We start from the raw sequence: 57,671 nt of genomic DNA, 5'->3' as shown, positions 1-57,671 counted from the left end.
AGCTGCCATTTTTTCACGGTCTAAAACCACGCTAATTTCGGGCTGACCTACATTTCGGAGAATACCAACATCTTTAATCCCTTCCACATTTTTGATTTGGGCAAGCACTTTATTTGCCAAATCGTCCAATTTTTCTAAATCATCCCCATAAACTTTTACTGCATTTGAGGCATTTATTCCAGCCACCGATTCTGCCACATTATCAATGATTGGTTGTGAATAATTATAGCCAATTCCCTGATATTTCTTCATTTTTTTGTCCATCTCTTCTACCAAACCATCCATCGTTAATTTACGTTTCCATTCTTCTTTTGGCTTTAGATTTACTTGCATCTGAACGTAATAAAATCCACTCGGGTCGGTACCATCATTACTTCTACCCACCTGAGAAAGCACGCCGTTTACTTCTGGAAAAGTTCGTAACTCTTTCCTTAAAGTTGCGGTCATTTTTACGGTTTCGGTCAGACTGGTACTCATGGGCATTTTTGCTTCCACCCATAAAGCTCCTTCGTTGAGTTGTGGTAGGAATTCCGTACCTAACAATCGAGCCGATAAAAACGATAATACTAAGATTACTAAGGAAACCACCAGTGAAAATACTTTATGTTTGAAAGTCCAGCCAAAGCCTTTTTCTACGATTCTATTCCAAAAATTTACGAAAGGATTATTGACTTCTTTTACGTTTTTGTTCAATAAAAGATGGGACATTACAGGCACCAACGTAAGCGTGAACAACAATGCTCCCATGAGCGCAAATCCAAGGGTGTAGGCCAATGGCGAGAACATTTTTCCTTCCACTTTTTGGAAAGAAAAAATCGGTAAGAGCGCCGTAATAATAATTAATTTTGAGAAGAAAATAGCTTTACCCATTTCAGCTCCCGTTTTCTTAATCATTGAACCTTTGGCAATTTTATTAAAAGCAGGCATTCCCATTTTATGGGCTTTATGGTCGAGGGCAACAAATAACCCTTCAACCATCACGACGGCTCCATCAATGATGATTCCGAAATCCACCGCTCCTAAGCTCAAAAGGTTAGCACTCATTCCTTTCAATTTCAAACAAAGAAAGGCAAACAATAATGATAATGGAATAATGATGGATACAATCAAGGTAGTTCGCCAGTCCGCCATGAATAAAAATACGATAACGGTTACCAAAATAATTCCCTCCAAAAGATTGTGCATAACCGTTCCTGTGGTATAATTCATCAGGTTATCACGGTCGTAGAATGTTTCCATTCGTACATCTTTCGGTAGAATTTTTGCGTGCAATTCTTCAATTTTCAGTTTCACTCTTTCCAACACTTCTTTGGGGTTTTCGCCTTTTCGCATTACCACAATTCCTTCTACGACGTCATCATTTCCGTTCAAACCTACCTGACCAACTCTTGGCATGGAGCTTTCTCGAACATCGGCTAAGTTTTTTACTAAAATCGGATTTCCGTCGGCATCATCCACGATAATATTTTCAATGTCTTGTATAGATTGAATCAAACCAATGCCTCGAACTACGTACGCTTGGCCATTCTTTTCAATCACATCGCCACCCACGTTCAAATTACTCTTGCTGGCGGCTTCAAAGACTTGCAAAGGCGTTAAATCATATTTTGACAAACGATTTGGGTCAACGCTGATTTCGTAGGTTTTCTCTTGTCCACCAAAAGCAACTAAATCCGCAACGCCTGGAACCGAACGTAATTGGCGGTCAATTATCCAATTTTGAATCGTCAAAAGTTCACGAGTATCACGGCTATCACTTTTTAAAACGTATCTAAAAATCTCACCCGTAGGCCCGTAAGGCGGTTGTACGTCTGGTTCGGCACCTTCAGGTAACTTTATGCTGTGTAATAAATTATTGACTTGTTGCCTCGCAAATAAATCTTCTACATCATCTTCAAAAATGATTTTGATGACGGATAAACCAAACATGGTAATACTACGCACGCTGGTTTTTTTCTGAACCGAATTCATCGAAATTTCGATGGGAGTCGTTACAAAACGCTCAATTTCTTCGGCACTTCGCCCGTTCCATTCCGTTACGATGATTATCTGGGTATTGGTTACATCGGGGAATGCTTCGATGGGCATATTACGAAAAGCAATAAACCCTGAAACCGCCAAAACACCAACCCAAAAGAAGGTAAATCCCTTATTTTTTAAGGAAAAAGCAATGATATTTTTGATGAATTTGTTCACGAAATTAATGGATAATTGAGAATGGACAATTGATAATGAGAAATTGACAATTGATAATGGACAATTGATAATGAAAAATTAGTAATGGATAATGAGCAATTGTCCAATATCAACTGTCCATTATTTGGCTTTTGAAGTTCTAATAATTGAGATTAATAATTTGAGTAATTCAATTATATCGTTATTAATACTATCAAATTTTTTTTGTGATATATAATCTGTTTCTTTTAAAAGCATCAGCCAATATTCTGTTTCGTTGGCTTCTTTTAATGATATTGAAAGTTTATGAATAAAATCAGCTTTGCTTTCTGCATGTTCTGATTCTCTTATCAAAGCTCCAATTGCCGTTCCACTTCTTAACATTTGTTTGCTCAACACAAATTCTCTTTTTTCTTCTGATAGATATTTGTAAAGTTTTACTATTATAGATATTTGTAAAGTTTTACTATTCTGATAGCAAATGAAAAACTCTTTAATTTAATAATATTATCTTTCATGATGGAGAACAATTGATAATGAGTAATTGATAATGGATAATTGATAATGGATAATGGACAATTGATAATGAATAATTGATAATGGACAATTGATAATAGATATAGGATGATTAAAAATGGATAATGGATAATTGTCAATTATCAATTAGTCATTTATCGCATCATAAATCAGCAATTGGTTGTGATTGATGACTTTTTCATTTTCCTTTAAACCACTCGATATATACGTCAAATTATCAACTTGTCTAAAAACCTCAACCTGACGAGTTTCAATGTTATTTTTATCGTGGTAAATCATCACATAATTTTTACTTTTATCAAAAATTACCGCATTTGAAGGAATCGCAATCATTGATTTATCTTCGGTATAGGATAATTTTATGGTTGCCCGCATTTCGGGTTTGAGCAAATAAGTGGGGTTTTTCAGGATAATTCTCACCCGCATTGCCTTCGTTTGCGGGTCGATGATGTTAAAGATCTTATCCACTTTGCCATAATGGATTTTGTCAGGGTCGCTCAAAGTCGTTACGGAAGCATTTTCACCCAATTTTACTTGATTAATATCACTTTCATTGACATTGGCAATTGCCCAAACTTCGTTTATTTGAGCAATATCGAAGATATTATCCGTTTTGTCACTTCTTAAAAGCATATCCGAATTAATATGTTTTTCAATGATAAAACCACTAATAGGCGCTTTCACTTCATAAATCGAACCCGCTTTGATGTTATAAACCTTATAAGTTTCTTCCATCCGATTGAGTTGTGAAGCAGCTTTTTCAACGTGGCTTTTTGCTTCAATGACATCCCGTTCTGCATTCAGTTTACCTTCATATAATTCTTGGACAACTTTCAAATTATTTTTGGCTACCAATAAATCATTTTTAGCATCAAATAATTGCTTTTCAAAATCAGCCACTTCCGTACTTCGGATAATGGCTAAGATTTGTCCTTTGTTTACGTAATCGCCCAATTCAACGTTTACTTTCACCACATTTCCTCCAACGATTGGAAATACTTCAATCAGTTTGTTGTTATCAGCCGTGATTTTTCCGTAGAAATTGAGTTGATTTTTCAAAGGAACTATCAAAGCGGGTGCGGTAGTCGTTGTTTTGACCATTGTATCAGTCAAAATAAATGCTTCAGGAGTTTCCGTAACTACCTTTTTTTCAGCACAGCCATTGATTACGCCAAAAATCAAGATGGGAAGGATATAAAATCTATTTTTCATTTTAAAAAACATTATAATTTAAAACACTATTGAGTTCCTCAGCGGTTAAGGCAACTCTTTTCTTAAATTCGTTTAATTGTAAAGACATCATGTTATAACTTTCCATGAAATCGGTAAATTCTAAAATTCCGATGTTTCGTTTCTGAAAATTCTGCAAAATTCCTTTATAAACCTCATCAAAATTGGCAATGGTTTCACTGGGAAGTTGCTGATAATTGATTTTGGCTTCATTCCATTTATTCAAATTAGTGGTAATTTCAGTTTGTAATTTTTGGGTCAAATTCTGTTTGTGGGCTTTGGATTGTTGTAAAATTACTTGGGCATATTGAATATTTCCTTTGTTTCGGTTCCATAAATTTAAAGGAATTCCAATGGTGGTATTTATTTGATTATTGAACGCTCCGCCTCTTTGGTCATAAGAAAGTCCAATCGTCAAATCGGGCTTGGCGAGTGATTTTTGCCACTTTATATTCATTTCGTTGGATTCTATATTTTTGTTTGCCAACAAATAATCAGGCCGGTTTTCAAGGGCAATTATTACTAATTCTCCTACGTTGCCAAGGTTTTCTTTGGTGTATTTACTGAAATTAGTTTCATCATAAACAGGAACAATATTATCAGTTTCGTTGAGGATGAGTTTTAGGGTATTTTGTTCTTCCAAATTACTATTCACAATTTCAATCCGTTCGTTTCGGAAAGAAATCAAAAGCGATTGTAATCTTACCAATTCTTTCAGTGGAACATTGCCTTTTTGGGCTTGTTGTGAATAAGCGTTTACTAATTCTGAAATTTGGTTAATTTGTAAATCAGTGGTTTCAATTTTCTTATTATTGAAATAAACGATATAGAAACTTTGGCGTAATTGGTATTTCAAATTGCGGAGTAAATCCTGAAAATCAAGTTCGGCTAATTGTTCATTAATTTTGGCAAGGTCAACTTGATTTTTCTTTTTATTACCTAAATATATCAATTGCTGAACAGAAAAGGCTTTTTGTCCACCACCAGCAACGTCTAAAACCTTGCTATCGGTAGGATTTATTAAATTAAATTCCCCCGAAAAAAAAGGTAATTCCCAAATTTTAGCTTGAATAGTTTGTGCTTTGGCAGCATCAATATTGTAGTGACGAGCAAGAAGAAGGAGGTTGTTTTTTAGAAATTGCTCTTCACTTCCATTCAAGTCAAGCTTTTTCTGGGCATTTGATAATTGATTAAACAGTAAAAGGATTGAGAATCCTACAAGTTTTAATTTCATTATTAATTATTTTAAGAGCTTTTGGATATAAAGTTATTGTAAATATAATTTTTAGTTGAAAAATTTTGCTTTTACAAAGATAATTGGGGTGTACAACAATTTGTGCTAAATTGCTATACACCCCTGAAATATATTTAGTGTGGTAATAATTAGTGTTTTCTTGCCGCCAGTTTATGCTCAGAAATTGGCGTGTGATTTTCGTACCCAATAATAGTTACACTACCACCCGAAGCGTTATAATCATGTTCAAAATGATGCAAATTTTCCATCACAGAATGGTCAATCATTTTGGTGTTTTTTAAGTCAATTATTACTTTAAATCCAGGAGGAATGGCTTCTAATTTGCTTTTGATACCCATATAGTTACTAAAAACGGCCGATTTGTCAATTTCAACTAAATATTCATCATCCGTAAAAGATACTTCAGTTGGCGCTTTGAAAAGTGTTTTCAATAAATCCCATTCTACAACGTTAATTAACATTTGTAGGGCAATTCCAGCGGCAATTCCTACCAATAAATCTTCGTACAACGTGAAGAAAATGGTTACTAAAAATATAGCTAATTGCTCTTTTCCGATTTTGAATGTATTAATAAATTCACGTGGGTGAGCCAATTTAATACCAACCGTGATTAACATGGCTGCCAAAGCTGTATTTGGAATTAATTCAATCAAGTGTGAAGCAGCCAATAAAAATACTAAAATAAAAAAACCGTGGAAAAAGTTAGCCCAACGAGTTTTTGCCCCATTACTAACGTTTGAAGAACTACGAGCAACTTCCGAAATCATCGGTAAACCACCCAAAATAGCTGTTATGGTATTACCGATTCCTACGGCAATTAAATCTTTGTTAGTATCCGATTTGCGTCTGAATGGATCTAACATATCAATGGCTTTTACCGTCAATAAAGATTCCAAAGTACCTACTAAAGCAAACATGATCACGTATTTTATGAATGTTCCTGTTTGTAAATAACCGCTAAAATCAACGTTTACTTTCACGTTATCCAATAAATTCCCGATGTGTACAAGTGCGTAGGCAGGTTCAGTAGTCTGAAAATCCATCATTAATTCAGCAGGGATTGCAATCAATAAAACCATCAACGGAGCAGGGATTTTTTTGATAATTGGATTCTTAATAAATGGCCAACCCAACATTACCGCTAAACTTACTACCCCAATCAAAGTAGCCTTTGGGTCGAGGTGTAATAAAAATTGCGGAATGGAAGCCAATAATGCAAAAGGCCCTTTGCCTTTGGTCATTGCTGGGGCAACGTCTAATAGTACTGGAATTTGTTTGGCAATAATGATTAAACCAATGGCGGCCAACATTCCGTGAATGGCTGAAAGTGGGAAGAAATCGGCCAATTTTCCCAATTTAAAAACCCCAAAAAGAATTTGAACCAGACCCGCAACGACCATCGCTCCAAGTGCCAAATGCCAACCTGTTTCACCACCGCCAAAGTCGGCAACCGCACCCGCAACAATGACAATTAATCCTGCGGCTGGGCCTTTGATAGTAAGTCTCGAACCCGAAATTAAACTTACCACGAGTCCACCAATAATGGCCGTGATTAGTCCCATAATAGGAGGAAACTCAGAGGCTTTGGCAATACCCAAACTCAAAGGCAAAGCCAATAAAAATACGATAAAGCCAGACATGGCATCGGTTGAGAAGTTCTCTTTGAGTCCCTCAAGACCGTCTTTCGGTAATAATGGTTTGTTGTTAATTTCCATGATTTTTAGCTTTCAGCTTTGAGAGATGAGCAATGAGCAATGAGAGAATTCGATTTTCTCATTGCTTAAAGCTCTCGGCTCAATGCTATTTTTTAACAAAAGAAAAATTAGTGTAATATGATAATCTTACGGTTGGATTACTTTCTTCAATCGTATCGCCAAAATTCCAGACATTTTGGTGAATATAGCTCAATTGAATCTGGTGATGGGGATTGATATTGTAGCCAAAACCCGCAATAACTCGATTTTGATTTAATAAAGTTGCTCCAACATTATTGTCTGCATTGGGAACTGCTGCAATTGAACCAAGGTTTAAAAAGACTTCATCGCCCAAAATTCCGAAAAGTTTGGTCGCTTTCTTTTCATCTTTTATGAGCGGATAATTCAATAAAAGCATATAGCGAAAACGATTTCTGTAAGCATATCGGTCAATAATATATGACCCATCCGCTTCTTTAACGGCAACTCCCACGTAGCGATTTTCGTCTCGTAATCTATTGGTAACTTTCAAATCCCCGAACTGGTGGGTAAACTGTGCTTGTAACCACACGTGATTTTCTGGAACTGGAATTTTGTTAATGGCTGGATTTCCATATACGTAAGTCAGATAATGTGAATAGCCCAAACTTCCCACTAAATGCTTGGTCAACTGATAATCAACCGAGGGACGAACAAAATATTGCTGTTTCTCCGAAAATCCATTCGCAAACCGAAAAGTAGTTTCAAAAGTGAATGACAACTTTTTGGTAAGCATATTCTTGCCAAAATAATGTAGCCAAATGTCATTATTTTGGGTTGACGTTTGGGTATATGCTTTTGATGAAATCGTTAAAGCTAATACGCTGAAAATTAAAAATTTATTTATGTGTGTTTGCATAATTTTTTTAAAGTTGTGAGTTTTGAGCTTTGAGAAAAATTGTTGAGTGAAAAATCTCAATGCTCACTGCTCAAAGCTGATTTTTAACTACTTCTGTACGCTACCTCATGGTGAGATTTGGTGTGTGGTCCAATGAACACCCGTGCGTAAATTCTGATAATGGCCAAGCCGTCAATGATTAAACTTAATGAAACGAAAGATGCCAGCACCACTTGGTTTTCGTGGATGTGCGTGAAAATCAAATCTTCCCCCACAAAAGTTGGGGTAATTGGGAAACCTGAAATACCCAAACAAGCCAATAAAAAGATAAAAGCCATTTTTGGATATTTATAAGAATAGCCGTGAAATTTACCCAAGTCTATTTTTTCTTCCAGTGATTTCAATTTACGTAAACAAGCATAACCTAATATACCCGCAACGACCACTCCGCTTAGATATAAATAGACTTGATTGAAGGTAAATTGTTCATTGAACGATACCGCCAAAGCAATCCAGAAATGATTCATCACTACTAAAAACCAACTCATTACCGTACTTTTTCTCTCGGTAAATGCCTTCAAAACCATAATTAAACCAATTGTGGCAAATGTTATGGGTAAATAAGCCTGAACAAGGGGAGAAATTAATTCTTTGTTATGAACACAAAAAAGCCCGATTCCGTAAATAACCGCAAAGAATGCAATGACTCTATCTAAAGTCATAAAGTCAAGTTTTTTGCCCATCCATTTCAACGGATTCCACAAAATACTATACATATACGAGTCTAAATTCCATTCTTTCGTACACAAAATGTAAAAGGTATTTTGTAACTTTTTCGAGAATACAGAATCTTCAATTGAGCTTTGATGCGGTGAAAAATTATAGAATTGTTCACGAATCAAATAACTCGCTACTGAAGGCGAAACTAATAATTGGTAGGTTCTTAAAAAAGCATTTCCCGCAAAGTGAAACAAAGCCAAGTTTTCAAAACCAAGGGCTACTTCGATGAAAATTAACCCGATTTGTGAAATGGAAGCGTAAGCAATTTGACTTTTTACCGACGATTGTACCCGAGCAATTCCAGTAGTGATTATTGCGGTGGTTAAACCCAAAACACCAATCAAGATTCTAACGGAGATTTGTTGTTCCCAAAATGGAAAAGTTCTTAGCAATAAAAACACGCCTAAATGCACCGACAAAGACCCGTAGAAAATAGCACTCGAAGGCGTTGGTCCTTCCATAGCTCTTGGCAACCACGAAGAAAAAGGCAATTGTGCCGATTTTGCCGCCGCCGTTATCAAAATCATGAGCGAAACAAATGCACCAATAAATGAATGACTTTGGAGATGTTCATGCACTAATTCAAAGTTATTCAACTTCATAAAAGTGATGTTTTCGTGCCAAAGATGATGACTCATCCACATCGCTAAAATCAAACCTACATCGCCAATGCGGTAGATTGAAAACACTTTTAAGGCATTTTTAACGGGTAAATATCGCTCACGATAGAAGGCAATCAGCAAAAATGAAGATAGTCCCAACACTTCCCAACCGATGAAAAGCGTTTCCATATTTCCCGAAAAAATAGCTAAATTATAGCCCAAATAGAAAAATAAAATGGTGTTGTAAAAGCGTTTGTAGCCAGGTTCTCGGTGAAGATAATAGCGGCTATAAATCGTAACCATAAACGTTAATAAAGAACCCACCAACAAATACACCACCGTGATTTTATCAAAATATAAATCCACAAAAAAGTCGTAGCCCGTAGTTCTGAAAATATCAATGTCTTTCACATTGAGCGTTGGACAACCGTAAAAGAACCAGAATCCTGTAAAAATGATGGCACTAATCAAGTGTAAACCAACGGTTAGGAAAGCTGCCGAAGAGATAATCGTCTCTTTTTTATCAGGAATTAATAAACTGATTAAAAATCCGAAAATGGGCAATAATATAAAATAATTCAGTAATTGAGTCATAATAATCAAATTGAAGATTTGTTCAATTTAAAGATTTGAAAATGGGAAATTTTGAAAATAAAATCAAACAATAGTGGTTCAACGCATTCACAAATTAGCACACTCAAATTTTCAATTTAAGAAATCAGGTAAACTGGGAAATTTTCTTGTGATGTTGCTAATAAAGCCTGAATATCCGAAACCTTTTGAAGTTCCTTGGTTAAAGGAATGTACGGAATAAATTCACCATTTTTGAAAACAAAAAGCGCTTTCGTTTCTGGATTTACCACCACTAAATTTGCCCATTCATTGATAAACCATTCATACGTGGCATATAAGCGTTGAATCGTTTCCAAGACTACCGATGGAAAATGTTCAACGATAAATAGCATTCTCACGGGGTCATGGACTTCAATCATTTGGCTTGGTAGCCCAGGTCTTAAATCGCCGTCAATCCCATTGGCTACGCCCACGAGTCCCATCACATTATGAGGAAGTTTTGTACCCGCACCCAATTTTTGATTATCAACTCTTGAAAAATAATATTCCAAATTAATGCCTCCACAAACGGGTGCAGCGGCTTTTAGAATGTTAAAAAGATATTTTCCTTCGGGGTCAATTGAATAATCGTAAGAATTTAAGAAAGAACGTCTATCCAAAAATAAGTTTTTTGATAAACTTCTTCTTCCCACAATGCAAAGAGCATTGGTAGCATGATTTAATTCTGGACGGGGTTCAAACAGAGAAACCGAACGGATTTTTATTTTATCGTGAATCATCGCAGGGGTTAGATTTGTATCAATTGATTCAAATCTTCTTGACCTTTCTTTGGCGTTGTAGTCTAACGATTTTTCAAAAAATTTTTCATGTTTATAATGACTCGCCAAGTTGATTGGAGAGAGTAAATTTTCATCAAAGAAAACGATTTCGTCACGAGTAGTATCGTGCAAAGCCCCCACAAATTGAGTTTCGTCAGGAATTTCAATCCCTTTGGTTCTCAAGATCGCTCTGACTTCGGGTTTGTTTGCCATATCGCTCAACACACGAGCATTGGCAGAACCCGCACGTCCGCAACACGCACCACAATCATAAGCCGCAAAGTGTGGATTATTGACACTACTTGCCCCATGACCAACCACATAAACAATCGGTGCAAAATCTTTTACCAATCCAATACTTTTCAAGGTACCTTCCACACGGTCAACCATTTCGTTGATTTCAAACCCAATTTGCAGTCCTTTTTCGGGTGCTTCAGCGTGTTTGTGTTCAATCGTCAAAGCCGCCAATTTATCCATGTGCCTGAAAGAAGACGACGTAGCAGGACTCATGGATGGTCGGAAAATACTACCAAATAATTTGAACGCCGACGAAAATCCTAAAGTTTGAGAAATTAACCAACCACTATAAAAAGAGTGGGTATGCTTTGAGAAATAAACATCTTTTTTGGTTTTTGACCCCTTTCCTACGATTTCATTTTGCTCTTTTACCAAGTATTTGGGTGTAACCGGGGCGGGACAAACCTTCGTATAAAATTGTCCGCCTTCGGGTTGGAAGAAAAATTCAACCCCAAAAAAACCAGGCGTTCCAAAGGTTTCGCAAGCCGAATCAAACTGTTCTAAATAACGTCTGAAAGAGCATTCACGGTCATCAATACAGAACAATGCTTGAAAAGTTGTTTCTTGAATTGGCTTTTTGCTCACTTTCACCATCTGAATACCAGCAAGTGCTTCGTCGTAATAGCTCCATTCAAAAGCTTCTTGCCAAAGTTTCAAAACCTCATTCAATTCCGAGGCTGGTATTTTTGCAAACAATTCAAGCGGTTTTTTGGTCAATTTGCTTGATAGTGGCGACCAGTCATCCCCAAATTGAAAATCAAGTGCATCAATTTCAAGTAATAATTCAAAAATAATCGCATCGTGCAAGGAAATATAACGAGTATCCAAAAGCGTTTCAGGATAATCTTCAACGGCTGAAACCATTCCCGACCATCCTTGATGCGCAAATTGCTGATCAAAAAGATATTGGCTATAAAGCGATTCATCACCCACCAAAATTTTGAGCAAATCTTCCATTTTACAATCTGTATGAAGCAACAAGTTTTTAGCCCGTTTTCTTCTAAAATAACTTGAAAAACTATTTTGCTCAATACTTTTCAAGGATTCCAAAAAACCTTTTCCTTTCTCCGGGAAAGCCCAAATGGCAATTCCTTGGTCAAGAAAACCACAGATAATTCTAAAAAGAGTTGGATGAACCATCGAATCCAAATCTATATGGTAAGATTTTTTCCAATTACCTCTTAAATTTCCAATTCTTGGCTTGAAAGTAGCATCATATTGCTCAGAAAGGGCCTTTTTTGTCCACTCTTTTGCGGCTTTGGTACCATATTTTTCGATAATAATCTTATCCAAAACATCTTTTCTGATGCGCCCTGAAGCATATAAAGCTCTAAATTCATCTAAAGATAAGGAGACGTTATACCCAAAAATTTTGGATGCCTTACGAATACCTTCAAAGAATTTCATATCTTGAAATGCGTGAAGCGTATTGTGATGAACAAAGTCTTTCAAAGGATTTTGAGCAGGCAAAAAGTGCTTTAACTCATGGATAACTTCCTTTTCATCAAATAAATGCGTGTGTGATATTACCGTTTTTGTACTCATAATAATCTTAGATTTTATGAAAGATTTTGAGTTAAAAATACTTTTAACCAAATACAAACCAACAAAATATTTTCTTAAAACAATACAAACCCTTGATTATCAAATAGATGATAATCTGTTTGTATCATTTAATACAAGAATTGTTTTTGGAAAAGTAATTTTTAATTCTTTGGAATTAAAGAATAGCTACTAATTTGGAATCACTTAGCAGTACAATTTGAGGGAACAGTAAAGAATGAATCTCTTTACAGATTGATGGGAATATGAATAGTAATATGAATCAGGGTGGGGAGATGTATTTGCACTAATGAGTTTGGGAGAAAATAATGCTTCCATAAAATCATCATCCGTATCATCGCAATCCTCTTCGAGGTCGAAGTCTTCGTTGGGAGTAGTATCTTCTACAAAATTATCAACCGAAATATGGTTAAAATTTTGCGCTACTTTTATTTCAGATTTTTTAGCAATTTCATGAAGCGACACATTATTTACCATCACACCATTGAATATCAATAGTGAAATAAGTAAAATGAACATGTTTCTTAAACCTTTCATGAATAAAAAATCGATTAATTTATTACCAATTCTATATTTAATTGTACTTTTTATAGTTTGTTGTACAATTCTACTTGTAAAGATATAACTTTTTTTAGAATTGAAAAAAATTTTGATATTTTAAACTAAAACTACTTCTCCAAATTTCACAATCCTTAACTTATTTGCTCCAATTTTGTTTTCTTTTTTTAATTTCTCTAATACGATTGCAGGTTCATCGAGAGGTTCGTCTGATAAATCAAATGTTCCAAAATGGAACGGAATCAACATTTTTGCTTTACAATCGTAAAAAGCCTTTACTGTATCATTTGGATCTTGATGATTGTATTTCATAAACCAAGTAGGTGCAAATGCACCTGCTCCAATCATGGCAACGTCGATATTTGGGAATAATTCACCTATTTTCTTGAAATGAGTACCATTTCCATAACCAGAATCGCCGCTAAAATATACGGTTTTTGAGGCTGATTTTAAGATAAATCCACCCCAGAGCGTTTCATTGGCATCATTTATTCCCCGATTTGACCAGTGGCAGGAAGGAACAAAGATAATTTCTATTTGATTATCGGTTTTATATTTTTGAAACCATCCCGCTTCTTGAATTTCATGTTTTGGCATCCAATCTTGTAAAATTACCTGCATTTCTAAACCCGTCAAAATTTTGGCATTGGGATTCTGTTTTTGGAGTAATTTCAAACTACTTTTATCGCAGTGGTCGTAGTGAGCGTGTGAAATGAGGATATAATCAAAATTTATTAATTTTTTGGGGTCGATTGGAAATGCTGAAAAGCGTTTACTGGAAGATAAAAATTCTAAATTTGGTACTGGAACATTTCCCAAAACAGGGTCAATTAAAATTCGTTTTCCTGCCAAGCGAATAAAAACTGTGGCATGACCCAACATCACAATTATATCATTCTGACCGTTCAGAAATGAATCATTCTTAATGACTTCAGTCCCTTGCGATTCATTATTTTTTCGGTCTTTGTATTCATTTTTAGTAGTTTGCCATTTCAAGACATTTCCTAAAGAAGCTTTTTCGTAGCCGACAGTATCCATGTTGACAAAACGCCCATTTTCATCGACAGGATTACCCCCATTTATCTCCCACTCTTCCCAAATCGTTTCTAAATCATTATTTTTTATGATTAATTTCATGTGGTTTTTTTTGGATAAAACAATTCCTCCGCCTACTGTTGAAACTGCGGTAATGGCAATCGTATTTTTGATAAATTTTCTACGTTTCATTTTCTCTCCTTTTAAATAGACAAAATTCTAATATAGAACCTGTTTAAACTTTTCATTTTGAATAGAAATTGAATTCATTTTTTTATTTGGTGACTCGAAATTTATGGATAATCGCATCCATCGCCATGGTGAATAAATTTCGAGTTATCAGGTTGAAAATGAAACTATTTATACCGACAGAAATAAGTTTGAACAGATTTATAAAGGTTATTCAATAAAAATAGTAGATTTTCAGGAAATTTCTATCCTTCATCACAAAAAAAGACTCACCTTTCGATGAGTCTTTTTAAATTATTGTCAATCATTACTTATCCCACCAAACTCTTGTATCAAAACTATCCGCTTCACCCTGCTGACCAGCAACGAGTTTGTAATTATCACCGTTCAAATCTCGCTCGGTAGTTGGATATCCGTGTCTTCTTGGAATTTGTTTACTTGGATTAGCAGCTCCAATGGCTGGGGTCAATGCTGGAAAACCAGTACGTCGCCACTCAGACCATGCCTCATGTCCTTGCATATATAAGGCAACCCATTTTTGATTTCCAATTAATGATAACGCATTTGCATCACTATATTTAACTGTAGAATTTACGATGAAAGTGTTGTATGAATCAGCCGTATAAACACCCCACTGCTCCATTGAAGCCTTAATTGCACCTTCATACATCGTTTTAGCATCTTCCGAGGTCCAACCTAATTTTGCTGCTTCTGCTCTTGAGAATAATACCTGTGAATACGTCATTACGTAGGCAGGAGCATCTTGCGTTCTGATTATTTTATCATTGGGTAAGGATACGTTTGCGGCTTTGTAACCTGAGTTCTTTAAACCATAAGGCATTCCTACGTAATCTTGAAGATTCACCGCTTTGGCAGCGAAAGCGGCTAAACGTGGGTCATTTACTGGTTTTAAAAAATCAACTAAAACCGTACTTACTGCAAAATCCAAACGACCACTCGTTACAAAACTGCTGTACCAAGGATTTTCATTGTTTGCATCTTTCTGAAATTTGTAAGTCAAATTATCAGCATTTGAGGTGATTATCCCATCCGATAAAGCGGCCGTAAATTCTGTTTTTCCTTTCGTAGGATCAACTTTTGATAAACGAAGCGCTAAAACCATTCTTAATGAGTTAGCAAATTTCTTCCATTTTGTGTTATCACCGTTAAACAAGAAATCACCTTTTACATTTGCTCCGCCGTCAAATTGTGCCTGAGCCTCCTTCAATTCTTTAAACAAGTTGTTGTAAATATCTTGTTGTTTATCAAATTTTGGCTTAAAATTAGCATTTCCTTTCAAGGCCTCTGAATAGGGAACATCGCCCCAACGGTCAGTTACGACACTAAATAAATAGGCCTTTACGATACGTGAAACTGCAATTTGATTGGCATTTGAGCCTGAAATTGTTGCTAATCCTTTGGTATCCGCATTTGTGTTATAGTCAATAATCAACTGTAAATTCTGGGCAGTTGTATAAAATATGCCATAATCAAACGGTAAACCTGCATAGGTTGAAGTTTGAGTATAAGTTATTTCAGACCAATGTTGAGCATACAATATTTGGGTAGCTGTGTTGTCAGTAACCCCTAAACGAACCGTTCTTAACGAATTAGTAAGAATACTTGTAAGATTGGGTTTTGATGCACTATTTGGGTTGACATTCAAGTCCCCAAAGTCATCTAATTTTTGACAGCCAGTCATCACACTGATGAATGTAAGAGCTATTAAAAAGTATTTTATGTTTATGATATTTCTCATTGTATAATTTCTTTATAAATTGTTGATGATTTTAGAATGAAAATTTCAAATTCACACCATAAGAGCGTGTTGGAGGCAATTGACCACCTTCACCCCAAAGACTTTGCGTTTCTGATGGATCTATCCCTCCTCCAACTTTACTGTACATCAAAAATGGGTTACGTACTAACAGAGCAATCGTTGCCATTCTGAATGGAGTCTTGCCTAACAAACTTTTTGGCAAATTATAACCAAAGTTGATTTCACGCATTTTAACATACGTTTTGTCGTAAGTCCAATACTCATTTAGGTCAAATAATTTGGTCTCGTATAACGTTTGAGTATCCACATAAATATCGTTTTTCGCTCCATCAGTTTTCACAGCGTCTGATAATAAAACACCCCCACCATCTGCTACAGCATCACGTACAGGTTTTCCTTTATCATTCGTGCCAGTTGTTTGTTCACTTAAGCCAGAATAGGCATTAAACATACGGGTAGTTGAATAGAATTTACCCCCAACCACGAAATCGAACATTACTTTTAAAGAGAAATCTTTATACTTGAAAGTATTAAACATACCACCTTTAAAATCAGGCAGAATTGATGCAATATCTTGACCGTTATCATACAAATAAAAACCATCAGCACCTACCATTCTTTTACCATTACTGGCATTATCAACATTATTTCCAGCGGCATCTTTTGCTTGGAAAGTTCTAATTTTACGTCCTACAATTACACCCCAATCGGAGCCTTCACGAGCTACTAAGTTCAAAGTACTTCCACCAAAAATAGGCACACCCGCAAATGGACTATTGGTTGCACCTTGATTTCCAATGCTTTGTCCAATATTATCCAAACGATAGGCTTTCAAATTATCCGCTAATTCAATTACTTTAGAACGGTTTCTATCCATGTTAAAATCAATTTCCCAAGAGAAATCCTTCGTTTTTATTGCCATCGCATTCAAATGCAATTCAATACCACTCGAACGAATGTTTCCGGCATTTACCAAAGCACTCGTATAACCACTTGAAGAAGGTACAGTTAAAGGAAGGATTTGATTTTTATTGTCTGTTGAATAAGCCGTTAGTTCTAAGCCTAAGCGGTTTTTAAAGAATTTTAAATCAACACCCCCTTCATAAGAAGTTGAAATACCTGGTTTCAAATTAGTATTTGGCAAACGAGTTGGTAAAGATTGCGTTGGATTAGAGCCAACTGGATTACCGGCTGCAAAAACAGGTGTAATTTGATACGCACCAATATCTGAACCTACTTGTGCAACCGCTCCACGAATTTTGCCAAATGATAACGCACCCGAATTACCAGTCAATTCAGTAAAGATTAAACTCAACGAAGCTGACGGATAAAAATAAGAATTATTCGCTTTTGGAAGGGTTGAAGACCAATCATTACGAGCCGTTACTTCTAAATAAACCAAATCTTTATAGTCAATACTCGTAGAGCCGTAAATACTTCTAACCTCCGATTTTGAATCAAAATTTGATACGTTTGGACGACCGATTGAATTACCAATATTATACAATTCAGGGGTTGCTAATCCTCCCGATGTGCTTTGAGCGGTATAATTCAGGCTGTTTCTTCTAATATTTCCACCCGCTAATGCTTTGATGGTAAATTCTCCGAATTTCTTATCAAAGTTTATAATTCCTTCATAGTTATCTTCAATTGATAGAACCGTTGATAAACCAAAACTTGCTACTCTTTTTGTCCCAGAGGCAATTAAGCTATTGAAATTATAATTATTCAAATCTTTACGAGCAATCACACCGACGGTCAAAAAGTCCGTAATCTTATACGAAAGTCCTAAATCTCCAAAGATTTTTTCGTTACGAAAAGTGTTATTATTAGCATTTACCTCTGTATATGGATTATCCCAATACAATGGCGTTGTATTTTCTGGACCAGTAATGTTCCAGCTTCTATACGTTCCATCAGGATTACGATAATTTTTCAATTGTGTCATGTCTAATTGACGTTGAAACCACTGGTTGAACGAACCTACCGTTTGATTTGAACCACTATATCCATCCGCAGGACGATTTTGCGTACGCTCATTGGCGTAATTCAAATTCAAATTCATCGATAATTTTTTCGTTAAACTATTCTGAACTTTTACCGATAAATAATCTCTTTTCTGATTACTATTTGGCACGATGCTTTCTCCGTAAATATTAGTATAAGATACTCTGAAGGTGTATCCTTCCCCCTTTTTAGAGAAAGCAACATTATTATTTACTGACAAACCAGTATTGAAAAAGTCTCTCACATTATTAGGATTTGGTGAGAAAGGAACTTGTTTCCCAAAATCAGGGTCAGAAGGAATCCAAGAGTACCAAGGGCGATACAATGTTCCATCCATTTTAGGTCCCCAACTTTCATCAGCGGAATAATCAATAATATTCTGACCATTGAAAGCACTCCAAGCGGCAGGATGGATGGCAGGATTAAAACTGAATTTATCGAATCCTTGTGAGTAACCTCCACCGTATTCATTTTGATAAGTTGGTAATAAACTCACTTGGTCGATTACGGTGCTGTGGTTAAAATCAAGCCCAATTCCATCTTGTTTAGCTCCCTTCTTAGTCGTAATAATGATAACTCCTTGTGAGGCACGATTGCCATACAAAGCACTCGCACTCGCACCTTTCAGAACGTTAATACTCTCTACATCGTCCATATTCACATAATTAATATCCGTTGGCGTTCCGTCCACCACATAAAGTGGATCAGCCCCCGTCAAAGAATTAATACCACGAATACGAACAGTTGGTGTTCCAAATTTTGCCCCCGACTGTCCAAATACTTGGATACCAGCTACTTTACCCGTTAAGGCATCTGCAACGTTTGTATTACGGGTGTTGGCTAACCTCTCTTCACTGACTGATTGAGACGAAAAACCCAAGGCCTTTTTATCTCTGCTTTGTCCTAAGGCGGTTACAACAATCTCTTCCAAAACCCCTACTTCCGTTTTCAAAACGATATTGATGGTAGTTCTATCAACTACATTAGAGGTTTGTGCTTGGAAACCTACAAATGAAAATACCAGTGTTGACTGACTACCAACGCTAATTTTGTAACTACCATCGGCACCAGTAGTAGTTCCACGATTTGTTCCTTTTACAGTAATATTCACTCCTGGTAATGGTGAGCCATCTTCCGAGGAAGTAACTTTGCCAGAAATTTGTCTGTCTTGTGCGAACGCATTTATCCCTGATACCATTAGTAGTAAAGAGATAAAAAGTAACATTTTTCTCATGTTGTGTTGTTTTATTGATGAAAAATTTATAAAATATTACAATTGTAAAAAGTGTAATCACATAGAAGCCTTAATCCAAAATATTGGATACAAGGAACGTTTTAGTAGATGGCAAATTGCCACGAAATTTAATAATTGTTTTTAAAGATAATTTCTCATGAATATTTAGAATTCATGACCATTAATTGAGCAGCAGTACGTATAATCTAATTGAGTAGTGGAAAATTGAGCTTGTTAAATTCAATGAATCCTAAAGAGTTGTTTGGGAGTAATTTTGACTATAAAGATATTTTGGTTGTGTTTAGTTTTTACCTGTTAACGAAATATAATACTAAAATTAACCTTTTTTTTTAAATATAGTGTGAATATAAATATTTTGTGTGCCGTTGCAACAAAATATTTTGGAGCAACCAATATTTTGGAGCAATTATTTTCATTGAAATTTCCATAACTATTTGATTATGAGACCAAAAAAAATAAAAAAGACTCACCGCAAGATGAGTCTTTTTTATTGCCTAATTCTCTTGCTTCAATATCTCTAAGGATTGGCAATATCCCAGTTTACTTCAGTTAATGGACGGAGCAATTTATCATAAATGACCATACCGGCAACAGGAAGAGTAATCTCTCCTAATTTACCATAACGGCGCATATCAACCCAACGATGTCCTTCATACCATAGTGAATAAGCTCTCTCTTTCAAGACGGCGTTAATCAAAGCATCTTTATCAGTTGCGCCTGCATAATTTTTCAAACCTGCCGCTGCACGAACAATATTAATATATTTTGTTGCATCAGCCGTTTTTCCTTGTTGAGCCGCTACTTCCGCTGCAATCAACACTAATTCTTCGTTACGAATAATTGGCACTGAAGAACTTGCCGAGTTATACATATTTGCCAAATATTTTGTGGCATATACAACGCCATTGGTGAAAGATATTGAAGGGCTTACAACTTTCAATTTATTCGTTAATCTCAAATCGCCTGCTTCTGCATCATTCCATAATTTTTCAACCCCAACAATACGAACTGATGAAGTATTAATCAATGGATTACCAACGTCTGGATTAGTTGGATTGAAAGTGTGTGAGGGTCCTGCCGTTAAACTACCCGTTTCGCTTAAAAAAGTTTGTGGCAACAAAGCTGCTGCTGTTGTCCAATCCTTTTGATAAATAGCAACTCTAAGAGCGATGGCACGATTAAATTTTTTGAAAGTGGCTGGCGTATTAAATCCTGCGTAAGTGGCTGGCATAGCAAAAGGGAAAGCAGCCCCTGCTGCATCTAATTGAGCCGCACCATCATCCAAAAACTTTTTAATTCCCGCCAATGATTCATCGTAAGTAGCAAACTTACTTGGCTTCAAAGGGTCTTCAACGTTCAAACGCACCCCATTTGTGTATTGTACATTTAATTCATAAAGATTCGCTAAACCTTTAAAGGTGTTCGCTAAACCTAAATACCCACTTGCTTCTTGGGCAGTTACTGATTTTGTATTGGCAACTGCCGCAATTAAAGTATTGGCTTGTCTAACGGCTGGACCAAAAGCAGTTGTTGCACCACTGTAAAAGTTTGAATTATCCAAAGGTTTTGTTCCATTCAATTCGGTCATCCAACGGTTTTCAGTTGAATTAAAGTTGAATAATTCTTTTCCTGCCGTTCCCACCACTTGTGTGTAAGTATCAACGCCATCTCTGGCACGACCAATTTGTCCAATTGCCAAAGCATCTAATTGACCTTTTGTTGCATTTGAAGTTACTGAACTCAAACTGGCATTGTTTGGACTGATTACCTCTTCGGTTGTGGTAATCCCGCACGACATTAACCCATTGGCTAATAGTAATGCTGAAAGTATTGAATATATGAGTTTTTTCATTTTTTCTGTCTTAAATATTATGAATGAATTGGAAGAGACGATACTACAAATCTATCGTCACACGGAACATTAAACGACGTACAGGAGGAACTGAACCAATATCAACCCCTGCATTAATTGCTTGAGTACCGAAGTTTGAATTTTCTGGGTCATAGCCTGACTTATAATCTGTCCACATAAAAAGATTACTTCCAGAGAATCCAAATTTAATCCCTTCTACAACATTACGAAATGCTTTTTTAACCACAGCAGTCGGAATTCTGTAGTACAAACCTACTTCTCTTAATTTAAAGAAACTCACCACTGATGGATTGTATCCCTCTTGAATAACGCCATCAATAATACCGTTGGCATTTTGACGAGCAATACCATTCGGTACAATATCAGCACCAGTTGCCGGTTTTCCAGTAGAGCCTTTGTTTAAACTTGTACTATTCCAATCGCTGGTTGTTCCACCTTCGTCAAATAATTCACGAGCCAAACTGATAACGGTAAATTGGTGACGATATTCACCCAAAACAGTTAAATCAAAATTCTTATAGGAGAATGTATTGTTCAATGAAAGATTGAATTTTGGTTGGTGATCTCCATAAACTGTAAAAGAAGTTGCATCATTAGGATCAGTTTTTGGATTTCCAACAACTTCCGTAGGAGAACGGTCAAGTTTGATACGGTAAGAACCAAATGTCGCACCGAACGCTCCTGTATTACGAGTAGGAATGCCCAAACGAGTAATAACACTGCGGTTTTGATAATAAATGGCATTTAACGACCAAGTGAAGTTCTTTGTTTTCACAGGCGTTCCGCCTAATGAGAATTCGACACCTTTATTTTCTAAGTCAGCCAAGTTGGTTTGTACAGAAGATAAACCAGTAGTTGGTGCGGTTGTCAATGGTTGAATCAAGTCAAATACCTTTTTGTTGTATAAAGTAAGTTCCCCCGTTAAACGTCCACCGAATAAACCAAAATCAACACCATATTCCAGTTCAGTAGCTCTTTCTGGCTGAATTTTAGGATTTCCACCCGCCGTTGAAACGGTTAGTCCGCCAATTCCACCGACTGATATAACGTTAAGGTTGGTGTATGGAGTACCGAATGTTGGTACACCCCCAGTTTCACCGTAAGCAACCCTCACTTTCATTTGACTTACTTTATCGCCAGCCCAAGTACCAAATTTGGCAAGGTTAAAAGCGACTGATCCTCTTGGGAAAGCATAAAATCTATCAAACTCACCATTAAGTGTTGATTTATCAAAACGAATACCAACCGTTCCGATAATTTTATCTTGATAGTTTGCTTCTTGTTGAGCAAAAACACCAACGTCAGTATTTGATTGATAGAAAGGAACAGAGGTAACAACACTACCACCTGCGGGAGTATTTACACCAACTGGGAGCCCTTGTCCACGACTAAAAGTATATCTACCAGTACTTGTCAAACGAACCAAGCCTGCCGATGTTGTCAAATTTAAACCATTATCCATCAATGATTTAGTAAAAATCAGAGAAGCCTGAAAATTGGTATTTGTTACTTCATTACGGGTATCTTGAGCCAGTCCTGGATTTTTCTCTGCTTTTTGAGATTGTAAATCAGCAGGTAAATAAACTAAAGAATAACCGCTTTGAAAATCAAAACCTCCATTTAAGCGAAAAGTAAGACCAGTAGTTGCTGTATTTAAAATACGTGCATTAGCCGTAAATCCTTGAATAAAACGATTTACTTTCAAGTTATTGATTGCTCGGTCACGGATTGCTAACGGATTTTCTCCAACCGCAGGATCATTGTCAGGATAACGCCCCGTTGCATCTGGATGTAAATCTACCCAAGGGTGTGTGTATGGAATTGAATATCCGTAGTTGATGTTTGAATTATCATTTCCAGCCCAACCACGGTCTGTATTTGTAAACACATAATTTGAACTAATTCCAAAATCAAGCCACTTGTTAATCTTATGATCAATATTTGCTCTGATTGAGGCACGGCTAAATCCAGTTTTTTTGATGATACCTTGTTCATCTGCTAAACTTCCATTCACATAAAATTTAGTTTTTTCATCACCACCTGTTAAACTCAAACGAGTGTTTTTGATAATACCTTTTTCTCCATATAATTCTCTTTCATAGTCATAATACTTACCAGAAGCTTTTGCTGCCTTGAAAGCAGGAACATCGTCAGGATTAAACCAATCATTAATTTTTTGTTCAGTCCATTCTGCACCACCGAAAAATCTTTGTGCTTCACTGAAACCAATATCTTGACCAAATGAAACTTTAGTTTTACCGCCTTTCCCACGTTTTGTCGTAATAATAACCACACCTGCATTGGCACGAGTACCGTAGAGGGCTGCCGCAGAAGCTCCTTTCAATACTTCCATTGATTCAATATCATCAGGATTTAAATCAGCCAAACGGTTTGGGTTATTATCCTGTGAGTCTGAGTTACTACCACTTGTTGCTTTGTTGGCAACTCCACGACCATTAGCAGATTGACTATTGTCAATATAAACACCATCCACAATAAACAAAGGCTGTGAACCTGATGCTCCCAAGGTACTAACACCACGCAATTGTACATTGAAACCACCGCCAGGCATTGAGGTGTTTTGTTGGATGGTTACACCCGCCAGTTTACCATATAATGCACCATCGGTTGTAATAGGCGTGGTAGTTCCAGTTAATTGACTTGCAGAAACCGTTCCCACTGAATTAGCAAGGTTTGAACGTTTTACACTCGTAGCCAAACCACTTACTACCACCTCCGAAAGTTGATTAATACTTTCACCTAATTGTACATTCACTTCAGAACGACCTCCAATTTTCACCTCCATCGAAGAGTATCCAACAAAACTAACTGAAAGCGTTGCAGTAGCAGGAGCATTTACCTTGTAACTACCTGTTGCATCGGTAGTTGTTCCCTTTGTAGAGCCTTTGACAGCAATACTAACTCCAGGAAGTGGCGAGCCGTCTTTGGCATCAGTAACTTTACCCGTTACCAATCTGTCTTGAGCAAATATTTGCCCGCAAAGTCCCAGCACTGCTAAGACCGATAATAGAAGAATTTTTCTCATGTGATTTTAAAAAGTTAATGAAAAATTTAAAAAAGGTATTTGTGTAAAAAATAAGTGTCTGATGACAAGTTTATCATCATCAAGAATATAAGATTGATTAATACTGAAGAGATAAGTTTTAGACTTATAAAAGATTAGAAAATTATCAATTTGAATGTTCACAAATGCTTTATCTCAGAACAATCAAAAAGAGATTTTTTTTCGGAAGTTTTTTTAGTTTTATCGATGATTTTTTTAGCTTTTTTAATTGTGTTGTTATATTTTGGTTAAGATTTCAGGTCTAAAATTAACAATTATTTTACAAAAATACTCGTAAATGAAAAATTTTCTCCATCAAATAATCCCAAATCGGATAATTTCAGGTTTGGTATCACTAAAAGTGCCATAAACGAAAGACTCATGAAAGGTGAAGCCAATGTACATCCTAATTGTTTGGCGAATTGGTCAATGGCAGAATATTCTTTGGCTACTAGATAGCCGTCACGGTCGGACATAATGCCTGCAATTGGCAATTTTAGCATATTTTCTTGTCCTTTTCCATTAGTAACTGATATTCCACCTCTCGCTTCTATAATCATATTCACGGCTTCACAAATTGATTTATCGTCCACACCAACGGCAATGATATTATGCGAATCATGAGCCACCGATGAAGCAATTGCCCCTGCTTTTAAACCAAAATTTCTGACAAAGGCGACTGCTAGAGGAGCATCTTGATAACGATTGACGACCACAATTTTTAGAATATCTCGGTCTACGTCAGAAACAACAAAACCGTTGAAAATTTTGGGTTGATGTGTTGATTTTAAAGTAATTAATTGTCCATCCAATACTTCAATAACTTTTATATTTGTCGCTGGTGAATCTGAATTTTTACAGGCAAAATCTTCTTCTTTCTTGGCTCTACAATTAAAATTATTGAGAATTTCACTCGGCAAATTCTCAATTTTTGAAGTGCCATTCTCCGCCACAATTTTAGCATTTAAATACGTTTGTTGCACGTTAAAATCTGCTAAATTATCAACCACAATAAAATCAGCGGGGTCACCTTCACGCAATAATCCTACGGGTAAACGATAATGCAACACGGGATTTACACAAGCCATTTTTAGCGTTTCAAACAATAAATCTGGATATTTTGCTAAGGCTCTTTTTACTAATAAATTAATATGCCCTTCTACCAAATTATCAGGATGTTTATCATCCGAACAAAACATCATATTTTCGTAATGTTCTGGTAATAAGTCAATTAAAGCCTCAAAATTTTTGGCAGCCGAACCCTCCCGAATTAGAATTTTCATGCCATATTTTAGTTTGTCCAATGCTTCATCAGCCGTAAAACATTCATGGTCCGTCTGGCAACCTGCTTCGATATATCTTCGGGCATCGTCGCCTCTTAACCCCGGGGCGTGTCCGTCAATGGGTTTATTGTATTGTTTTGCCAACGCAATTTTGGCCATCATATCAGGGTCTTTATTCAACACACCAGGGAAATTCATCACCTCCGCCAAATACCCAATTTCTGGATAAGTGATAAATAATTCTTCAATATCAAAAGGAGTTATGGTGGCTCCTGCGGTTTCAAAAGTAGTGGCAGGAACGCAGGGAGGAGCGCCAAAACAGAATTTAAAGGGCGTTTCACGACCATTCATAATCATGTACTCTACGCCAGCCTTACCCAAAATATTTCCAATTTCGTGCGGGTCAGAAACCGTGGCAACCGTGCCATGAACCACCGCCAAACGAGCAAATTGAATGGGGGTAAGCATTGAACTTTCCACGTGAACGTGCGCATCCACAAAACCTGGAAGTATGTATGAATTATTGGCTTTTGGGTCTGACTGGTACGTTATTTTTTGAATGATTCCATCTTCTATATCAATAATTCCGTATTGAATTTTCTTGTCAAAAATATTGATGATATTACCTGTGATTTGCATAAATTGTTGATTTTAGAATTGAAAATTACCAATTTATCCTTGTTTTTTATACATATCAGAATACTTTATTATCTTAGGTAGATTATTCAGATTTCTTTACAAGATCTCTTTTACAGTAATATGAGCTGATATAAATTGAGTTAATCGAACTATTTGTGGTTGCTATTTTCTACTTTCGCCTATTATCCTATCTTTGCAAACAAAATTTATAAATATGAAAAAAATGGTTATTGCTCTCGATGGTCATTCGAGTTGTGGAAAAAGTTCTACTGCTAAGCGAGTGGCTAAGAAATTAGGTTATACTTTTATTGATACTGGGGCAATGTATCGAGCGGTGAGTTTATATTTTTATGATAATCACGTGGCTTTGACCAATCCTAAAGAAGTTGAGAAGGCTCTATCAGAAACTCATATCACTTTTCAGTTCAACGAACACCGTGGAGCAAGTGATGTATATTTGAATGGCTTGAATGTAGAAGAGGAAATTCGTAAAATGTACATTTCTCAGATGGTTTCTGAGGTCAGTGCTATCACGATAGTACGAAAAGCAATGGTGGCTCAACAACAAAAAATGGCAAAACATCGTGGCGTAGTCATGGATGGTAGAGATATTGGCACCAAAGTTTTTCCCGATGCAGAAATCAAAGTTTTTATGACCGCCGACCCCGCCATTCGGGCAGAACGGCGCCAACGAGAATTATTAGAAAAGGGCGAATTAGTTGATTTAGATATAATTTTGGCAAATATTAAAAAACGTGATATCATCGACTCAACCCGTGAAGAAGGCCCTTTAATCCAATCAGAAGATGCCATCTTAATGGATACTTCGTATATGATGTTGGATGAACAGGTAGATTTTGTGGTACAACTGCATGATTCGATGATGGCAAAAATGTAAAAATAATAGTAAAATGAACACAAAAACAATAAAATACAATTCCTTAAACGAAATCAAAACCGTTGCCAAAACCATTCTCGAATTCGGACAAAAAACGCCCGTTTGGATTTTTGAAGGGCAAATGGGAGCGGGAAAAACGACACTTATCAAAGCTATCTGTGACGTTTTAGTCGTAACAAGTAATGTACAGAGTCCCACTTATTCATTGGTGAACGAATACACCACAAAGCAAGGCAAAGACCTTTATCATTTTGATTTTTACAGAATTAAAAATGAGGAAGAAGCCATGGATATCGGCGTGGAGGATTATTTATATTCTGGCGAAAGATGTTTTATCGAATGGCCTTCAAAAATTGCTAACTTGTTGCCAACCAAATATTTAGAAATAGAAATCAAAGTCTTGGAAGATGGCGCAAGAGAGATTCATTTGGAAAGAGTGGGGGTTTAGTGTATTTTTATAGTTAAATAATTAAGAAGATGGATATACCTGATGAAAAGGATGTTATCACTCCTTACGAAAAAAAAATAATGGAGAAATTCTGACATTGAAGCAATTGACAGAGCATCTGGACAATATTGATGATAATGACGGAACGATGTCTTACGAAGATTTTAAACAAAAACTAAAAAATGAGAATTTTTAGAATACTCACTTTATTCTTAATAGTCAGCACATTTCCCAGTTTTTCACAAGATAAAATTATCCATAAAATATTATCGAATAAAAGAGTTTTGAAAACTTTGGTTATCTATGAAATTCTTAAACCATCGAAATATATTATTTCTAACAAGACCGAGAAATGGAATAATCATCGTTTTCAAGTATCAAATTATCCTGATGCTAATATTGCAGATGAACATCATCCTTTTAATCATACTTATTTTTTTAAGGATAAGAAAATTGCAAAATTATTCTCAACAGAACAGACTTATTTATATGAAAAATCCATGAGGTTGAATCCTAAAAAAATTAAAATTTTGCCAATAAAAGGGTTTAAAATAGTAGATGAAGGATATAAAACTCACAAAGAAAAAGTATTAATAAAACTGTCTGAACCTGTTTTTAGTAAAAATCAACTTTATGTTTTTATTGAACTAAAAGCTTACTTTAATCAAGAACTATATTCCGTAGAAGGTTTGATTTTGAAGAAAGAAAACGGTAAATGGAATCCTTTTTTCAAAGTTGGAGGAATGTATATGTAAATCAAACCAGTACTCAAATCTTAACTCAAAAAATGCCTAAACCAACAGGTTTTAAAGAAGTCCTTGCTCAATCTGGAATGATCTCGCCGAGCGGCGTTCCCCAAGAGGCATTAGTCTGGACAAAACAAAACGCTAAAAGTTTATTCATCGGAATTCCAAAAGAGGTTTCGATGCAGGAAAGACGTGTATCACTTTCGCCCTCGGCCGTGGGACTTTTGGTGCGCAATGGCCATCAAGTTTTGATTGAAACGGGCGCTGGAAATGGGGCAAAATTTACGGATAATCAATATTCAGATGCGGGTGGACAAATTTCTTATACCACCGAAGAGGTCTTTAAATCTGATGTAATTTTGAAGGTTCAACCTTTGACGGATGTTGAAATAGAATATCTCAATAATGGAGCTACGGTGATTTCAGCCCTGAATATGCCCCGTATGACCAAGGAATATTTTGAGAAATTGAACCGTAAAAAAATCACGGGACTTTGTTACGAATATATCGAAGATAACGTTGGAGGAATGCCCATTATCAGAGCCATGTCCGAAATTGCAGGAAGTACCGTGATGTTAATTGCAGCAGAATGTTTAAGTAGTGCCAATGACGGAATGGGCGTTATTTTGGGCGGAATTACGGGTGTGCCACCCACCAAAGTAGTGATTTTGGGTGCAGGAACAGTTTCGGAATACACCGCCCGAATTGCCATTGGTTTAGGAGCAGATTTGAAGGTTTTTGACAAAGATATTTACAAACTTCAACGCCTAAAATATTCAGTTGGGCATAATATTTATACTTGCATTATTGATTCTCATACGCTTACACAGGCAATTTCGGAAGCGGATGTTGTCATTGGTGCTTTGCGTGCCGAAGATGGTTTTACGCCCTGTATTGTTACAGAAGAAATGGTGTCAATTATGAAGCCCGATTCGGTGATTATTGATGTTTGTATCGACCAAGGAGGCTGTTTTGAAACTTCCGAAATGACAACGCATGATAATCCCATTTTTAGGAAACACGAGGTAATTCATTACTGCGTTCCCAATATTCCTTCACGGGTGGCTCACACTGCTACGCAGGCATTAAGCAATATTTTTACCTCATTTCTCTTGAAAACGGGTAAAACGGGTGGAATAGATGAAGCCATCTTTGCGAACAAATCTTTCATGAAAGGCGTTTATACTTACAAAGGCAGTTTAACAAACGCCAATATCGCCAAAAAATTTGGCATGAATTATAAAGATTTAAGTCTGCTAAGTGCAGCGAGATTTTAATTTGGGATTTTCGATTTTGTTATCAATCCGCAATCTTAAATCGAAAATCCGCAATCAGAATATGTTAGAAGACTACCAAGCCATATCCAATGCCCCCAATTCACCTGAATTAGATGGCAAACATTTAGGAATTATTTCGACTGACTTTGTGATTGTTGCAGAGTTTTTGAAAGAAGCATCCTACCAAATCCGTACTCGTGGATTTTCAAAATATCCCATTTTTGCGGTTTCTCAAAATCCCGTTCCGATTGGCTCAAAATTGATTGGAATTCACGAAATGAATGGTAATCAGTGGCATTATCACGCTTCGATGATGGAAGAATTTGTGCAACGTGCCATTATTGCGGAAGAAAATATTGAGGTTTTTAAAACAAGTTACAAAGACCCCGATGAGTTCTGCTGCTTGTTTGTATTGGATAAAGATTTTGCCAGCTTCGTGTATATTCCTTTTCCAGAAGACTGATTGTAATTTGGGATTGCGGATTTATTGTAACTTTTAAATCAGCAATCCTAAATCTCCTTAGTTCGTTAATTATAAAAAGTCTCCTTATGATCATGCGAAGGGTTCATTAAATACCCTAAATTATTTACAAAACTTGGCTCAATATCTCTTTCATTTTTCATCGTTAGTAAAACAGCTTTCATCTCAATTTTACGTTTTCCTAAATCCGTATTTCCTACCAAAATTACGTAATTGGATTTCACTTTAGCACCTAATTTCAATTGATTGGACAAATTTGGCTTGTGATCAATTTTCAAAAAGGTAAGATTTCGTGGTTAATTAATCCTGCCCCCCAACAAAATCCGAAAGGTAGTTCCTTTATTTACTTCCGAATTTTTCACGGTCAATTTTCCATTGTGATAATTTTCAATAATTCGTTTAGCAAGCGTCAAACCCAAGCCCCAACCACGTTTTTTGGTACTAAAGCCAGGGTTAAAAACCTTACTTAGATTCTTTTTGGCAATTCCTTTTCCAGTATCCGAAATGTCAATGGCAATTTGCTTATTTTTTGTTTCTTTCATCACCACTTTTAAAGCTCCAACGCCCTCCATGGCATCCACAGCATTTTTACAGATATTTTCAATCACCCATTCAAACAAATATTTATTTAATTTTATCGTCATATTTGGGGGTAATTCATTCACCAAATTGAAGGAAACTTTGGTAGAAATTCGTTTTTGAAGATAAGACATAAAGGTTCCAATCGTTTCCACAATATCCTCTTCTTTCAAGACGGGAACGGAACCGATATTCGAGAATCGGGTGGTTATTACATCCAAACGCTGCACGTCTTTTTCTAATTCCTTCACGATTTCTTGGTCGTAAGTGGGGTCCGTTTTGAAATATTCAACCCATGCAGTCAACGAAGAAAGCGGTGTGCCTAATTGATGCGCAGTTTCCTTGGCCAAACCTACCCAAACCCGGTTTTGTTCCGATTTCCGAGAAGCATCAAAAAACAGATAAGCGGCCAATCCGAAGATTAAAACGACAATTAATTGAAAGATTGGATAGTATCGTAAGATATTGAGTAGCTGAGAGTTACCGTAATAAATGTACTCTTTGTGGAAATCCATATCCAACTCGATTGGAGCATTGTCATCTTTGAGGATTTCCTTTAATTTTTCATTTAAAAAATCTTGCTTTTCCTTGGACGATAGTCCTTTAGGAATTTCAATATTATTTGATTCGAGATAACCAGTGCCATTTTTTAAAATTACTGGAATGGTATTATTCTCATTGGCTTGTTTGAATTTTTCAAAAAAGAAATTAACATCTTGATTGGGGTCGCTGGTCATGGTATATTTAATTGACTCGGCATAAATTTCAATCTGTTGTTTTTCTCTTTCTTCTAATTTTGATACCAATTTATCAGTAATGTAAAGTGACGCAGCTCCCACCAATGCACAGAAAACCAAAAAGGCAATTTTCCACCAAGTATTGCGGCTATAAATATCAACGGTTAGAATCATTTTGTTTGTAAAACGGACAGCTTTGTCCGTGGTAAAGTTAAGACTACGAACAAGGCTACCGATGCGTCAGACCGTCGTAATTCACTACAATTTAATTATTTCACACTTTCTAACGACAAATAAACACCTTTATTTCTTAAAATTAACCGATAATAAGGCCTATTTTAGTGTATTACAAATAGCGCTACCATTTTCAAAAATAGCTTCAAAGCTCCTAATAGGTGTCAAAAGAATTTTCAACGTATCTTTAAAACATTTTGAGGAACAAATTTAAAAAATAATTTTCATGAATAAATAATAATAAAAACACTTGACACTTATTTTCATTAGTGAAGTATATTTTTATAATAACTAATTTTTACAGTTCCACTTCAAAACTATCTCTTTACCAACAAATACTCATTCCCACATCGCAAAATTTTCCTTACATTTGTATATGGAAAATTTTGTAGTTTCAGCCCGTAAATATCGCCCACAATTATTTGATTCAGTGGTTGGGCAATCGCATATCACCACGACCCTCAAAAATGCCATTCGTACCAATCATTTAGCTCAAGCTTTTTTGTTTTGTGGTCCACGAGGCGTTGGAAAAACCACTTGTGCAAGGATTTTAGCAAAAACCATTAATTGCGAAAATCTTACCCAAGAGGCCGAAGCCTGTGGAAAGTGCGATTCGTGCGTTTCGTTTCAGAATAATGCTTCTTTCAATATTCACGAATTAGATGCGGCTTCCAACAATTCGGTTGATGATATCCGTAATTTAATTGACCAAGTGCGGTATCCTCCGCAATCAGGCAAGTACAAAATTTATATTATTGATGAGGTTCATATGCTATCAACGAGTGCTTTCAATGCCTTTTTGAAGACTTTGGAGGAGCCTCCATCCTACGCCATTTTTATTCTGGCAACTACCGAAAAGCATAAGATTCTTCCTACCATTTTATCCCGTTGTCAGATATTTGATTTCAATAGAATTCAGATTAATGATATGACTTTGCATTTATCGCAAATTGCGGTGAAAGAAGGAATTTTAGCAGATTTGGAAGCATTGGAATTGATTGCTCAGAAGGCAGATGGTGGTCTTCGTGATGCGCTTTCAATGTTTGATTTAAACGTCACTTTCTCGAAAGATAATGTTCTCAAATACGCCGAAGTGCTTGATAATCTACACATTCTGGATTATGATTATTATTTCAAAATGACAGATGCGCTCCTGAATTCTAAAGTTTCCGATTCATTTTTATTATTCGATGAAATCTTGAAAAAAGGCTTTGACGGACATCAATTTATCGTTGGATTATTGGAGCATTTCAGAAATATTTTAGTGTGTAAAGACCCCGTAACGGTCAGATTATTACAGGTTTCGGAGTCGGTTCAGAAGAAATATTTAGAACAATCGGCAGCGGCACCTTATTCATTTTTAGTATCAGCCTTAAGTATCGGCTCATCTTGCGATTTGAATTATAAAGCGGCTAAAAATCAAAAACTGCACGTAGAAATCTGTCTCTTGAAATTGGCAAATATTGCCAATGTTTTGAACTTAGCCACACTACCCGCCACGGAGGGCGATGGCGGGGGAAAGTAGTTAAGGGGGAAGAAATGGAGAAAGGAGAAAGGAGAAAAGAAGAAACAAAAGCCTCATCCCAACCCACATTATCTAATCCTGAACCCTTAACCCTTAACACCGAACCCCTAACCCCTAATATCTCTATTGGTAAATTGAGAAGTACGGCAACGATTGGAAAACCAATAGTTCAGCAAGTTTCGCAAGCCGTTTCGGAGGTACAAGAGCCTCTAATTAAGCAAAATAAACCATTTACGATTAATGAATTACAACCAATTTGGGATCAATTAATCAAGGATTTAGAAGTACGAAGGCGATTCAGTGAGTACGTAATTTTGAATAGAAAGTTTACCTTAAAAGGTACAACCATTCATTTGGAAGTAGATAATGAAATTCAAATTGACCTTTTAACGACTACTTTACGAACGGAGGTCTTGAATTTTTTACGTAAAGAATTACAGAATTCGACTATTCATTTAGAGATTGTGGTAGCTGAACAAGAAAATACGACTTTAATTTATACCCAAGCCGATAAATTTAGGTTTTTAGCCGAAAAAAATCCCGCTTTAATTGAATTGAGAAGTGTGTTGGGCTTGGATTATGATTATTGATTTTCAAAAGCCCAACAACCATTGGGCTTTTGTTTTTATAAATATACACATCATGAAAGTGGTCATTGAACCTAAAATCATTAAAAACTATACCATTATCGGCCAAGGATTGGCGGGTTCTATTCTTGCTTATTTTCTGTTGAAGGAAGGTCAAAACGTTAAAATTTTTAATGCGCCCGATATTCCTTCGTCCTCTAAAGTTGCGGCAGGAATTTACAACCCAGTCACGGGTAAAAGATTGGTTAAGACTTGGTTGGCCGATAAAATATTTCCATTTTTAGAAGATTATTATCCGCAATTGGAACAAGAATTGAACGCCAAATTCTTTCATCCTATGTCGCTTTTTCATCCTTTTCCCGATGAAGCATCGCAAAAATTTTTCAAAAGTGACCACGTTTCTGATGATTTTTCTGATTTTTGTAGCTTATCCTTTGAAAATACCAATCACCAAGAAATTGTCAATAGTACGCTTGGAGGAATCACGATGAAACACGCTGGTTGGGTAGATTTGAAAGTGATGCTAAGTGCTTTTAGAGACTATTTTTTAGCAAAAAATATCCTTTTTGAAACGAACGAAGCTCCTGAAATTTCGGAAGATATAACCATTTTTTGTGAAGGATTTAATGGCAAATTCAACTCGCATTTCAGTTATTTACCTTTCAATCCTGTAAAAGGTGAAATCTTAGACATTGAAATACAAAACCTTGATTTACAGGAAATTATCAATCAAGGGGCATTTGTAATTCCGCTCGAAAATAATATATTCAGACTTGGAGCAACCTATAAATGGGATACTTTAGATTTTAATGCTACGGAAGACGGGAAAAATGCTTTGATTGAAAAATATCAAAAACTCATGAAGCCGCAAATGCGTATATTATCTCAACTTGCAGGCGTAAGACCCGCTACTAAAGACCGTCGCCCATTTTTAGGAATGCACGCTGAGGTGGAAAATATTGGCATTTTTAATGGTTTTGGCTCTAAAGGAGTGTCATTGGCACCCTTTTTTGGAAAACAATTTGTGGATTTTTTGGTCTATCAAAAAGAACTTCATCCAGAAGTCAATATTAATCGTTTTGCTTCGTTATATTTAGGGCATTAAAAGCTGTGTTTTAAGTGATATTTAGTTCTATGTACTTAGTTTTCAAAAATCTAATACACATAAATACACCGAAACAAAGTCTGTAATACCGAAAACTAAGAACTAAAAAGACCTAAAATATAAAATGAAAAAAGTATTACTCTTCATGCTATTCATTCTGACTTTCTATTATTCGGAGGCTCAGAATTTTTTCCCTACGCAAGAGCCTTTTGGAAAAAATAGAATTCAATATCGCCCTTTTAAATGGCAGGTTTTAACTTCACAAAACTTTGAGGTTTACTTTTATGAAGGTGGACAACAAACGGCAACCTTAGCAATTCAGTTGGCAGAGACTGACTTTGACCGAATCACGGAGATTTTGGGTTATTCGCCTTTTAGTCGCACGAAAGTATTTATTTATACTTCTACCCAAGACCTCAATCAGAGCAATGTAGGCTTAAATCTTTCGAGTGAACGTGAAATTAAGGAAGAAAATTTGGCAAAATCTCGCATTGAAATTGCTTATTCTGGCAATTCAGCTTCGTTCAGAAAAGACCTAATTCGGGAAGTATCTCATGTGTATGTCCATGATATGTTGTACGGAGGAAGCATCAAAGAATCATTGCAAAACTCTTTACTTTTGAGCGTTCCAGACTGGTTCATGAATGGCATAACTACTTATATTTCAGAAGGTTGGAGTACTGAAATGGATTCGTATGTGCGTAATGCCATTGCTAATAAAACGTTGAGAAAACCAAGCCAAACCGTTGGAAAAGAATCAGCATTGGTGGGTCAATCAATCTGGAATTTTATTGCCGAGCGTTATGGAAAAGACAATATTTCTAATATTCTTAACCTCACTCGAATTATCCGAAATGAGCAAACCTCTATTTCCAGTACCTTGGGAATGCCATTCAGCAAAGTCATCAAAGAATGGCGTGAATATTATGCTGGTATGGCAGATAATATAAATGCAAGTTACGCTGCTACCAATTACGATTTCAAAGTAAAAGAAGTAAAATTCAATAGTTCTGACCAAGTAAATAAGTTCAAAATAAGTCCAGACGGAGCATTTTTGGCTTATTCAAGAAATGAATTAGGCCGTTCGTCAGTGGAAGTAATGGACTTGAAAACCAAACGAACCGTTAATATTTTGACTTCGGGGTATAAAACGCTAAACCAATCAATCGACTATAATACTCCCCTCCTATCTTGGACAAAAGGCGGTACTTTAGCTGTAATTTATGAAAATCAAGGAGACGTAATTCTGAATATTTACAATGATATTACCGAGAAAGATTTAACGGGAAAATTTGCCTCAAGAAAGTATTTGAAAGACTTTGCCCAAATCCAAGATTTTGATGTTTCGGATAATGGAACAACGCTTGTTTTGAGCGCCATTGGTAAAGGACAAAACGATTTATTCCTTTACGACATAGCTCGGGGCAGAATTACACAACTAACCAACGACCTTTATGACGATCTTAGTCCTCGATTTGTGGGTTCGGCGGGTAAATTTATTTTTACGTCAAACCGTTTGAAAGATTCTTTGGATGTTGATAAAGGTTCTTATAAAACCCTTACCAATAAATTCAATTTATTTCTTCACGAAGGTAAAGCAAAACAAGAAACCGTTAGACGTTTGGTGGACTCAATGGGTTCAATTTCAAATCCCGTGGTGGCGGATGGGAATACGGTTTATTTCTTGAGCGATGAGCGTGGAATCAGAAATATTTATCGACTTACGGCCAGCGATTCTACCTTGGTTCAGGTAAGTAATTCACGCAATGATATTTATGACTTCGATTTCTCTCCAAGTTCTAATGGCTTGGTAATGAAAACGATAGAAGGAAATTCTGAGATTATTTCATTCAAACAAAAAGCTGATTTTACCGTTAAAAATAACCTTCCTTACACGGGTCGAAATGTAAAATTATATGGGATTGTTCAGAATACTCCTACGCCAAACGACAAGACTAAAACAGACAATTCGGTGGCAATTACGAATTCAGAAACGCCAATAACGAAGTCTAAAATCATTTTAGAAAAAGGGGAAATTGATACCGAAAACTATCAATTTGACTCAGGAACGTTTACCAAAAAGAATACGGATATTCAGCCGAATACCCCTAAAAATGAGAAGAAAAACAAGGTTGATAAAATTATATTATCGAAGCAAAATAGAAAAGAAAATATAAAAATTAGAGGCCCTGTTGATTACAATAATCCTTTCGTTGTGAATAATACCGACCTTGATTTTGTGGTTGATCCATTGCCTCAGCGGGGTTTTGGGTTGAAAGGAACGATTAATATGAATGATTTATTGGAAAATCATCATTTGCAAGGAGGAATTTTTATTACACCAAACTTGAAAAACTCTGATTTGTGGGGGCAATATTCTTATTTGGCAAAACGCATTGATTATAGTGTTCGATACGACCGCCGTTCAATCAGTGAAGACGTTGAACAAGGCGCTAAAAAATACCGTTTTAATAAACTGACACTTTCGGCTTCTTATCCAATTAATGCGAATACAAGAGTCACGGTTTCGCCATCATATACAACAAATCGTTTCTTAGATTTAGCCAATCTTTCTACGCCCGATGGCTTTTCGGATTACATGGGCGGACGGGCAGAATTTGTTTTTGATAATACAATAAGTCACGGTTTGAACCAATTAGAAGGTACTCGGGTGCGTGTTCGTTTTGACCATTATACAGGTTTGAGCAATGCTAACGATGGTTTTGACCGCTTTTATGCCGACATTAGACATTATCTCAGATTCGGAAAAGGACTAATTTTGGCAACTCGTTTATCAGGCGGGCATTCCTTTGGAAATGCTCCGAAACAGACCGTAATGGGTGGTATGGACAATTGGTTGGAATGTCAATATGAAAACCGTACTGATAATAATAATCCATTTAATAATTCAAGATTTGATAATAAAGACATCTTTTTCTTAGATTATGCCACGCCATTGAGAGGATTTAATGTTAATAAATTGTCGGGCGTTAGTCATTTAGCGTTTAATCTTGAATTACGACTGCCCGTTGCCAAGTACATTTACGATGGGCCGATTTACAGTAATTTCTTTAAAAACTTACTGCTTACGACCTTTACGGATGTAGGAACCGCTTGGACGGGTGTTGGACCTTTTGCTCGTAAAAACGGATTTAATACCAGCGTAATTGGTGGAGGATCATTACCATTTCAAGCTACGGTAACAGATTTTAGAAATCCATTTCTGATTGGTTATGGCGTAGGTGCCAGAACCACTTTATTGGGTTATTACATTAAATATGACCTTGGTTGGGGTTGGGAAAATAAGGAGGTTAAAGCCCCAATTTCTTACGTGACGTTGGGATACGATTTTTAAGAATTGATAAAATTTTATTTTTTTAAGAAGCCTTTGCACTGCGCAAGGGCTTCCGTTTTTTGAATTTATTTTGCCAAATAAACAAAACTCATGAAACCAATTTATACAATTATTTTACTATTGATAATCAAGTCCTCCTTGATTCAAGGTCAAAATGTAAATTTTACATCTTCCAATCTACCCATTCTTAAAATTAATACCAACGGGAAAACGATATTCAATGAGCCAAAAATTTTGGCCGATATGCAATTGATTTATAATGGAGTTGGTAAAATAAATGACGCTACGGATAAACCAACGGGATATTTAGGTAAAACAGGTATTGAATTTAGAGGGTCAACTTCTCAGCAATTATTTCCCAAAAAACCTTATGGACTTGAACTGTGGGTGGATTCAACTCAGAAGAGTCGCAAGTATGCCCTTTTAGGTATGCCCGAAGAATCTGACTGGGTTTTGAATGCAACGTACAACGACAAAACGCTCATGCGTGATGTATTATCCTATGATTTGGCCAATCGTATGGGACGTTACGCTACTCGCTCTCGCTACTGTGAAATAGTCATTAATGATAAATATGAAGGGCTTTATATTTTAATGGAAAAAGTTAAACGAGATAAAAATCGAGTGGATGTTTCGTCACTAAAATTAACCGATAATACGGGTGATGATGTGACGGGAGGCTATATTTTGAAAATTGATAAAACCGAGGGGTCGACGTCAAAATTGTGGAATACTACTTTGACGGTTGGTTTACAGACTTTTACTATTCCGATTCAAATTGAATACCCAAAAATTACAGATATCACGGAAGCTCAATTTAATTATATCAAAAAATATGTTACCGATTTTGAAACTTCTTTGAAAGGGTCAGACTATTTGACACCCAAAGCACAATGGCGAGACATGATTGATATTGACTCTTTTGTCGATTATTTTTTGATAACCGAATTTACCAAAAATGTGGACGGATATCGCCTCAGCACGTATTTTTATAAAGAAAAAGACTCAAAAGGTGGTAAACTAAAAATGGGACCCGCTTGGGACTATAACTTGGCTTTTGGCAATGCTGATTACCTTGAAGGTTACAAAACGACTGGTTGGCAATTCAAAATCAACGACTTGGCAATTCAAGCAAAAGATACTTATTTCCTTTCGCCAACATGGTGGGAACGCCTTGCCGTTGATTCAACTTTCAGATATAAAGCCTCCAAACGTTGGGAAGTATTACGCAAAACTGCCCTTAATCCAAACAGAATTAATGCTTGGATGGATTCCACTGCCAATGTTTTACAAGAGCCAAGAGTCAGAAATAATAATAGATGGACGGGTGTTTTGGGCTATAAAATTTGGCCAAATTACTTCGTAGGAGCCACTTACGAGCAAGAAACGGCTTGGCTGAAAGACTGGATTCGTCAAAGAACCGATTGGTTGGATGCACAATTAAAAGTCTTCGGTCAGCCACTTGCCAATGAAGAAGAAATTGCCAGAAAATTTCCTTTAAGGGTTTTCCCGAATCCAACAGAATCTGAAACGATTATTGAATATGATGTTTTGAAGAAAGGGAAAGTAAGGATTAATATGTATGATTTTACTGGAAAATTGTTGAAAACGGTTTTGGATGAAGATAAAAATATTAATACCTATCAAATAAAATTAAACAGCGAAAACTTATCCTCTGGCATGTATTTAATTGATTATCAATTAGATAATATTCACGTTGAGAGTATGAGGATTATGAAGAAATAGTTATCAGTTAAAATGAGTCCGATTTTGAGATAAAAGTTTCATTACCAGTAACTGCTAACCAGTAACTAAATCATCCCTCAAAAGCCACTTTCACGTGCGAACCATCGCAATAAGGTTTATTTTGAGAAGCACCGCATCGACAAAAAGCCGTTGTTTGAGATTTCAACGATTCATTGCCTACTTTATCCTTCACCTTCAAGTTTCCGTACACCAGCAACGGGCCATTCTCCAATACTTCCACCACAGTATTAATACTTTCTGTACTTTCTTGATTGGCTTCATCATTCATAAAATAGGTCAATGCAGCTGATGGACAGGCTTTTATCTGATTAATAATTTCTTCGGTTTGTCCATTTTCAGTGGTTACCCAAGGGCGTTTTCGGGGATCGAAAACTTGCGGAAGTCCACGAAAACATATCGCAGAATGAATACATTTTGAGGGTTCCCAAACAATCGTTACTTCTCCGTTTGAATACTTTTTAATAATTTCCATATAATTTTTGACAATAAGTTTTTAAGTGATTTATAAATCCGTTCTCTTTTTTTAAGGATAAAGAATTAACCTTTCTATACAAAATTCTCTATCCTCTTATTAACTATTAACTCATTTTTCCCGACCTTTACCATGAATTTATATAAAAATACTGAAAAATGGAATTGGAAACCTTAGAAATTCCTAAAACAATTATACCGCTTTTAGAGAAAACCCACGCTGCTTCTGCCGAAGTTAGGCGTTTGAACGATACCCAGAAGAAAGAGATTCTGAATCGTTTAGCATCCGTCTTAGAAGAAAATACTGCTAACATAATCGCTGAAAACCAGAAGGATTTACTTCGTATGGATTTGGCAGACCCCAAATATGATCGTCTGAAATTGACGGAAGCACGCATCGAAGATTTAGCTGAAAGTATGCGAGAAATTGCTAATCTTACCGACCCCTCTGGACAGGTTTTCATGGAAAGTGAATTAGCTAATGGTTTAAAAATAAAAAAGATAGCCGTTCCAATGGGCGTTGTTGGCGTGATTTACGAAGCCCGCCCCAACGTAACGGTTGATGTAACTGCCCTGTGTTTGCGTTCGGGAAATGCCGTAGTTTTACGGGGTGGTTCGGATGCTTTTGTCACGAATTCATTTTTAGTAAATTTGATTCATAATGTACTCAGAGAATTTGGCGTTGATACCCATTGTATCACCCTGCTCCCACCCGACCGTGCGTTGGTAAAAGAACTTCTGACCGCTACTCGCTACGTTGATTTAATCATTCCTCGTGGTTCAGAATCCTTGATTCAATTTGTGCGTAAACATTCACTCGTTCCCACCATTGAAACGGGTGCGGGCGTGTGTCATACTTATGTGGAAACGACCGCAGATTTGCAAAAAGCGGCAGATATTGTGGTGAATGCCAAAGTTTCACGTCCCTCCGTTTGTAATTCTTTGGATACGGTCGTGGTGGATGAAGCCATTGCCGAAGCTTTTTTACCGATGCTTAAAGCTGGTTTTTTGAAATGGAATGTTGAAGTTTTTGCCGATGAAATATCGCATAAAATATTCTCCAAAATTGAATATCCTTATCTACAAAAAGCTTCTCAAGATGATTTTGGCAGAGAATTTTTAGATTATAAATGTTCGGTGAAAGTAGTTTCGGGAATCAATGAAGCCTTGAAACATATCAGTAAATATTCGTCTCGACATTCGGAAGCTATTATTTCTAAAAATCAAGACTATTGCGACCAATTTATTCAAGAAGTGGATGCAGCGGCAGTTTATACCAATGCTTCTACTCGTTTCACGGATGGTGGGCAATTTGGCTTAGGGGCAGAAATTGGTATTTCTACCCAAAAACTTCACGCCCGTGGACCTTTTGCTCTGGAGAAATTAGTAACGGAAAAATGGATTGTTACGGGCGATGGACAAGTGAGGTGGTAGGTATTAAATTCACCCTATAATTTAACAATTACCAAAACAAGATGTTAATAGACTATCAAATATTAACTAATAATCAAAATTAAATTAGGTCATGAACGAAACAATAGAGAAATTACAAAAAACAATTGAACCATTAAGACAAGAAATTATTAACCATAAAGTTTATTCCGTGATTAAAGACGTTGAAGACTTGAAGGTTTTTATGAAATACCACATTTATGCGGTTTGGGATTTTATGTCACTTTTAAAAGCATTACAGAATAATTTGACTTGTACTTCAGTTCCGTGGTTTCCTAAAGGTTCGGCAGATACTCGCCACCTTATTAATGAAATCGTGGTGGGCGAAGAATCGGATGTGGATTTATATGGACAAAGAAAAAGTCATTTTGAAATGTACTTAGATGCCATGAAACAATGTGGAGCCGACACAACCCCCATCGAAACATTTATTGAAGAATTAAAGCAAACAGGTAACTTCGAGCGTGCCTTTGAAAAATCGAGTACGCCAAAAGAAGCTAAAGAATTTGTTGAATTCACTTTTAAAGTGATTGAAAGTGATAAAAATTATTTGCAATCGGCCATTTTTACTTTCGGAAGGGAAGATTTAATACCAGGTATGTTTATTTCAATTATTAACGACACGCATACCAATTTCCCTGATAGTCTTTCAATTTTTAAGTATTATTTAGAAAGACATATCGAAGTAGATGGCGACCACCACAGTCATCTTGCTTTGCAAATGACCTCAAATTTGTGCGGTACAAATGAACAATTTTGGTTGGAAGCACAACAAACGACCATACAATCACTTCAAAAACGGATTAGCCTTTGGGACGGAGTTTATCAAGAACTCACCGAGAGAAATTCGAGTAACATATTTACAGACCACAATTTGACCGAAGTAATGGAAGACTCCATCCTGTAAAACAACTGTTTTTATGAAAATAGAAGCCTACCAAATATCGGAGGTCATTAATTTAAAGAAGTTCAGAAACGAGTATACCAGCCAACCGTTGATATTTAACAATTCTGAACTTTTTTATAAACAAGATGATGATAAATATTGCTATTTGCTAAGCTACGGAATTGTGGTTTTCGCCAGTTTTACTGACTTAGAAAAAAGTGAATTCCTGAAATTTGTGAAAGGTTTTATTGAAGATGAGGTACATGAAAAATACGAAGAACATTTCATAGTCCAAACCGACCCTTCTGTTTCGGTTGTGCTAAGTTACAATTCCATCACGGTTTCGGAAATTACGGATAATACGGTTAGAATTGTGATGCTGAATATTGGTCAATCCGTGGCCTTAGATTTTTACGAAGATTTGACTTTGGAGATTTTCAAAGATTCCCGTGAGATTACGGACGAACTCGAAAAAACGGGAACATTCAAATATTCTAAGAAGGGTTTACTGAAATTTGTTGGCAGAACCATCAACATCAAAAATAGTATTATTGATAACCTCTATATTTTTGATGCACCCGAAGAAGTATGGGAAAATGAACATTTAGAACGAATAGACAAGGGTTTAAAGAAAACTTTTGATCTCAAAATGCGCTATCAGGACATTGATTATAAACTCAAAATCGTGCAGGACAATCTCCGACTTTTTACAGATTTACTCCAAAATCGAGAATCTACTCGCCTCGAATGGATTGTAATTATTCTGATTTTGATTGAGGTTTTTGATATTTTTATTAAGAAATTATTTTAAAAATTTACCGTTTAACCTTAATGCCATGAAAGCAATAACATTATTTACCGCTTTACTTTTATTGAACTTTACGTCCTTTGCTCAAAACAAAGAAATCATCAAAACCGACAAAGCTCCCGTACCCATTGCGCCGTACAGTCAGGGCGTAAAAGCCAATGGTTTTCTGTTTGTGTCGGGACAAATTGGGTTAAATCCAGGTACTCGTAAATTAGTAGAAGGCGGCATGGAAGCAGAAGCCACACAAATTATGGAAAATATTCGTGCAATTCTGTCGGCGGGCGGTGCGAGAATGGAAGATGTTATTAGTACAACCGTTTATCTTAAAAACATGGATGATTTCCAGAAAATGAATGCCATTTATGGAAAATATTTCACCGCTAACTTCCCTACACGTAGCACCGTGGGCGTATCAAGTTTGGCAGGTGGAGCAAATATTGAGATAACGGTTACGGCTTTATTGCCGATGAAAAAGAAATAGAAAAGTTATTAATTATCTCGAATTTAAAGCGGTCTAACAAACCGCTTTTTTTATGCCTAAAAATATATTTACAAAAAACTAAGAGAATAGTTTGTAAACTAAAATATTAGTTATATATTTATTCTGTAATTGAAATTAAGGTATCCATTAAAAATATAAAATTATGCAACCAGAAAGAGAATTAACCAAAGCCGAAGAGCAAATTATGCAGGTGCTTTGGCAAATAGAAAAAGGATTCGTCAAAGATGTTTTGGACGAATTGCCAGAACCTAAGCCAGCCTACAATACAGTTTCAACAATTATCAGAATTTTACAAGAAAAAGGATTTGTTAGTCACAATTCTTACGGAAAATCGCACGAGTATTTTCCGATTGTGAGCAAAGATAATTACAGTTCTTTTGCCACCGAGAAATTAGTGGAAGGCTATTTCGAAAATTCATTTTCGAGCCTGTTTTCATTTTTCTCAAAAAAAGGAAAAATTGACGTGAAAGATGCCGATGAGATTTTGGCGATGATTAATAAAATGAAAGAAGACGAGGAGAAGAAATAATTGATAATTCAAAATTCTGAAAAGATTACGAGTGTTGTTGTCAGTGTCTCCACTGACAAATATAGTCCGACTTTCATGACAACAAAGGGTAAATCAACCTAAAATTGTCCTTAGTTCACACCTGAATAAAAATTACTGAGTACATCAAACAAAAGTTTAAATAGTTCTACACTCAAATTTTAGAAAACTTTCTATTTTTCCAAAAATCGAACAACGAAAAACAAACATCCAAACCAATGGCTGAAATATCTGCATCCGACCAAGCCCCAAAAGGCAAAAAAGCCCGTAGCCACAAGCTATCAACCAAAATCGACATGACTCCCATGGTAGATTTGGGCTTTCTTTTGATTACTTTTTTTATGCTTACCACTTCGCTGATGAAACCCGTAACCATGCAACTGAATATGCCTGATAAGGAAAAAATCGTAAAAACCTCCCCTATCCGTTGTTCAGAATCATTGAATGTGGTGATTGATGCCGACAATAAAGTGCATTATTATCAAGGGGAATGTAATCCAGAAGTCCATACAACTGACTTTTCGGATAATGGAATTCGACAAGTTTTGTTTGATTATAAACGTAAAATTGGCGATGTTTTTACAGTCGTAATCAAATCGACAGACCAAGCAAAATACCGTAATATGGTGGATTTGTTGGACGAAATGACGATTACCAACAACCGTCATTATGCCATTGTGGCAATAACCGATGAAGATAAAAAGCATTTAAAGTTGTGATGGAGTGAGTTGTAAGTTAGTGATTTAACTAACTACGCTATCCTCAAATCACTAACTCTCAATTCACTCAATCACAACTCAAAAACATTATGAACTGGCTCAACTACCTTCTCCAAGTGAATCTTTATTTGATTCTATTCTATGGTTTTTATCGTATTTTATTGCGTACAGAAACCTTCTTTAATCTCAATCGGGGCTACTTGGTGGCATCGGCGGCATTGGCGTTTTTCATTCCATTGATGCAGTCGGAATGGGTACGGAGTTGGTTTGTGACCGAACAGATTTCCCAAACTATTAATGTATTTTATGACCCGCAGGTATTCTACGTACAAGTGAGTAAGCAAGCCCACACGCTCACATTGGGCGATTTTATGGCTATTTTTTATATCACAGGAATCTTGATTGGCATTGCTCGTTTTGGCGGAAATTTGGTCTATTTGGGAAAAATGATGAAGCGAAAAATCGTTCAGAAAGAACAAAAACAGGCTTTTTCGTTCTTTAACGTGCTGTTTGTAAGCAAAGAATTAAAGAATCGTTCAACCATTATGAAGCACGAATTTGTCCATATTCGTCAATTACATTCTGCCGATGTACTATTGTTTGAATTGATTGCCATTTTCAACTGGTTTAATCCTGTGGTGTATCTCTATAAAAGTTCAATTAAACACATTCACGAATTTATTGCCGACGAAGTTGCGAGTCGTAACGAAGCCTCAAAATCGGAATATGCCATGCTTTTATTTCAAGAACAATTTGGTGTGCAAGCGATTCCACTTACCAATAATTTTTTCAATCAATCACTCCTAAAATTACGTATAAAAATGTTAAATAAAGAACGTTCTACCCAAACTGCCATGCTGAAATATGGCTTAATTGCTCCTCTTTTTATTGTGATGATTGTGGTTTCTTCGGCTACTTTAGCGAGTAAAGAATTGGCTAAAATTGAAGATAAAGTCGAAGAATTTTCGGATAAAGATTTGGCGAAAGTTATCGAAAAACCTTCTGAAACGGTTACAGAGACATTATTGAAAGATAATATTGATTTGTCAAAGGCATTTATTATTAGTCCTGATTTGGTGGATGAGGTGAAGGCGATTTCTAAAAGTACCAGAGATACAAATAAAGTATTTACTGCCGTCGAACAAAATGCTGAATTTCCTGGGGGTATGAAAGCATTTGGGCAATATTTACAGGAGAATTTAGAATATCCTGCTTCAGCACAAAAAGCAAATGTTTCTGGAAAAGTTTACATTCAATTTATAGTCAATACAGATGGTTCACCTTCCGATTTTACAGTTTTAAAATCGGCTGGCTACGGTTTTGATGAAGAAGCATTAAGAGTATTAGAACTTGCTCCAAAATGGACTCCCGGCAAACAAAGTGGAAGAGTTGTGAGAAGTCGTTTTACTGTTCCAATTAATTTTGCATTGAAAGAAGAAGTGGAAAGTTCAAGCATTTTTACTGTACCAAATAATAGGAAAAACACTACTCAGAATATTTCAATAAGCGATTCTATTTCTGTGGAAAACCCTTTATACATTATTGATGGAAAAGAAATATACGATACGGATAATATTAATAAAATCGACTCCAAAACAATTGATAAAATTGAAGTTTTTAAAGGTGAGAAAGCAATTATGCGTTATGGTGATAAAGGGAAAAAGGGTGTAATTGTAATTACTTTGAAAAAGAAATAGTTATTGTATAGACCGAGTAATTGCTGTTTTATTTAACATTGTGAATAAAAGTAGGACAGGTTTCCAACCTGTCCCCCCACCCCAACAAGTGGGGATTTTTTAAAACTCAATCAACTAAAAAATTAGTTTCATCTTAAACAATAAATAATCATGCAAAATCACCCAGAAAATCATGCAACCTTGGAAGAAATTGTCTTCCAAAATCGTAATAAAAGCTACGGAGCTTATTCGTTACGAATTGATTATGAAAATGTCATCAAAAAATCTCTTTTGATTGGTATTAGTATTTTTGGATTGGCGGTGCTTACACCGATGCTTTGGGCAAAAGTGGAAAGCAAAATTAATAGAGAAGTAATTGCCACGGTAACTGATGTAGTAATCCCTCCGCCACCAGAAAAAGTTGAACCTCCAGAAATTGAAACGCCTCCGCCCGTAGAACCTGAACCAGAAGTGAGAAGTCAAACGAGATTCGTAGAGGTTGAAATAGTTGAAGACCCAAAAAATGTAGAATTACCGCCCGACCAAGACGATTTGAATAAAGCCATTAATATTGGAACACAAAATGTAGAAGGCGTCGATGAACCAATCCCGACCGAAGACCCCGACGCCACAAAAACAAATCAATCAGAAATACCCGTTGAAGTAAAAGTTGAAGATAATACTGTTTACATTACCGTTGAACAAAATCCAGAGTTTGCGGGAGGCATGAACGCCTTATTGAAATTTCTACAAAAAAACCTCCGCTATCCTACGCCAGCGGTTGATGCAAACGTTGGTGGCAAAGTTTATATGCAGTTTGTGGTTGGTCAGGATGGAAATATCTCAAAAGTTGATGTGTCGAAAGGCATTGGTTTCGGTTGTGATGAAGAAGCCCAAAGAGTGGTAAAACTCATGCCCAAATGGTCACCAGGGAGACAGTCGGGCAGAGCAGTTGCCGTGAAATTTACTTTGCCGATTAGTTTTCAGCTTGCGGAATAGAAAAAGAGAAATGGAGGAATGGAGACAGGAGAAAATTTATAGCTCTCTTATTCCATTCCTACTGTCTCCATTTTTACATTCGTTCCTTCCGAATCTCCGATAAAGTCCACAATGCCAAACCAGTTTCTACCACCGCAAAGAAAATCAAAACAGGTTTTGCCATCCCTAAGATTACAAACATTACTAAGCCCGCACAAAAAAGTAAACGACCTTGAACGGTTGCACGAATAACCTCTTTCCCTCCATTTTTATACATGGCATAATAATAAAATGATAATACCAAAACCAACAATCCCAATACCCGAATCCAGATTTCGGAAGTAGGTTCAAGTCCAAAGGTTGCTAATAAAAAGTTAGGAATGAATAACAATTGTAAGCCCGAAATAAGGACATAGGCAATTTGTCCAAGAAGTGATTTATAGTATTTTTTCTGCATAGTTTTTGGGTTTTAAATATCTGATAATCAAGTTACTAAATATTTTTATCAAACAAAAAATAAATAGTGTTTCACTGCTTATACTAACCCAAATGGATAATCGAAACAAGTTTTAATGGATTTTAATAATTCCAAGTTCATCGTTAACACTACACCGCCCGATTTTCCATTGATAATTATTGTTAAAAGTCTCCATAATTAACTTGCAGACATAATAACCCTAAGTCTAAACGCCACAAATCGACTACTTGGTTACGGTCATCCAATACGAATTGTACGAAAAATTGCCTTTTGACATGAGCTTCGTACAATTCTTTTTTTACCACCGAATCCTTCCGAATATCGCCCGTTTTACGCATATACAAGGCATTATACGGAATTTTGTTGTACGATAACCAATTCATCGTTTGACTTCTTGAAGAGTCTTCTCTCCCCGACATTAAGATTATTTTTACGCCTTTTTCGTGGTACGTTTTCACAATTTCTGCCACAGGAATATTTAACAAATCCGTCTCACAACGTTTTGCATCAAAAGGGCTTCGGTCGTGAATAATTGCCAAAGTTCCGTCCAAATCGCACAGAATAGCGGGTGGTAAAGTATCATCTTGTTCTTGATAATGTGGACCACGCTCGTCTTTCAAAATATGTTGTTTATACATTCGAATAATCACATCTCGACCCACTTTTTTATCCCTTTTTTCGTCCCGTTCCAAACATTCATCCAAGGTTGTATCAAAACCTTTTATCTCAATATTAACCTTATCACCCGAATCCTTCATGTATTTTTGAACGACTTGCGTAATCCGTTCAATCGGTCGATCGGATAGATTAGTATCGTCAATTACCACGTGTTTTCCTTCTTTCAGAGCCTCTACGAGCATAAAATCACGGACACGTTCCACAAATTTTTCGTTGGGATTGCTGTGCATTGAATTATCCAACATGGCTCGTAATTCGTCTTTATTTAGTCGTTTCCAAGCGTGTGGATTTTCAGTTAATAAATTTCTGGCAAAAGTAGATTTTCCGCTTGCGGGTAATCCACGTAGTATTAGTAGTTTTTTCATTTTGTAAAGCTGTGAGATGTGAGCTTTGAGCAATGAGTTTTACCCTGCCAAATACGCTCTAAATCTCCATACAATATTCTTTTCTGAATTTTAAATATTATGTCACATAACCGCTGACGAGGTAAAAACTGTCGTCAGGGTCATCAGACGAAACCCTGACGACGGTTTTTACCTCGTCAGCGGTTAATTCCAAACTTTGAAATTTAAGTTTCTTTAATCTCAATGCTCATAGCTCATTACTCACAGCTATAACGCACCTCCAACAACAACTCATTCACAAAATCCTTATCCACATCGTCGGGCAAATCACTTTTTTCAAAGTAGGAATTTAGTCTTAAAATATCCGCTTCAGCTTTTTCCATGAAGCGTTCCAAATCAATTTCTCCTCTCCGTATTTTCAATAAATCTTGGGCATTTGGTCGTCTGACGATGATGGTTTTTTGTTCGGCAATTTCCAAAGCCATATCCAACAACCGCTGACAATGCAAGAGATTTTTACCATCAATTTGTTGTCCGTGATTTTCAATATCCACGTAGCGTTGCGTATTGCGGTTTTTCAGCCAGTCGGTATATTGCACAAAATCCTTGCAATGACTTGAATATCCTTCCTTGTTAAAATACAAAATCGTTAAATCCTTCTCCCCTTTTGGTACGGAACTCAATCTGATATTATCACCATTTTCAGCCATAATTCCCCGATAACCCAATTGCTTCGAAGCATCATAATGCAGGGCGTAACAATCCTTGAAATGGGCTAAATTGACCAATCCACAACGTTTTTCATCTAAATTATTATCCGATAAAAAGGTTTCCAAAGGCAAGGTTTTACCATTTTGATACACAAAACAAAAATCCATCAACGACTTCCGAACCATTCTTTCTTTCTCCCAATTCATCTTTTTGTCCAACCCTTTCGCTTTTTTGATTTGGGCAACGGCATATCCGCCAAAAGAATGTAAACACTTCTTTGTCAAGAATTTATCACGATGTTGCAGGATTAAATCAAAAGCTGGATGTTTTTCGATGATACAATCTTCGGGCATAAAAAGCAATTCCAACATCGTAGGATTTGCCGATTGAAGCAATTGCAAAAATCGCCGAACTTCATAATAACATTCGTCTTTGCTGACTTCGATTTGCTCTTTGTAGCTAAAGCCCACCAACTCACGAGTGGGCTGCACATACACTCCTTTGAAGTCAGTGTCCGACCCAACCGTATTTGTTCCGTAGGCTTGACTTCCAACGATGGTTTTGAAGATTATTTTCATTTTTGTTTTAAATTGTATTGAAATAATTAGCCCACAGATTGGACAGATAGAACGGATTTTCACAGATTTAGTTTAACATTTTATCCGTGTAAATCTGTTAAATCCGTAAAATCTGTGGTCTAATTTTTCGTAATTCTCTTTTCACTCACTCTTTTAACTTATTCGCAAATGGTTTTTGATAATCAGGTTTAATGATTTTCCAGATTACTTGGTCGTAAGGTTGTTGGTCTAACATTTTGAACAAAACAGAAGGAAATTGACAAGTTTGGAAATAAATAGCCGTCGTTTTTCTATCTTCTAAAATCTTAAAATCCAGTTTTGCTTGTGCTTCAATTTCGGCAAAATTATCCAATAATTTTGCGTGCGTAATTTTCACCCAATCATAAAATTCATCAGGAACTCTATCCAAAATTGGCAATAAATCTTGTCCTTCTTTCAAATATTCCCAAATATTCAAAGTAGAAACTTGCGTAATAATTCGGTGAATGCGTTGATATTCATCAAATTTAACTTTCAAACGATATCCATTCTTGAATTTTACGACAAATCCTTCTTTATTTGCCTCTTCCAATTCTTTCAATTTCGACAAATCGTTTAAACCATCGTAACGATTTACCATTTCAAAACCGATATTTTCCAAAGGAGTTTCAACGCCAGTTTCGGTATCAACAATTGCTAATAAAACTAATTTTCGTTCATTTCCATAATCCAAAACAATACGGTTTTCGGGATAAATAATCTCGAATAAATACGTTTTTGATTTATCCAATAATGGAATCACGTCCGTATATTGTGTATGTAACATCTCCGTTGCCACCTGCGACTGCTCACTTACAAATGACCCACGAGTAGCGATATGCGGCTTGTTTTCAATCCAATATAAAACTCCCAAAGAACCATCCATTTTCTCAAAAACCTCAAAGAAATCATTTGGGACGATTTGATTTTCAAATTCTCCCAAATTAAAAAACTTCTGAAACGGACGAGCCACGATTTTATAATCACCATCCAAAATTAATCCACGGCACGCCAAAGTAATTTCATTCCAAACACGGTCGTATTGAGCTTTTGCAGTATAATTATAAATATACAAATCCGCAGCTGGGTGTTTGTTTACATTGATGTAGTTATCGGCAATTAGTTGGTTTAGTTGTTTTGTGTTCATTTTGATTGATTTATGATACAAAGTTAAAAACTCACTACGCAGTCTATCTGCGTAGATAAAAAATAATTTAGATATTTATAAAAATTCACGATTTGCAAATTGCGAATCGTGAATTTAAAGGCAAGCAGATTTTAGCAGATAAATAAATCCTTTTAAATCTGTCTTGCTTGCATCAGCGTAATCTGCGTTCCAATCTGAATTTCAAATCTAACCAAATGCCCGCAAACCGCAACGCCCTCATCCGCTACAAAACCATTGATACTTGTCTAAGAAACCGATTCATAAAATGGACGTTGGAAGATTTAATCGAAAAAGTATCGGATACGCTTTATGAATATGAGGGCATCGAAACCATTAGCAAGCGAACAATCCAGAATGACATTCAGATGATGAGGAGTGATAAATTGGGCTATTTTGCTCCAATCGTAGTTTTAGAGAAAAAATATTACACTTACGAAGACCCAAATTATAGCATTACCAACATTCCAATTTCAGAAAATGACCTTTCCAGCATGAATGAGGCCGTTGAAATGCTAAAACAATTCAAAGGCTTTTCGAACTTTGAACAATTGAATGAGGTCGTTCAAAAATTGGAAGACCACGTTTATTCGGTAAGAAAAAAGAAGAACTCAGTAATTGATTTTGAGAAAAATGATAATCTTAAAGGGCTTACGTATTTAGATATTTTGTACCAATCGGTGGTTCAGAAAAAGGCAATAAAAATGACTTACCAATCCTTCACCGCAAAAGAAGCAAACGTATTTTTCTTTCACGTTTGGTGGCTAAAAGAATTTAAAAATCGTTGGTTTGCCGTGTGTGTTCGCAAAGCAAACGGAGGAATTTCAAATTTGGCTTTGGATAGAATCATTGACGTGGGATTATCGAATGATGTGGAATATGCTGATAATGAAGGTATTACACCCGAAGAATATTACACAGATGTAATTGGAGTAACGGTAACAAACCTCCTCCCGATGAAATTAAAATTATTTGTCGAAAAATCACACGCTCCATACGTGAAAACAAAACCGCTGCATTATTCCCAAAAAGTATTAGAACGCCAAGAAAAGAGCATCATTATCGAAATCAACGTACAACATAATTATGAATTAGAACGAGAGATTTTAGGCTTCGGGGAAATCATGAAAGTACTTGAACCAGACAGGTTTGCAAAGAAAATTAAGCACCGATTATCGAAGGGAGTTATGAGTTATGAATTGGTATCATTGCGAACGTAGTGACACAATCTGTTAATTATGAGTAGAAGATTTCAAACTCAATTGCACCATTTCAACAGATTGCTTCGTTGCACTCGCAATGACAGCACTTATAGAACTAAAGATTCAAAACCCCCTTACGCCTCCGAGAAACAGTAGCAATAAGGTTATTTTGCATAATTAATTGGTTTTCGTCATTATCATAATCCAAGACAAATTTTGGATTTACCATAAAAGATTTGTGAACTCTTAAAAATCCTTTTGCTTGAAGAATATCTTCATAAGAATGAATACAATGGGCATACATTCGGGTTTTACCATCCTGTAAATGAAAAAGGGTATAATTTCCTTCACCTTTAAGCATGACGATACGGTCAATGAATATGGCAATGTTTCTTTTAGAATCGACGGTCAAAAGAGCGTCACGATGTGCTGTTAGATTAGACATAAGTTTTATTTGAGATAAGACGTTAAAGGGAATTGGGTTCATTAAGCAATCATAAAAAAACCTTTACAACTACTTAGTCGTAAAGGTTTTTTATTTGGTAACAGATTTTGAGGAAATTTTGAAAAAATATCTAAGAGACAGTGACGGGAAAGTTTTTAAAACAAAAAGTCCTCACAAATTTCTTTATGAGGACTTAAGATGGTGGTCTAACAAGGATTCGAACCTTGGACCCCCTGCTTGTAAGGCAGGTGCTCTGAACCAACTGAGCTATTAAACCAATTTTTACTTTAATGGTGGTCTAACAAGGATTCGAACCTTGGACCCCCTGCTTGTAAGGCAGGTGCTCTGAACCAACTGAGCTATTAAACCATTTCCCGTTTCTTTTAACGTGGTGCAAAATTACGGCTTATCAAGTAATTATGCAAGCCTAAATATCTAAAAATTAACAATAATTTTATTTGCGTTGATTATCAGATAATTAGCAACGAAAATAAAATGAATAATCTTACGCATACTGCCGTTTCCGCCAATATCCTTTCAATAAACCAGCCAAAATCAATATGACAATCGGAATAATGAGATTAACGACTTGCCAATATTCACGTTCGTCTTGCAAAGCTACTTTATCTAATGGACGCAAAACTACTTCTTTATTTCGTGCCGTGATTACGCCATCATCATCCAAAAGGTAATCAATGGCATTCAAAACAAAATCTTTATTGGCAAATGTATTACCCGAATATTTATCAAAACCCAAAGGCAATGGGGTATTTTGTTTTTTGTCGAAATCATTTACAGGAATATCTCCATCCGAACATACAATTATTTTTGATGGTTTTCCTGTTGCTTTGAAAGTAGCAGAACGTGGGTCGCTCGGTAAAATTCTATTATTGAATAATGATTCAAACTTGCCTTCCAACAAAATCCCAACGGTTTGTACGCCCGCTTTGTATTCGTTGGCATCTAATTTTTTATTCGCAAAATTATAACTCATCACCGCAGGCGCTTTCAAAATTTGGGTGTATTTTGAAGTCATTAACAAGGGAATTTTCGTAATACCATTGGCTCTGACGGTATCTAATGACCCAACGTATTTAGTGTAAACAGCATCTAAATTCTTGACAATTGGCGAGTTGCCAAAAGTATTTATCAATGGATAATATTGCCATGGCACAAGTTGAATATTGGCTTTATTACCAAAATTACCAACATCTAAAGGAATGGCGGCACACATTTGGGCATCTTTAATCAAATTTGGGTTTAGGCGTACACCATATTTAAAAAGCAAATCTTCTAAACCCACACTCTGAACTTGCGCCAGACTTCCCTCTCGTGCCACAGAATCCACTTTAACGGCATCCATAAAGAATAATGCTTTGCCGCCATTGATAATAAATTGGTCAATTTTATATTTATCATCGTCACTAAAAACTTGGTCAGGTTTCATCACTAACACGGCATCCAAACCATCAAGTGTGGGCGATTCTCGTAAATCAACGGGATAGAGTTCGTAGTTTTTCTTCAATGCACCAATTAAATCCAATTGATTGACTGCGGGTAGTTTTGAATAATTGACAAAAATACCAATCTTCTTTTTCTGAGTAGCCGTAACATTCTTGATGGCAGAGGCCAATTGATATTCAACGCCTTCATAAGACTGATTAAGAATTTCTTGGGGTGATGACATTTTATTACCTTTCAACAAAAGCGTGGCAATTTCTTTGTCTTTGTAGGTAATTACGGCTCCTGGAATAATCAAACTCTGGGTTTTCTTACCGTCCTCGGTTGCCATCGCATTGGTGGGTGGAATACCTTTTTGAGCCAATTGAACTATTTTTTCGTTACGAGTTTTTTCGTCTTTATATTCTGAATTAAGGTCAATAAAAGCATATTTTATTTTTGTTCCTCCATAAATCTGAAATTCATCTAAGGTTTCATGCACAGCATTTTCCAAGCGTTTGAAGCCCGCAGGAATGCCCTTACCCGTCAGATACACCTTCACATATACCTCATCATCAAGGTTTTTGAGGAGGTTTTTTGTGGCATCATTTATCGTAAACCGTTTTTCTTCGGTAAGGTCTATTCTGAAAAAGAAGTAATTGGCAAGGACATTTAAGCCAATTACTGCGGCAATTACGAGAAGAATTTGAAGGATTTTATTTTTCATGTGGTTGTAAACAAGAATGGCACGCAAAATATAGTTTTTACTAAATAGTTTTCTGATAACGCTTATAAAGAAAAGTTATTTTAATCGTTTATATTTCTTCAAAAGTGTGCATTTTTTGATGGTAATAATTTCAATTAATTCTTCTTCAATAATATTCATTGCGATACAAATCTACAAAAATCATTCTCAAATCATTCATTTTACCTCTAAGAATCCATTGCTCCTACTGTCTTTTGCAAAGACTTCGAAATCACCAAAGCCATTGCTTCCGCCGATTCGGTGGCAAATAGATGCTGCGTCATTTGTAGAAGATTTTCATTGTAGAAATCGGGTTTAATCGTCTCATTATTAAGCTGATAAATAACATCACAAACCACTAAATGATATTGCCGAGAAATGACATCGTAAATAATAATTGGATTTGAGATACTATTATCACGCTCAAAACAAAGTAGAAAAACAGGAAAATCGAACGTTCCCATTCCATTCATTGTAGCGGAAAGTTCAGCATCGTAATATTCGTATTTTAAGAAAGTATGCGTAAAATTCCGTTTGGTTAAACAGGCAGAAAGTTCTTCTAATTTCTGAGTCATTTCCAACACTGGCGTTTCTTGAGAGGAGAATTCGGCAAAAGGTTTCCACTGATTTGTGCCTAAATCTAAAAATTCAAGAAAGGGTTTTGCTAAGTCTAATTTATAATCAAACATGGAATAATTGGGCGCAAAATAACCTGGATAAAAAAAGTTCATGCCTTGATTTTTACTGAAATCCATTTTCAAAAACATCAAGTATTTTCCGAGACTATACTTCTGATAATCAGGGTCATAAAAGCACGTAATACCCGTTGATGCATCTTTTCCTAAATCAAAAAATCCGCAGGCAATTAGTTGTTGGTTATCGTAAATACAGATTTCGTAGGAATCAAAAATATTGCTCAATTTATCATCATACAAAAGGTGCGTCAAGGACGGAGCCGCATCAAAAGGAACGTGATTTCTATATTTATTGAACAGAATTAAATGCTCAGGCGTGAGCGCAATCGAAGGTTTAATTTCTACCCTAAATCGAACATTTAGCTTTTGGAGTTTTTGTTGGGTTTTACTGGGTTTAAAGGTCAACAAATCAATTCTTAACCAAATGGCACTAAAAAGTAATCCATTGAATTTCAAGAAATTAGTCGTAAAAATAGCCTGCCCCATTCTAAACCAACCGATTGCTAAGTATTCGTCTAATTCTTCACCGTTTAATAATTTTTGTGGATAATGTAATTCTGCGAGCATTGATTAGATTTATGCGGATTTTATTGATTCACAAAGGTAAAAAAATAAGTTTGTTCTATAAGAACCTGTTTAAACTTATTACTTTCGGTGTAAATAGTTTCATTTTTAACCGAATAGTAATAGACCAAAATTTATTCACGATAGCGGTGATATGATTCACAAATTATGGTCTATCAAATTAAAAATGAATTCGATTTCCATACAAAACGAAAAGTTTAAATAGGTTCTAACTAAAAACGGCATCACTTTGAGCGATGCCGTCCTTCAATTCTATCTAAAATTTATCACAAAATCCCTTCCATTGCTTGATTTTCTGCAAAAGGCTGCTTGTAAATTCGTTTACCCGTTGCTTTAAAAATCACGTTGGCCAAAGCACCGCCCGTTGGGGGCAAAGCAGGTTCGCCTAAGCCCGTTGGGTCGATACCATTATTGATAAAGTGAGCTTCAATTTCTGGTACTTCGTTGTATTTTATCAATCTGTAGGTATTAAAATTATTCTCTTGCGGAGCGCCATCTTTGAAACTCAATTTGCCGTACATCGCATGACCAATGCCATCCACAATAGCGCCATAAATCTGATTTCTTGCACCGCTTTCATTAATTACAATCCCACAATCCGTTACGGCATATACTTTTTTCAAAGTTGGTTTACCTTTCTTTATCTCAATTTCTGCCACTTGGGCTACGTAAGAATTGTGTGAAAAATAAACACTAAATCCTTGATGAACATCTTTTTTGGATTT

Annotated in this window: 44 protein-coding genes, 2 tRNA genes and 1 pseudogene (1 of these 47 running past the window's edge); 19 read left to right on the top strand and 28 right to left on the bottom strand. The window is 36.1% G+C overall.

Annotated features, from left to right (window positions below):
- From AC1W31_RS05755 to ade, 15 genes are all read right to left on the bottom strand, one after another.
- On the bottom strand, positions 1-2,196 hold the 5' portion of the coding sequence (locus AC1W31_RS05755; protein WP_481733455.1) for an efflux RND transporter permease subunit. Its footprint begins 906 nt before the window's first position; the window shows 2,196 of its 3,102 coding nt (coding positions 1-2,196); the start codon lies at positions 2,194-2,196; the stop codon falls past the left edge of the window.
- A 120-nt stretch (positions 2,197-2,316) separates the two neighbouring features.
- Positions 2,317-2,619, bottom strand: coding sequence for a four helix bundle protein (locus AC1W31_RS05750; RefSeq protein ID WP_481733474.1), 303 nt, complete (start codon positions 2,617-2,619; stop codon positions 2,317-2,319).
- A 219-nt stretch (positions 2,620-2,838) separates the two neighbouring features.
- Complete coding sequence (locus AC1W31_RS05745) at positions 2,839-3,924, bottom strand: efflux RND transporter periplasmic adaptor subunit (protein ID WP_481733454.1); 1,086 nt, start codon at positions 3,922-3,924, stop codon at positions 2,839-2,841.
- A 1-nt stretch (position 3,925) separates the two neighbouring features.
- The gene (locus tag AC1W31_RS05740) at positions 3,926-5,176 is read right to left on the bottom strand and encodes a TolC family protein (protein WP_481733453.1); all 1,251 of its coding nucleotides are present in this window, start codon (positions 5,174-5,176) and stop codon (positions 3,926-3,928) included.
- 149 nt (positions 5,177-5,325) lie between these two features.
- Positions 5,326-6,912, bottom strand: coding sequence for a SulP family inorganic anion transporter (locus tag AC1W31_RS05735; protein WP_481733452.1), 1,587 nt, complete (start codon positions 6,910-6,912; stop codon positions 5,326-5,328).
- An 85-nt stretch (positions 6,913-6,997) separates the two neighbouring features.
- Entirely contained in the window at positions 6,998-7,789 is a 792-nt protein-coding gene (locus AC1W31_RS05730) for a DUF2490 domain-containing protein (RefSeq protein WP_481733451.1), read from the bottom strand.
- 83 nt (positions 7,790-7,872) lie between these two features.
- Positions 7,873-9,744, bottom strand: a complete 1,872-nt coding sequence (locus AC1W31_RS05725) for a proton-conducting transporter transmembrane domain-containing protein (protein ID WP_481733450.1) — start codon at positions 9,742-9,744, stop codon at positions 7,873-7,875.
- A gap of 116 nt (positions 9,745-9,860) precedes the next feature.
- Positions 9,861-12,383: a YbcC family protein gene (locus tag AC1W31_RS05720; protein WP_481733449.1), complete on the bottom strand. Its 2,523-nt coding sequence runs from the start codon at positions 12,381-12,383 to the stop codon at positions 9,861-9,863.
- Positions 12,384-12,587: 204 nt separating this feature from the next.
- Positions 12,588-12,920 (bottom strand): hypothetical protein, encoded by a 333-nt coding sequence (locus AC1W31_RS05715; RefSeq protein ID WP_481733448.1) that lies wholly within the window; start codon positions 12,918-12,920, stop codon positions 12,588-12,590.
- A 138-nt stretch (positions 12,921-13,058) separates the two neighbouring features.
- Entirely contained in the window at positions 13,059-14,186 is a 1,128-nt protein-coding gene (locus AC1W31_RS05710) for an MBL fold metallo-hydrolase (protein ID WP_481733447.1), read from the bottom strand.
- A gap of 304 nt (positions 14,187-14,490) precedes the next feature.
- Positions 14,491-15,942 carry a SusD/RagB family nutrient-binding outer membrane lipoprotein gene (locus AC1W31_RS05705; RefSeq protein ID WP_481733446.1) on the bottom strand — a complete coding sequence of 484 codons (1,452 nt, stop codon included), beginning with the start codon at positions 15,940-15,942 and terminating at the stop codon, positions 14,491-14,493.
- A gap of 31 nt (positions 15,943-15,973) precedes the next feature.
- On the bottom strand, positions 15,974-19,195 hold the full coding sequence (locus AC1W31_RS05700) for a SusC/RagA family TonB-linked outer membrane protein (protein WP_481733445.1): 3,222 nt from the start codon (positions 19,193-19,195) through the stop codon (positions 15,974-15,976).
- Positions 19,196-19,742: 547 nt separating this feature from the next.
- Positions 19,743-21,077, bottom strand: coding sequence for a RagB/SusD family nutrient uptake outer membrane protein (locus AC1W31_RS05695; protein ID WP_481733444.1), 1,335 nt, complete (start codon positions 21,075-21,077; stop codon positions 19,743-19,745).
- Positions 21,078-21,120: 43 nt separating this feature from the next.
- Positions 21,121-24,144, bottom strand: coding sequence for a SusC/RagA family TonB-linked outer membrane protein (locus AC1W31_RS05690; protein WP_481733443.1), 3,024 nt, complete (start codon positions 24,142-24,144; stop codon positions 21,121-21,123).
- Positions 24,145-24,437: 293 nt separating this feature from the next.
- A complete protein-coding gene (gene ade / locus AC1W31_RS05685; protein WP_481733442.1) occupies positions 24,438-26,084 on the bottom strand; it encodes an adenine deaminase in 1,647 nt (548 codons plus the stop codon).
- Positions 26,085-26,298: 214 nt separating this feature from the next.
- On the opposite strand from ade, the gene cmk reads away from it, so the two are divergent.
- The 5 genes from cmk (at position 26,299) to AC1W31_RS05660 (ending at position 29,916) form a co-directional block, all read left to right on the top strand.
- Entirely contained in the window at positions 26,299-26,982 is a 684-nt protein-coding gene (gene cmk, locus AC1W31_RS05680; protein ID WP_481733441.1) for a (d)CMP kinase, read from the top strand.
- Between the two features lie 13 nt (positions 26,983-26,995).
- On the top strand, positions 26,996-27,430 hold the full coding sequence (gene tsaE, locus AC1W31_RS05675) for a tRNA (adenosine(37)-N6)-threonylcarbamoyltransferase complex ATPase subunit type 1 TsaE (protein ID WP_481733440.1): 435 nt from the start codon (positions 26,996-26,998) through the stop codon (positions 27,428-27,430).
- 182 nt (positions 27,431-27,612) lie between these two features.
- Entirely contained in the window at positions 27,613-28,185 is a 573-nt protein-coding gene (locus AC1W31_RS05670) for a hypothetical protein (RefSeq protein ID WP_481733439.1), read from the top strand.
- 32 nt (positions 28,186-28,217) lie between these two features.
- Positions 28,218-29,453, top strand: a complete 1,236-nt coding sequence (locus AC1W31_RS05665) for an alanine dehydrogenase (protein ID WP_481733438.1) — start codon at positions 28,218-28,220, stop codon at positions 29,451-29,453.
- Positions 29,454-29,514: 61 nt separating this feature from the next.
- Positions 29,515-29,916: a hypothetical protein gene (locus AC1W31_RS05660; protein WP_481733437.1), complete on the top strand. Its 402-nt coding sequence runs from the start codon at positions 29,515-29,517 to the stop codon at positions 29,914-29,916.
- A gap of 65 nt (positions 29,917-29,981) precedes the next feature.
- Here AC1W31_RS05660 and AC1W31_RS05655 read toward each other — a convergent pair whose 3' ends face one another.
- The gene (locus AC1W31_RS05655) at positions 29,982-30,212 is read right to left on the bottom strand and encodes a hypothetical protein (protein WP_481733436.1); all 231 of its coding nucleotides are present in this window, start codon (positions 30,210-30,212) and stop codon (positions 29,982-29,984) included.
- A gap of 18 nt (positions 30,213-30,230) precedes the next feature.
- Positions 30,231-31,424: a sensor histidine kinase gene (locus AC1W31_RS05650; protein ID WP_481733435.1), complete on the bottom strand. Its 1,194-nt coding sequence runs from the start codon at positions 31,422-31,424 to the stop codon at positions 30,231-30,233.
- Positions 31,425-31,860: 436 nt separating this feature from the next.
- Here AC1W31_RS05650 and AC1W31_RS05645 point away from each other — a divergent pair.
- The 5 genes and pseudogenes from AC1W31_RS05645 to AC1W31_RS05625 form a co-directional block, all read left to right on the top strand.
- Positions 31,861-32,979: pseudogene (locus AC1W31_RS05645) on the top strand (DNA polymerase III subunit gamma/tau); the annotation flags it as partial.
- Positions 32,980-33,023: 44 nt separating this feature from the next.
- Complete coding sequence (locus AC1W31_RS05640; RefSeq protein WP_481733434.1) at positions 33,024-33,599, top strand: hypothetical protein; 576 nt, start codon at positions 33,024-33,026, stop codon at positions 33,597-33,599.
- Positions 33,600-33,651: 52 nt separating this feature from the next.
- Positions 33,652-34,701 carry an NAD(P)/FAD-dependent oxidoreductase gene (locus AC1W31_RS05635; RefSeq protein ID WP_481733433.1) on the top strand — a complete coding sequence of 350 codons (1,050 nt, stop codon included), beginning with the start codon at positions 33,652-33,654 and terminating at the stop codon, positions 34,699-34,701.
- A 124-nt stretch (positions 34,702-34,825) separates the two neighbouring features.
- Positions 34,826-38,056 carry a TolB family protein gene (locus AC1W31_RS05630; RefSeq protein ID WP_481733432.1) on the top strand — a complete coding sequence of 1,077 codons (3,231 nt, stop codon included), beginning with the start codon at positions 34,826-34,828 and terminating at the stop codon, positions 38,054-38,056.
- A 90-nt stretch (positions 38,057-38,146) separates the two neighbouring features.
- Positions 38,147-39,802, top strand: coding sequence for a CotH kinase family protein (locus AC1W31_RS05625; protein WP_481733431.1), 1,656 nt, complete (start codon positions 38,147-38,149; stop codon positions 39,800-39,802).
- A gap of 70 nt (positions 39,803-39,872) precedes the next feature.
- Here the strand turns inward: AC1W31_RS05625 and AC1W31_RS05620 are convergent, their stop codons facing one another.
- Complete coding sequence (locus AC1W31_RS05620; protein ID WP_481733430.1) at positions 39,873-40,295, bottom strand: (4Fe-4S)-binding protein; 423 nt, start codon at positions 40,293-40,295, stop codon at positions 39,873-39,875.
- A 158-nt stretch (positions 40,296-40,453) separates the two neighbouring features.
- Between AC1W31_RS05620 and AC1W31_RS05615 the strand changes: the two genes are divergently transcribed.
- The 8 genes from AC1W31_RS05615 (at position 40,454) to AC1W31_RS05580 (ending at position 47,883) form a co-directional block, all read left to right on the top strand.
- Positions 40,454-41,728, top strand: coding sequence for a glutamate-5-semialdehyde dehydrogenase (locus tag AC1W31_RS05615; protein WP_481733429.1), 1,275 nt, complete (start codon positions 40,454-40,456; stop codon positions 41,726-41,728).
- Positions 41,729-41,819: 91 nt separating this feature from the next.
- Positions 41,820-42,653 (top strand): DUF3050 domain-containing protein, encoded by an 834-nt coding sequence (locus tag AC1W31_RS05610; RefSeq protein ID WP_481733428.1) that lies wholly within the window; start codon positions 41,820-41,822, stop codon positions 42,651-42,653.
- Between the two features lie 13 nt (positions 42,654-42,666).
- A complete protein-coding gene (locus AC1W31_RS05605) occupies positions 42,667-43,443 on the top strand; it encodes an RMD1 family protein (protein WP_481733427.1) in 777 nt (258 codons plus the stop codon).
- Positions 43,444-43,468: 25 nt separating this feature from the next.
- Positions 43,469-43,921 (top strand): RidA family protein, encoded by a 453-nt coding sequence (locus tag AC1W31_RS05600; protein ID WP_481733426.1) that lies wholly within the window; start codon positions 43,469-43,471, stop codon positions 43,919-43,921.
- A 163-nt stretch (positions 43,922-44,084) separates the two neighbouring features.
- Positions 44,085-44,471, top strand: coding sequence for a BlaI/MecI/CopY family transcriptional regulator (locus AC1W31_RS05595; protein ID WP_481733425.1), 387 nt, complete (start codon positions 44,085-44,087; stop codon positions 44,469-44,471).
- A 236-nt stretch (positions 44,472-44,707) separates the two neighbouring features.
- Entirely contained in the window at positions 44,708-45,208 is a 501-nt protein-coding gene (locus AC1W31_RS05590; RefSeq protein WP_481733424.1) for an ExbD/TolR family protein, read from the top strand.
- A gap of 89 nt (positions 45,209-45,297) precedes the next feature.
- Positions 45,298-46,905, top strand: a complete 1,608-nt coding sequence (locus AC1W31_RS05585) for a TonB family protein (protein ID WP_481733423.1) — start codon at positions 45,298-45,300, stop codon at positions 46,903-46,905.
- Positions 46,906-47,055: 150 nt separating this feature from the next.
- Positions 47,056-47,883, top strand: coding sequence for an energy transducer TonB (locus tag AC1W31_RS05580; RefSeq protein ID WP_481733422.1), 828 nt, complete (start codon positions 47,056-47,058; stop codon positions 47,881-47,883).
- Between the two features lie 73 nt (positions 47,884-47,956).
- Here the strand turns inward: AC1W31_RS05580 and AC1W31_RS05575 are convergent, their stop codons facing one another.
- From AC1W31_RS05575 to AC1W31_RS05560, 4 genes are all read right to left on the bottom strand, one after another.
- Entirely contained in the window at positions 47,957-48,319 is a 363-nt protein-coding gene (locus AC1W31_RS05575; protein WP_481733421.1) for a hypothetical protein, read from the bottom strand.
- Between the two features lie 182 nt (positions 48,320-48,501).
- Positions 48,502-49,383 carry a phosphatase domain-containing protein gene (locus AC1W31_RS05570; protein ID WP_481733420.1) on the bottom strand — a complete coding sequence of 294 codons (882 nt, stop codon included), beginning with the start codon at positions 49,381-49,383 and terminating at the stop codon, positions 48,502-48,504.
- Positions 49,384-49,619: 236 nt separating this feature from the next.
- Positions 49,620-50,714: a nucleotidyltransferase domain-containing protein gene (locus AC1W31_RS05565; protein ID WP_481733419.1), complete on the bottom strand. Its 1,095-nt coding sequence runs from the start codon at positions 50,712-50,714 to the stop codon at positions 49,620-49,622.
- An 82-nt stretch (positions 50,715-50,796) separates the two neighbouring features.
- Complete coding sequence (locus AC1W31_RS05560; RefSeq protein WP_481733418.1) at positions 50,797-51,816, bottom strand: T4 RnlA family RNA ligase; 1,020 nt, start codon at positions 51,814-51,816, stop codon at positions 50,797-50,799.
- Positions 51,817-52,031: 215 nt separating this feature from the next.
- Here AC1W31_RS05560 and AC1W31_RS05555 point away from each other — a divergent pair, with 215 nt between their 5' ends.
- Complete coding sequence (locus AC1W31_RS05555; RefSeq protein ID WP_481733417.1) at positions 52,032-53,054, top strand: helix-turn-helix transcriptional regulator; 1,023 nt, start codon at positions 52,032-52,034, stop codon at positions 53,052-53,054.
- A gap of 97 nt (positions 53,055-53,151) precedes the next feature.
- On the opposite strand, the gene AC1W31_RS05550 is transcribed toward AC1W31_RS05555, so the two are convergent.
- From AC1W31_RS05550 to AC1W31_RS05525, 6 genes are all read right to left on the bottom strand, one after another.
- Positions 53,152-53,481, bottom strand: coding sequence for a LytTR family transcriptional regulator DNA-binding domain-containing protein (locus AC1W31_RS05550; protein WP_481733416.1), 330 nt, complete (start codon positions 53,479-53,481; stop codon positions 53,152-53,154).
- Positions 53,482-53,680: 199 nt separating this feature from the next.
- Positions 53,681-53,758 (bottom strand) — tRNA-Val (locus tag AC1W31_RS05545).
- A gap of 14 nt (positions 53,759-53,772) precedes the next feature.
- Positions 53,773-53,850 (bottom strand) — tRNA-Val (locus AC1W31_RS05540).
- 136 nt (positions 53,851-53,986) lie between these two features.
- Positions 53,987-55,648, bottom strand: a complete 1,662-nt coding sequence (gldG, locus tag AC1W31_RS05535; protein WP_481733415.1) for a gliding motility-associated ABC transporter substrate-binding protein GldG — start codon at positions 55,646-55,648, stop codon at positions 53,987-53,989.
- A gap of 206 nt (positions 55,649-55,854) precedes the next feature.
- Positions 55,855-56,928, bottom strand: coding sequence for an arginyl-tRNA--protein arginylyltransferase (locus AC1W31_RS05530; protein ID WP_481733414.1), 1,074 nt, complete (start codon positions 56,926-56,928; stop codon positions 55,855-55,857).
- Positions 56,929-57,212: 284 nt separating this feature from the next.
- Positions 57,213-57,671: molybdopterin cofactor-binding domain-containing protein (locus AC1W31_RS05525; protein WP_481733413.1), on the bottom strand; the 459-nt coding region annotated here is incomplete at its 5' end.

The organism is Arcicella sp., from assembly GCF_964672035.1.
Note: the sequence above shows the minus strand (reverse complement) of the source record. Positions and strands in the feature narration are given on the sequence as shown.

Coding starts and splice junctions, on each gene's coding strand:
- AC1W31_RS05670 (WP_481733439.1), top strand. CDS start 27,613: ATGAGAATTTTTAGAATACTCACTTTATTCTTAATAGTCAGCACATTT.
- AC1W31_RS05595 (WP_481733425.1), top strand. CDS start 44,085: ATGCAACCAGAAAGAGAATTAACCAAAGCCGAAGAGCAAATTATGCAG.
- AC1W31_RS05700 (WP_481733445.1), bottom strand. CDS start 19,195: ATGTTACTTTTTATCTCTTTACTACTAATGGTATCAGGGATAAATGCG.
- AC1W31_RS05615 (WP_481733429.1), top strand. CDS start 40,454: ATGGAATTGGAAACCTTAGAAATTCCTAAAACAATTATACCGCTTTTA.
- AC1W31_RS05730 (WP_481733451.1), bottom strand. CDS start 7,789: ATGCAAACACACATAAATAAATTTTTAATTTTCAGCGTATTAGCTTTA.
- AC1W31_RS05620 (WP_481733430.1), bottom strand. CDS start 40,295: ATGGAAATTATTAAAAAGTATTCAAACGGAGAAGTAACGATTGTTTGG.
- AC1W31_RS05630 (WP_481733432.1), top strand. CDS start 34,826: ATGAAAAAAGTATTACTCTTCATGCTATTCATTCTGACTTTCTATTAT.
- AC1W31_RS05690 (WP_481733443.1), bottom strand. CDS start 24,144: ATGAGAAAAATTCTTCTATTATCGGTCTTAGCAGTGCTGGGACTTTGC.
- AC1W31_RS05590 (WP_481733424.1), top strand. CDS start 44,708: ATGGCTGAAATATCTGCATCCGACCAAGCCCCAAAAGGCAAAAAAGCC.
- AC1W31_RS05725 (WP_481733450.1), bottom strand. CDS start 9,744: ATGACTCAATTACTGAATTATTTTATATTATTGCCCATTTTCGGATTT.
- AC1W31_RS05640 (WP_481733434.1), top strand. CDS start 33,024: ATGGAGAAAGGAGAAAGGAGAAAAGAAGAAACAAAAGCCTCATCCCAA.
- AC1W31_RS05610 (WP_481733428.1), top strand. CDS start 41,820: ATGAACGAAACAATAGAGAAATTACAAAAAACAATTGAACCATTAAGA.
- AC1W31_RS05635 (WP_481733433.1), top strand. CDS start 33,652: ATGAAAGTGGTCATTGAACCTAAAATCATTAAAAACTATACCATTATC.
- AC1W31_RS05555 (WP_481733417.1), top strand. CDS start 52,032: ATGCCCGCAAACCGCAACGCCCTCATCCGCTACAAAACCATTGATACT.
- AC1W31_RS05660 (WP_481733437.1), top strand. CDS start 29,515: ATGTTAGAAGACTACCAAGCCATATCCAATGCCCCCAATTCACCTGAA.
- AC1W31_RS05585 (WP_481733423.1), top strand. CDS start 45,298: ATGAACTGGCTCAACTACCTTCTCCAAGTGAATCTTTATTTGATTCTA.
- AC1W31_RS05705 (WP_481733446.1), bottom strand. CDS start 15,942: ATGAGAAATATCATAAACATAAAATACTTTTTAATAGCTCTTACATTC.
- AC1W31_RS05695 (WP_481733444.1), bottom strand. CDS start 21,077: ATGAAAAAACTCATATATTCAATACTTTCAGCATTACTATTAGCCAAT.
- AC1W31_RS05715 (WP_481733448.1), bottom strand. CDS start 12,920: ATGTTCATTTTACTTATTTCACTATTGATATTCAATGGTGTGATGGTA.
- AC1W31_RS05600 (WP_481733426.1), top strand. CDS start 43,469: ATGAAAGCAATAACATTATTTACCGCTTTACTTTTATTGAACTTTACG.
- ade (WP_481733442.1), bottom strand. CDS start 26,084: ATGCAAATCACAGGTAATATCATCAATATTTTTGACAAGAAAATTCAA.
- AC1W31_RS05720 (WP_481733449.1), bottom strand. CDS start 12,383: ATGAGTACAAAAACGGTAATATCACACACGCATTTATTTGATGAAAAG.
- AC1W31_RS05625 (WP_481733431.1), top strand. CDS start 38,147: ATGAAACCAATTTATACAATTATTTTACTATTGATAATCAAGTCCTCC.
- AC1W31_RS05710 (WP_481733447.1), bottom strand. CDS start 14,186: ATGAAACGTAGAAAATTTATCAAAAATACGATTGCCATTACCGCAGTT.
- AC1W31_RS05580 (WP_481733422.1), top strand. CDS start 47,056: ATGCAAAATCACCCAGAAAATCATGCAACCTTGGAAGAAATTGTCTTC.
- cmk (WP_481733441.1), top strand. CDS start 26,299: ATGAAAAAAATGGTTATTGCTCTCGATGGTCATTCGAGTTGTGGAAAA.
- AC1W31_RS05740 (WP_481733453.1), bottom strand. CDS start 5,176: ATGAAATTAAAACTTGTAGGATTCTCAATCCTTTTACTGTTTAATCAA.
- AC1W31_RS05735 (WP_481733452.1), bottom strand. CDS start 6,912: ATGGAAATTAACAACAAACCATTATTACCGAAAGACGGTCTTGAGGGA.
- AC1W31_RS05530 (WP_481733414.1), bottom strand. CDS start 56,928: ATGCTCGCAGAATTACATTATCCACAAAAATTATTAAACGGTGAAGAA.
- AC1W31_RS05605 (WP_481733427.1), top strand. CDS start 42,667: ATGAAAATAGAAGCCTACCAAATATCGGAGGTCATTAATTTAAAGAAG.
- AC1W31_RS05650 (WP_481733435.1), bottom strand. CDS start 31,424: ATGATTCTAACCGTTGATATTTATAGCCGCAATACTTGGTGGAAAATT.
- AC1W31_RS05745 (WP_481733454.1), bottom strand. CDS start 3,924: ATGAAAAATAGATTTTATATCCTTCCCATCTTGATTTTTGGCGTAATC.
- gldG (WP_481733415.1), bottom strand. CDS start 55,648: ATGAAAAATAAAATCCTTCAAATTCTTCTCGTAATTGCCGCAGTAATT.
- AC1W31_RS05570 (WP_481733420.1), bottom strand. CDS start 49,383: ATGAAAAAACTACTAATACTACGTGGATTACCCGCAAGCGGAAAATCT.
- tsaE (WP_481733440.1), top strand. CDS start 26,996: ATGAACACAAAAACAATAAAATACAATTCCTTAAACGAAATCAAAACC.
- AC1W31_RS05560 (WP_481733418.1), bottom strand. CDS start 51,816: ATGAACACAAAACAACTAAACCAACTAATTGCCGATAACTACATCAAT.
- AC1W31_RS05665 (WP_481733438.1), top strand. CDS start 28,218: ATGCCTAAACCAACAGGTTTTAAAGAAGTCCTTGCTCAATCTGGAATG.
- AC1W31_RS05550 (WP_481733416.1), bottom strand. CDS start 53,481: ATGTCTAATCTAACAGCACATCGTGACGCTCTTTTGACCGTCGATTCT.
- AC1W31_RS05575 (WP_481733421.1), bottom strand. CDS start 48,319: ATGCAGAAAAAATACTATAAATCACTTCTTGGACAAATTGCCTATGTC.